Source organism: Natrinema sp. SYSU A 869 (genome assembly GCF_019879105.1).
Taxonomy (GTDB): Archaea; Halobacteriota; Halobacteria; order Halobacteriales; family Natrialbaceae; genus Natrinema.
The window spans coordinates 341,185-396,170 of record NZ_CP082249.1 but is presented as its reverse complement, the minus strand read 5'-3'; the positions used below and the strand labels follow the sequence as shown (position 1 = coordinate 396,170).

General features: G+C 62.9%; 61 protein-coding genes and 1 tRNA gene (2 of these 62 only partly in view). 29 read left to right on the top strand and 33 right to left on the bottom strand.

Annotation, left to right across the window (positions count from 1 at the left end; all coding sequences use genetic code 11):
• Positions 1-296, top strand: the end of a protein-coding gene (locus K6I40_RS10055; protein WP_222918888.1) for a dicarboxylate/amino acid:cation symporter. It extends 1,024 nt beyond the left edge of the window; the window shows 296 of its 1,320 coding nt (coding positions 1,025-1,320); its start codon lies beyond the left edge, outside the window; its stop codon occupies positions 294-296.
• Between the two features lie 134 nt (positions 297-430).
• Here K6I40_RS10055 and K6I40_RS10050 read toward each other — a convergent pair whose 3' ends face one another.
• From K6I40_RS10050 to K6I40_RS10040, 3 genes are all read right to left on the bottom strand, one after another.
• Positions 431-1,513 (bottom strand): glutamate--cysteine ligase, encoded by a 1,083-nt coding sequence (locus K6I40_RS10050; RefSeq protein ID WP_222918887.1) that lies wholly within the window; start codon positions 1,511-1,513, stop codon positions 431-433.
• An 87-nt stretch (positions 1,514-1,600) separates the two neighbouring features.
• On the bottom strand, positions 1,601-3,196 hold the full coding sequence (locus tag K6I40_RS10045) for a fatty acid--CoA ligase (protein WP_222918886.1): 1,596 nt from the start codon (positions 3,194-3,196) through the stop codon (positions 1,601-1,603).
• Between the two features lie 267 nt (positions 3,197-3,463).
• Positions 3,464-4,189 carry a hypothetical protein gene (locus K6I40_RS10040; protein ID WP_222918885.1) on the bottom strand — a complete coding sequence of 242 codons (726 nt, stop codon included), beginning with the start codon at positions 4,187-4,189 and terminating at the stop codon, positions 3,464-3,466.
• A gap of 281 nt (positions 4,190-4,470) precedes the next feature.
• Here K6I40_RS10040 and K6I40_RS10035 point away from each other — a divergent pair, with 281 nt between their 5' ends.
• A complete protein-coding gene (locus K6I40_RS10035) occupies positions 4,471-5,124 on the top strand; it encodes a hypothetical protein (protein WP_222918884.1) in 654 nt (217 codons plus the stop codon).
• A gap of 236 nt (positions 5,125-5,360) precedes the next feature.
• On the opposite strand, the gene K6I40_RS10030 is transcribed toward K6I40_RS10035, so the two are convergent.
• Positions 5,361-5,501, bottom strand: a complete 141-nt coding sequence (locus tag K6I40_RS10030; RefSeq protein ID WP_222918883.1) for a hypothetical protein — start codon at positions 5,499-5,501, stop codon at positions 5,361-5,363.
• Positions 5,498-5,977 carry a PadR family transcriptional regulator gene (locus K6I40_RS10025; protein ID WP_222918882.1) on the bottom strand — a complete coding sequence of 160 codons (480 nt, stop codon included), beginning with the start codon at positions 5,975-5,977 and terminating at the stop codon, positions 5,498-5,500. Before K6I40_RS10025 ends, K6I40_RS10030 begins: the two co-directional genes overlap by 4 nt.
• Before the next feature lie 218 nt (positions 5,978-6,195).
• Here K6I40_RS10025 and K6I40_RS28350 point away from each other — a divergent pair, with 218 nt between their 5' ends.
• Positions 6,196-6,465, top strand: a complete 270-nt coding sequence (locus K6I40_RS28350; protein WP_255681951.1) for a MarR family transcriptional regulator — start codon at positions 6,196-6,198, stop codon at positions 6,463-6,465.
• A 105-nt stretch (positions 6,466-6,570) separates the two neighbouring features.
• On the opposite strand, the gene K6I40_RS10020 is transcribed toward K6I40_RS28350, so the two are convergent.
• Positions 6,571-7,110: a site-specific integrase gene (locus K6I40_RS10020; RefSeq protein WP_255681950.1), complete on the bottom strand. Its 540-nt coding sequence runs from the start codon at positions 7,108-7,110 to the stop codon at positions 6,571-6,573.
• A gap of 332 nt (positions 7,111-7,442) precedes the next feature.
• Here K6I40_RS10020 and K6I40_RS10015 point away from each other — a divergent pair, with 332 nt between their 5' ends.
• Both K6I40_RS10015 and K6I40_RS10010 read left to right on the top strand, forming a co-directional pair.
• On the top strand, positions 7,443-8,156 hold the full coding sequence (locus tag K6I40_RS10015; protein ID WP_255681949.1) for a hypothetical protein: 714 nt from the start codon (positions 7,443-7,445) through the stop codon (positions 8,154-8,156).
• A 443-nt stretch (positions 8,157-8,599) separates the two neighbouring features.
• Complete coding sequence (locus K6I40_RS10010) at positions 8,600-10,027, top strand: sodium-dependent transporter (RefSeq protein WP_222918881.1); 1,428 nt, start codon at positions 8,600-8,602, stop codon at positions 10,025-10,027.
• A gap of 797 nt (positions 10,028-10,824) precedes the next feature.
• On the opposite strand, the gene K6I40_RS10005 is transcribed toward K6I40_RS10010, so the two are convergent.
• The 5 genes from K6I40_RS10005 to K6I40_RS09985 all read right to left on the bottom strand — a co-directional run bounded on the left by K6I40_RS10005 (position 10,825) and on the right by K6I40_RS09985 (position 15,223).
• Positions 10,825-11,127 carry a hypothetical protein gene (locus K6I40_RS10005; protein ID WP_222918880.1) on the bottom strand — a complete coding sequence of 101 codons (303 nt, stop codon included), beginning with the start codon at positions 11,125-11,127 and terminating at the stop codon, positions 10,825-10,827.
• Between the two features lie 443 nt (positions 11,128-11,570).
• Positions 11,571-12,206 (bottom strand): fibrillarin-like rRNA/tRNA 2'-O-methyltransferase, encoded by a 636-nt coding sequence (locus K6I40_RS10000; RefSeq protein ID WP_222918879.1) that lies wholly within the window; start codon positions 12,204-12,206, stop codon positions 11,571-11,573.
• Positions 12,199-13,074 (bottom strand): NOP5/NOP56 family protein, encoded by an 876-nt coding sequence (locus tag K6I40_RS09995; RefSeq protein ID WP_222918878.1) that lies wholly within the window; start codon positions 13,072-13,074, stop codon positions 12,199-12,201. The genes K6I40_RS10000 and K6I40_RS09995 overlap by 8 nt, the downstream gene beginning before the upstream one ends.
• A gap of 131 nt (positions 13,075-13,205) precedes the next feature.
• On the bottom strand, positions 13,206-14,333 hold the full coding sequence (locus K6I40_RS09990) for a DUF63 family protein (RefSeq protein ID WP_222918877.1): 1,128 nt from the start codon (positions 14,331-14,333) through the stop codon (positions 13,206-13,208).
• Positions 14,334-14,419: 86 nt separating this feature from the next.
• On the bottom strand, positions 14,420-15,223 hold the full coding sequence (locus K6I40_RS09985; RefSeq protein ID WP_222918876.1) for an inositol monophosphatase: 804 nt from the start codon (positions 15,221-15,223) through the stop codon (positions 14,420-14,422).
• Between the two features lie 180 nt (positions 15,224-15,403).
• Between K6I40_RS09985 and K6I40_RS09980 the strand changes: the two genes are divergently transcribed.
• Entirely contained in the window at positions 15,404-20,788 is a 5,385-nt protein-coding gene (locus K6I40_RS09980; RefSeq protein ID WP_222918875.1) for a S8 family serine peptidase, read from the top strand.
• Between the two features lie 47 nt (positions 20,789-20,835).
• Here the strand turns inward: K6I40_RS09980 and K6I40_RS09975 are convergent, their stop codons facing one another.
• The 3 genes from K6I40_RS09975 to K6I40_RS09965 form a co-directional block, all read right to left on the bottom strand.
• On the bottom strand, positions 20,836-21,426 hold the full coding sequence (locus tag K6I40_RS09975; RefSeq protein ID WP_222918874.1) for a protoglobin domain-containing protein: 591 nt from the start codon (positions 21,424-21,426) through the stop codon (positions 20,836-20,838).
• Between the two features lie 437 nt (positions 21,427-21,863).
• A complete protein-coding gene (locus tag K6I40_RS09970) occupies positions 21,864-22,040 on the bottom strand; it encodes a hypothetical protein (protein ID WP_222918873.1) in 177 nt (58 codons plus the stop codon).
• 403 nt (positions 22,041-22,443) lie between these two features.
• Positions 22,444-22,526: transfer RNA gene (locus K6I40_RS09965), tRNA-Leu, on the bottom strand.
• Between the two features lie 222 nt (positions 22,527-22,748).
• On the opposite strand from K6I40_RS09965, the gene K6I40_RS09960 reads away from it, so the two are divergent.
• Positions 22,749-22,973 carry a hypothetical protein gene (locus tag K6I40_RS09960; RefSeq protein WP_222918872.1) on the top strand — a complete coding sequence of 75 codons (225 nt, stop codon included), beginning with the start codon at positions 22,749-22,751 and terminating at the stop codon, positions 22,971-22,973.
• 180 nt (positions 22,974-23,153) lie between these two features.
• Here K6I40_RS09960 and K6I40_RS28345 read toward each other — a convergent pair whose 3' ends face one another.
• On the bottom strand, positions 23,154-23,282 hold the full coding sequence (locus tag K6I40_RS28345; RefSeq protein WP_255681947.1) for a hypothetical protein: 129 nt from the start codon (positions 23,280-23,282) through the stop codon (positions 23,154-23,156).
• A 102-nt stretch (positions 23,283-23,384) separates the two neighbouring features.
• Between K6I40_RS28345 and K6I40_RS09955 the strand changes: the two genes are divergently transcribed.
• On the top strand, positions 23,385-23,609 hold the full coding sequence (locus tag K6I40_RS09955) for a hypothetical protein (protein ID WP_222918871.1): 225 nt from the start codon (positions 23,385-23,387) through the stop codon (positions 23,607-23,609).
• A complete protein-coding gene (locus tag K6I40_RS09950; protein WP_222918870.1) occupies positions 23,602-24,096 on the top strand; it encodes a DUF309 domain-containing protein in 495 nt (164 codons plus the stop codon). The genes K6I40_RS09955 and K6I40_RS09950 overlap by 8 nt, the downstream gene beginning before the upstream one ends.
• Positions 24,097-24,356: 260 nt before the next feature.
• Here the strand turns inward: K6I40_RS09950 and K6I40_RS09945 are convergent, their stop codons facing one another.
• Entirely contained in the window at positions 24,357-24,839 is a 483-nt protein-coding gene (locus K6I40_RS09945; RefSeq protein WP_222918869.1) for a hypothetical protein, read from the bottom strand.
• A gap of 659 nt (positions 24,840-25,498) precedes the next feature.
• Here K6I40_RS09945 and K6I40_RS09940 point away from each other — a divergent pair.
• From K6I40_RS09940 to K6I40_RS09920, 5 genes are all read left to right on the top strand, one after another.
• Positions 25,499-26,296: a succinylglutamate desuccinylase/aspartoacylase family protein gene (locus K6I40_RS09940; RefSeq protein ID WP_222918868.1), complete on the top strand. Its 798-nt coding sequence runs from the start codon at positions 25,499-25,501 to the stop codon at positions 26,294-26,296.
• A 129-nt stretch (positions 26,297-26,425) separates the two neighbouring features.
• Positions 26,426-26,770, top strand: a complete 345-nt coding sequence (locus K6I40_RS09935) for a glutaredoxin domain-containing protein (RefSeq protein ID WP_222918867.1) — start codon at positions 26,426-26,428, stop codon at positions 26,768-26,770.
• 119 nt (positions 26,771-26,889) lie between these two features.
• On the top strand, positions 26,890-27,474 hold the full coding sequence (locus K6I40_RS09930) for a hypothetical protein (RefSeq protein ID WP_222918866.1): 585 nt from the start codon (positions 26,890-26,892) through the stop codon (positions 27,472-27,474).
• Between the two features lie 135 nt (positions 27,475-27,609).
• Entirely contained in the window at positions 27,610-28,881 is a 1,272-nt protein-coding gene (locus K6I40_RS09925) for a PQQ-dependent sugar dehydrogenase (protein WP_222918865.1), read from the top strand.
• A 92-nt stretch (positions 28,882-28,973) separates the two neighbouring features.
• A complete protein-coding gene (locus K6I40_RS09920) occupies positions 28,974-29,294 on the top strand; it encodes a zinc ribbon domain-containing protein (protein WP_222918864.1) in 321 nt (106 codons plus the stop codon).
• A 42-nt stretch (positions 29,295-29,336) separates the two neighbouring features.
• Here K6I40_RS09920 and K6I40_RS09915 read toward each other — a convergent pair whose 3' ends face one another.
• Complete coding sequence (locus K6I40_RS09915; protein ID WP_222918863.1) at positions 29,337-30,077, bottom strand: SDR family oxidoreductase; 741 nt, start codon at positions 30,075-30,077, stop codon at positions 29,337-29,339.
• 389 nt (positions 30,078-30,466) lie between these two features.
• Here K6I40_RS09915 and K6I40_RS09910 point away from each other — a divergent pair, with 389 nt between their 5' ends.
• The gene (locus tag K6I40_RS09910; RefSeq protein WP_222920331.1) at positions 30,467-31,438 is read left to right on the top strand and encodes a phosphoadenosine phosphosulfate reductase family protein; all 972 of its coding nucleotides are present in this window, start codon (positions 30,467-30,469) and stop codon (positions 31,436-31,438) included.
• 161 nt (positions 31,439-31,599) lie between these two features.
• Here K6I40_RS09910 and K6I40_RS09905 read toward each other — a convergent pair whose 3' ends face one another.
• The 3 genes from K6I40_RS09905 to K6I40_RS09895 all read right to left on the bottom strand — a co-directional run bounded on the left by K6I40_RS09905 (position 31,600) and on the right by K6I40_RS09895 (position 33,656).
• The gene (locus K6I40_RS09905) at positions 31,600-31,794 is read right to left on the bottom strand and encodes a hypothetical protein (protein ID WP_222920330.1); all 195 of its coding nucleotides are present in this window, start codon (positions 31,792-31,794) and stop codon (positions 31,600-31,602) included.
• Between the two features lie 90 nt (positions 31,795-31,884).
• Positions 31,885-32,655 (bottom strand): hypothetical protein, encoded by a 771-nt coding sequence (locus K6I40_RS09900; RefSeq protein WP_222918862.1) that lies wholly within the window; start codon positions 32,653-32,655, stop codon positions 31,885-31,887.
• Positions 32,656-32,813: 158 nt separating this feature from the next.
• Entirely contained in the window at positions 32,814-33,656 is an 843-nt protein-coding gene (locus tag K6I40_RS09895; RefSeq protein WP_222918861.1) for an aldo/keto reductase, read from the bottom strand.
• 200 nt (positions 33,657-33,856) lie between these two features.
• Between K6I40_RS09895 and K6I40_RS09890 the strand changes: the two genes are divergently transcribed.
• Genes K6I40_RS09890 through K6I40_RS09875 form a run of 4 tightly spaced genes read left to right on the top strand, consistent with a single transcriptional unit; the run spans position 33,857 to position 37,404 of the window.
• A complete protein-coding gene (locus tag K6I40_RS09890) occupies positions 33,857-34,819 on the top strand; it encodes a DUF4129 domain-containing protein (RefSeq protein WP_222918860.1) in 963 nt (320 codons plus the stop codon).
• Between the two features lie 10 nt (positions 34,820-34,829).
• Positions 34,830-35,378 carry a hypothetical protein gene (locus K6I40_RS09885; RefSeq protein WP_222918859.1) on the top strand — a complete coding sequence of 183 codons (549 nt, stop codon included), beginning with the start codon at positions 34,830-34,832 and terminating at the stop codon, positions 35,376-35,378.
• Positions 35,375-36,892, top strand: a complete 1,518-nt coding sequence (locus K6I40_RS09880) for a DUF58 domain-containing protein (RefSeq protein ID WP_222918858.1) — start codon at positions 35,375-35,377, stop codon at positions 36,890-36,892. Before K6I40_RS09885 ends, K6I40_RS09880 begins: the two co-directional genes overlap by 4 nt.
• A complete protein-coding gene (locus K6I40_RS09875) occupies positions 36,880-37,404 on the top strand; it encodes a hypothetical protein (RefSeq protein ID WP_222918857.1) in 525 nt (174 codons plus the stop codon). The genes K6I40_RS09880 and K6I40_RS09875 overlap by 13 nt, the downstream gene beginning before the upstream one ends.
• Before the next feature lie 57 nt (positions 37,405-37,461).
• Here K6I40_RS09875 and K6I40_RS09870 read toward each other — a convergent pair whose 3' ends face one another.
• Together K6I40_RS09870 and K6I40_RS09865 are read right to left on the bottom strand one after the other, a co-directional pair.
• Entirely contained in the window at positions 37,462-38,412 is a 951-nt protein-coding gene (locus tag K6I40_RS09870; protein ID WP_222918856.1) for a MoxR family ATPase, read from the bottom strand.
• A gap of 221 nt (positions 38,413-38,633) precedes the next feature.
• A complete protein-coding gene (locus tag K6I40_RS09865; RefSeq protein ID WP_222918855.1) occupies positions 38,634-39,053 on the bottom strand; it encodes a hemerythrin domain-containing protein in 420 nt (139 codons plus the stop codon).
• A gap of 292 nt (positions 39,054-39,345) precedes the next feature.
• Between K6I40_RS09865 and K6I40_RS09860 the strand changes: the two genes are divergently transcribed.
• On the top strand, positions 39,346-39,540 hold the full coding sequence (locus K6I40_RS09860; RefSeq protein ID WP_005554594.1) for a cold shock domain-containing protein: 195 nt from the start codon (positions 39,346-39,348) through the stop codon (positions 39,538-39,540).
• Positions 39,541-39,792: 252 nt separating this feature from the next.
• Here K6I40_RS09860 and K6I40_RS09855 read toward each other — a convergent pair whose 3' ends face one another.
• On the bottom strand, positions 39,793-40,533 hold the full coding sequence (locus K6I40_RS09855; protein WP_222918854.1) for a PAC2 family protein: 741 nt from the start codon (positions 40,531-40,533) through the stop codon (positions 39,793-39,795).
• 126 nt (positions 40,534-40,659) lie between these two features.
• Between K6I40_RS09855 and K6I40_RS09850 the strand changes: the two genes are divergently transcribed.
• Positions 40,660-41,568 (top strand): RsmB/NOP family class I SAM-dependent RNA methyltransferase, encoded by a 909-nt coding sequence (locus K6I40_RS09850; protein ID WP_222918853.1) that lies wholly within the window; start codon positions 40,660-40,662, stop codon positions 41,566-41,568.
• The gene (locus tag K6I40_RS09845; RefSeq protein WP_222918852.1) at positions 41,568-42,083 is read left to right on the top strand and encodes a hypothetical protein; all 516 of its coding nucleotides are present in this window, start codon (positions 41,568-41,570) and stop codon (positions 42,081-42,083) included. Before K6I40_RS09850 ends, K6I40_RS09845 begins: the two co-directional genes overlap by 1 nt.
• A 30-nt stretch (positions 42,084-42,113) precedes the next feature.
• On the opposite strand, the gene K6I40_RS09840 is transcribed toward K6I40_RS09845, so the two are convergent.
• The 3 genes from K6I40_RS09840 to K6I40_RS09830 all read right to left on the bottom strand — a co-directional run bounded on the left by K6I40_RS09840 (position 42,114) and on the right by K6I40_RS09830 (position 45,273).
• A complete protein-coding gene (locus K6I40_RS09840; protein ID WP_255681946.1) occupies positions 42,114-42,551 on the bottom strand; it encodes a hypothetical protein in 438 nt (145 codons plus the stop codon).
• A gap of 151 nt (positions 42,552-42,702) precedes the next feature.
• Positions 42,703-44,919: an OB-fold nucleic acid binding domain-containing protein gene (locus tag K6I40_RS09835; protein WP_222918851.1), complete on the bottom strand. Its 2,217-nt coding sequence runs from the start codon at positions 44,917-44,919 to the stop codon at positions 42,703-42,705.
• Positions 44,920-45,009: 90 nt separating this feature from the next.
• On the bottom strand, positions 45,010-45,273 hold the full coding sequence (locus tag K6I40_RS09830) for a hypothetical protein (protein WP_222918850.1): 264 nt from the start codon (positions 45,271-45,273) through the stop codon (positions 45,010-45,012).
• Positions 45,274-45,674: 401 nt separating this feature from the next.
• On the opposite strand from K6I40_RS09830, the gene K6I40_RS09825 reads away from it, so the two are divergent.
• Positions 45,675-46,403: a metal-dependent hydrolase gene (locus tag K6I40_RS09825; RefSeq protein WP_222918849.1), complete on the top strand. Its 729-nt coding sequence runs from the start codon at positions 45,675-45,677 to the stop codon at positions 46,401-46,403.
• Positions 46,404-46,480: 77 nt separating this feature from the next.
• Here the strand turns inward: K6I40_RS09825 and K6I40_RS09820 are convergent, their stop codons facing one another.
• Both K6I40_RS09820 and K6I40_RS28340 read right to left on the bottom strand, forming a co-directional pair.
• Entirely contained in the window at positions 46,481-47,071 is a 591-nt protein-coding gene (locus K6I40_RS09820; protein ID WP_222918848.1) for a metal-dependent hydrolase, read from the bottom strand.
• 11 nt (positions 47,072-47,082) lie between these two features.
• Entirely contained in the window at positions 47,083-47,277 is a 195-nt protein-coding gene (locus K6I40_RS28340; RefSeq protein ID WP_255681945.1) for a hypothetical protein, read from the bottom strand.
• Between the two features lie 192 nt (positions 47,278-47,469).
• Here K6I40_RS28340 and K6I40_RS09815 point away from each other — a divergent pair, with 192 nt between their 5' ends.
• From K6I40_RS09815 to K6I40_RS09790, 6 genes are all read left to right on the top strand, one after another.
• Positions 47,470-47,871 carry an FxLYD domain-containing protein gene (locus K6I40_RS09815; RefSeq protein WP_222918847.1) on the top strand — a complete coding sequence of 134 codons (402 nt, stop codon included), beginning with the start codon at positions 47,470-47,472 and terminating at the stop codon, positions 47,869-47,871.
• A gap of 139 nt (positions 47,872-48,010) precedes the next feature.
• Positions 48,011-48,406 carry an OsmC family protein gene (locus tag K6I40_RS09810; RefSeq protein WP_222918846.1) on the top strand — a complete coding sequence of 132 codons (396 nt, stop codon included), beginning with the start codon at positions 48,011-48,013 and terminating at the stop codon, positions 48,404-48,406.
• 20 nt (positions 48,407-48,426) lie between these two features.
• Positions 48,427-48,576 (top strand): hypothetical protein, encoded by a 150-nt coding sequence (locus K6I40_RS09805; RefSeq protein WP_222918845.1) that lies wholly within the window; start codon positions 48,427-48,429, stop codon positions 48,574-48,576.
• A gap of 87 nt (positions 48,577-48,663) precedes the next feature.
• Positions 48,664-50,199, top strand: coding sequence for a DUF790 family protein (locus K6I40_RS09800; RefSeq protein WP_222918844.1), 1,536 nt, complete (start codon positions 48,664-48,666; stop codon positions 50,197-50,199).
• 113 nt (positions 50,200-50,312) lie between these two features.
• Positions 50,313-50,765, top strand: coding sequence for a response regulator (locus K6I40_RS09795; protein WP_222918843.1), 453 nt, complete (start codon positions 50,313-50,315; stop codon positions 50,763-50,765).
• Positions 50,766-51,270: 505 nt separating this feature from the next.
• Positions 51,271-51,768 (top strand): SHOCT domain-containing protein, encoded by a 498-nt coding sequence (locus K6I40_RS09790; RefSeq protein ID WP_222918842.1) that lies wholly within the window; start codon positions 51,271-51,273, stop codon positions 51,766-51,768.
• Positions 51,769-51,772: 4 nt separating this feature from the next.
• On the opposite strand, the gene mnhG is transcribed toward K6I40_RS09790, so the two are convergent.
• The 5 genes from mnhG to K6I40_RS09765 all read right to left on the bottom strand — a co-directional run.
• A complete protein-coding gene (gene mnhG, locus K6I40_RS09785; protein WP_222918841.1) occupies positions 51,773-52,156 on the bottom strand; it encodes a monovalent cation/H(+) antiporter subunit G in 384 nt (127 codons plus the stop codon).
• Positions 52,153-52,443 (bottom strand): cation:proton antiporter, encoded by a 291-nt coding sequence (locus K6I40_RS09780; RefSeq protein ID WP_222918840.1) that lies wholly within the window; start codon positions 52,441-52,443, stop codon positions 52,153-52,155. Before K6I40_RS09780 ends, mnhG begins: the two co-directional genes overlap by 4 nt.
• Positions 52,436-53,041, bottom strand: coding sequence for a Na+/H+ antiporter subunit E (locus K6I40_RS09775; protein ID WP_222918839.1), 606 nt, complete (start codon positions 53,039-53,041; stop codon positions 52,436-52,438). Before K6I40_RS09775 ends, K6I40_RS09780 begins: the two co-directional genes overlap by 8 nt.
• Positions 53,041-54,690, bottom strand: a complete 1,650-nt coding sequence (locus tag K6I40_RS09770) for a proton-conducting transporter membrane subunit (protein ID WP_222918838.1) — start codon at positions 54,688-54,690, stop codon at positions 53,041-53,043. The genes K6I40_RS09775 and K6I40_RS09770 overlap by 1 nt, the downstream gene beginning before the upstream one ends.
• Before the next feature lie 88 nt (positions 54,691-54,778).
• Positions 54,779-54,986: the 3' portion of a sodium:proton antiporter gene (locus K6I40_RS09765; RefSeq protein ID WP_222918837.1), read on the bottom strand. 146 nt of this gene lie beyond the right edge of the window; only the last 208 of its 354 coding nucleotides appear in the window; its start codon lies off the right edge, out of view; it ends in the stop codon at positions 54,779-54,781.

Sequence of the window (54,986 nt, the reverse complement as noted above, 5' to 3'; positions counted from 1 at the left end):
CCATCCTGCTTACTGCACTCCTCGCGAGTATCGGCACTGCGGGCGTTCCCAGTGCAAGCCTCGTCATGATGACTGCGGTGTTGACGCAGGTGGGACTCCCACTCGAGGTCATCGGGATGATCGCGGGTATCGATCCACTGCTCGACCGCCTTCGGACGATGAACAACATAGCCGGCGACCTCGCAGTGACCACGGTCGTCGCAAAGTGGAACGATGCGATCGATCTCACGGACGGCGTCTGGGCCGACACACCGGCCGAATTCAGTGAAGAGCCCGTGAGTGCGACGGACGACTGAACGAGACCACGACAGACGACTTTCCCGTGGTATCCGAATCAAAACGAACCGATCGTTGATCGTACACGCGGACTCATAAACGGCGCTATAAGAGTCATCTGCGGATGTTTGTTCCTCGAGCGACCGCCACGGACCTACCGAGTTTGCAAGAGTAACGACTCACACAGCGCGTCGGCCCCCTCGTCCTCGAGCAGGCGGCGCTGTCGATCCGCGCCGCTTTCCCGCTCGTAGACGGCTTTGATGCCGTCGATGCCTAGTCGCTCGCACTCGCGGTCGACGAGTTCACCGAGGTCGACGGTGCCCTCGAGGTCGCGGTCGATGAAGGATGCGTCCTGGCCGTAGCGGATGGCCCGCCACTTGTTTTCGTCTAGCAGTTCCCGACGATGTCGGTGGCCGCTCGTCCCGTCCTCGTACTCCTCGGCGAGGGCCTCCACGAGCGCGTGGGCGTACTCGACGAACGCCAGCACAATGTCCGGGTCGGCCTGCCCGTCTGGTGTGCGTAGCTCGACGGTACCGTGGGCGGTGTGGGGCCGCACATCGTACCAGAGTTCGCCCCGATCGCTGATCGACTCGGTCTCGAGCATCCGACGCTCGAACCGGTCGAACGCCTCGAAGTCCTCGAAGTGAGTTGGCATCCCGGTGTTGGGCAACGCCTCGAAAATCTTCGCGCGGGCGGACTGGAGCCCAGTATCGAACCCGTTCCAGTACGGTGAGTTCGCCGACAGCGCGAGCATGATCGGGACGTACCACCGCAGTTCGTTGGCAATCCAGACCGCCTTGTCCGCGTCGTCGACGCCGACGTGGACGTGGACTCCCGCGGTTGTGTTCCGGTGCTGAGGGTACTGAATCCGGTCGAGTTGCGATCGATAGCGGGGTTTCTCCGCGTGCTCGAGTTCGCGCCACTTCGCGAGCGGGTGGAGGCCGGCGGCGGCGATGTGATAGCCGTGGGCCTCGGCGTGCTCGACCAGTGCCTGCCGGATCGCGAGCAGCGAGTCGCGGGCGTCATCGGGGGCCTCGATCAGTGGCGTCTGGGTCTCGATGACGAACTTGAACAATTCGTGATCCAAGCGGCCTTCGAGGATCTCAGGGGGGTCGTGTTCGTAGACGAGATCGTCGGTCCCGCTGGTAGGGCGGCCGTCCTCGTCGACGACGAAACATTCCTCCTCGATCCCCAGCGTACCCATGCGCGTAAACGATTCCCGCGACCCGCGTTCCATCGTGCCCTGCTTTCGTCGCCGACAGTAAATACGGTTTGGAGTCGGAGCGTTCGACCGGAACCGAGCCGACGTATCGCAGCCCGCCGATCAAGACGTGACGGTCTCGGCCTCGGATTCGAGGTCCGCCTCATCTTCGCGGAGCTTGAACTTCTGGATCTTGCCGCTGGGGTTCTTGGGGAGTTCGTCGACGAAGTAGTAGGTTCGGGGCCGCTTGAAGTCGGCGAGCCGGTCGCTCTCGAGGACGAATGAGTCGAGGTCGGTCGCATCGATCCCCTCGCCGGCGACGACGTAGGCGACGACTTGCTCGCCCCACTCGTCGTCGGGTTCACCGACGACGGCCGCCTCGTCGACGGCGTCGTGTGCGAACAGCGCGTCCTCGACCTCGGCGGGGTAGACGTTCTCGCCGCCGGAGACGATCATGTCGTCCTTTCGGTCGACGACGTAGAGGTAGCCATCGTCGTCGCGGTAGCCCAGATCACCGGTGTAGTACCAGGTCGTCCCGTCGGCCTCCCGCAGGGACTGTGCGGTCGCTTCGGGTCGGTTCCAGTACTCCCGCATCGTACACGGGCTGGCGAGCAAAATTTCGCCGATTTCGCCCTCCACTACCTCCTGGTCCGGCTCCGCGTCGGGTTCGACGATTCGAAGGCGGTGGTTGAGTCCGGGCAGTCCGGCCGACCCCTGTTTCGGGATCTGATCGGCCGCCGACTGGAAGACGGCGGCGGGCCCGAGCTCGGTCATGCCGTACGCCTGGACGTAGTCCTCACAGAGGTGTTCCATGCAGTTCTCGAGTACCTGTTCTGGCATCGGGGCCGCACCGTAGAGGCCGAGTCGAAGTGACGAGACGTCGACGTCTGACTCCGCGGCGGTCATCGAGAGCGCGTTCCAGGCCGTCGGAGCCGCGAAGAGGACCGTCACGCCGTGGTCCTCGACCGCCTCGAGCACTGCCTCGGGTTCGAACTCGTGATGGATGACGTTCGCCGCGCCGCGATGGACCCGCGCGAACAGGTTACAGTGGAGTTCGGCGCAGTGATACAGCGGCATCATCGACAGCCCGACGTCGTCGCGGGTGAGGTTCATCTCCGCGATACACAGGAGGTTGTGTTCTACCATGTTCCGGTGCTCGTGGACGACCCCCTTCGGTCGACCCGTCGTCCCCGACGTGTAGATGAAGGCGTACACGTCGTCCTCGTCGACCCGGACGTCCGGTCGGTCGGCCGAGCCCGACTCGAGCATCTCATAGAACCCGCTCGCGTAGTCGGGTACCTCCTCGCGGTCGTCGTCGATGAAGACGTATTCCGAGACGCTCTCGAGGCTCGGGCGTGCCCCCTCGACCGCCTCTCGTGTATCGGACTCGAAGAGCACCATCTCGGCTTCGGCGTCGGTGACGATGTACTCGATCTCGCCCGACGGCAGCCGGAAGTTCAGCGGGGTGAAGACGGCACCGATCTTCGCACACGCGTAGACGGTGAGTGCCATCTCCGATCCGTTGTACAGCACCGTCGCGACCCTGTCTCCCGCCTCGATGCCGGCCTCGAGCAGGGCGTTCGCCAGCCGGTTCACCCGCTCGTCGAACTCGGCATAGGTCCACCGCTGGTCCTTGCGCGGATAGATAATCGCGTCGCGCTCGGGGTGGCGGTCGACCGTCCCCTCGAGGGTGTCGCCTATCGTGGGGTGTTCTGACATACCACGATACCGTACTATGCACCACCTTATATTCTTTATCGGGTGCAGTTTCCGTTAGTAATTTCTGGAGGTGGTGGAGGGGCGGAATCTATCGGCTTATTCGATTCAGCGATGGATGCAAGCGGTGCCACAAACCGAGTTCTGGCTCCCTGACTGCGGGGCGCTCCCGCTCGAATTCCCTCTGAACGCGACGACGCGGTCCATCGAGTGGCGACGCAGTACCCGGCTCGCTACGGGCTACTTCCTGAGACCGATCCGAAGGCGCTGTTACGTCGGGTTGACGGCGACCACGTCCTCGCTGGAGTTATAGTGGACGCGTCGCTCCGCGTCGACGGTGAGACTCACGTGGGCGATTTCCACGTTCTCGGGGCGTTCGACGCGAACAACCGAGTGTCGTGCGGTCAGGTCATCCGTCCGTTCGTACGGTATCATATGACACCCGTGGAGGCGGACGCCGCGGTCGGTCGTCTCCGCGCGCTTCCAGTGGTGGGCTATTGACCCCGACCCGTAGCCGGACTCAACGACGAGCAGAATGTTCTCCGCGAAGTCGATCTCATCGATGGGCTCCTCGGGTTCCTCGCCACTGCCGTCACCACCGTCGTCACCGAGTTCGAAGACTTCGCGGACCTCGTCTGCGCTCGTGAGGGCGCGAACGGCGTACGCTTCGTTCTCAAAGTCGGCGCTTGATAGCAGCAGGTCGGCGCGGGGAGCCGACACCGGCTGGAACTCGAGGTCGGAGTCCCCCGACATGTTCTCACAGAGATACAGTTGATTCCACTCGTCGGGGTCGTTCGGTTGCTCCTCGATTTCGTACGGCGGTTCGTCGACGCGAGGGTCTTCCGGAACCGCCGTCGTCGGTTCTGAATCGCCGTTGCCGTTGCCGTTCCCGTTTCCGTTACCGGTCCCGCTCTCGTCGTCGGCCTGTAAACAGCCGGCCGATGCGACCGTCGCGAGGGCGGTGCCGGCGAGGAGCCGTCGTCGATTGATGGTCATCGATTCCTCTCTACAGTGGGATTTTGTAAAACTCTTCTAGTGGCTGAAAGACGCATTTGAGCTATGTAGCTGCTGCAAGTCCTCGTTCCCCAACGGTACAGTGTGCTCGACCCCTCGAGACGCCCCCTCAGCAGAACCCGATATTACGCCACTGATTGGGGGACTAACAGTTGGAATAGATCTCTTACCCTGATCGTCCCTTCCGGCGAATTTGGATGTTTCTACTCCTGAAACACTCGAACGAAGCTTCCGGTTTTTGTCAAACTGTGACAGTGCCATCGGTGGTTACGATGCCACGTGCAAGAACTATCGGTGTCGCAGTCATCACGGCGCTCGTCCTCCTCTCGGGGGCGAGCATCGTGTTCGCCGCAACCGACGCCGGCATGGCGATCCAAGACAACGAGACGGAGAACGAAACGGAAAACGCGACAGAGAATGAGACAGCGAACGAAACAGAGAACGAGACGGCCACAGTGACGTTCGAAAACCAGACATCGAACGGGACGGCAGTCGGGGTTAACAACACGACGCTGCCCGAGGGTGGCTTCGCCGTCATCCACGCGGCCGCGCCCGTCGACGAGGACAACATGACGGACAACGCCACCGACGAGAACGCAACGGACAACATGACGGCGGATGATAACGAGACCGTCACGAACATGTCCGAGGAGTACGAGCCCGGAGCAGTCCTGGGTAACTCCACCTACTTGGACCCCGGCGAGCACGAGAACGTGACCGTCGAACTCAACGAGTCCCTTGATGATAGCCAGGTCCTGATCGCGATGGCCCATCAGGACACCAACGACAATCAGACGTACGAGTTCCCCGAGGCCGACGGCCCCTACACGAGTGACGGCGAGCCGGTGATCGACGACGCACTGATCACGCTCGAGGAGGAACAGAACGAGACACAACAGAACGAGACAACCGGGTGAACGAAAACCAGCGAAGTGAACGAAACGGGAGGGTCGCGACTCCCCCGTCGTTTGTTCCCGATCTCTCGAGTAGCTACTGACAGTCACTGCACACCTGCTCGCATGATAGCCGTGTGATTAGCGTGTCACTCGTTTCAGTGGCTACGATAGTCGTGTGGTGAGCGGACGCGATAGCGGTTCACACGAGATCGAACGGTCGCTTCGCGCCGTGATCGCCGCCGATCACGACCAGTCGATTACGCGAGCCGCGTTCCGTCGTCGGCGACCGCGAGCGGACAGTCGTCACAGAGCCACCAGCCCACGAGCGGGTCGCGTTCGAGGATCACCATCCCACACTCGGGGCACCGCGGCGGCTCCCCGCCTCGAGCCTCGATCATCCGTCGCCGTCCTCTCGAGCGGTCGCGTCGTCGGTGCGGTCGACCACGACGAGCCCACAGGTCTCAGCGAGGCGGTCGACGCGCGCTCGCAGGAGTGCCCGGCCCACGTCGGTCGGGGCGTACTCGACCCGGCCGTCCGCAGACCGCTCACATCGCTCAAGGAGACCGTGCCCGACGAGTACCGTCAGATTGGGATAGAGCCGATTGCGATTGAGTTCGGGATCTGCATGCTCGAGTTCGCGGACGATCTCGGGTTCGTGGGAGCCCTTGGTGTCGTGCTCGAGGCGCGTGACGGCCTCGAGACAGTCGCATTGAAAGGCGGTGAGATCGGTCCAGCGAGTACCGCCGTCAGAACGGAGGTCTGACGAGGATCGACTCGTGTTACTCGGCTCACTGCCGTCTGTTACGAGTTGGTTGTGGGGTGATGCGTCTGCTCGAGCGGGGCTTTCAAGGCCCCGCGATTCATCGTCGTGCATGGCTTCCGGAGGGTGATTTCGGGAGCTGATTGCGGGCTCGGTGTCACTACCACCGGGCTGCTTTTGACCGGACTCTGATAGTCAGATCCGTGTGTAGCTCCTTCAGAAACTATACTTGCTCAAAGTTGGTATAACTATCGATAGATCCTATTTAATCATTCTACCCGTTAGGGTTGCTTTCCGACGAGAATTTGACGGTGTGAGGGTATCAGAGTAGTATGCGGATTTCTGCCGACTGGATGGTTCTCGCTGACGACAGGATTCTCGAGTTCTTGGTCGAGAACGGCCCTCGATCCCCAACGAAAATCAAAGAAGAGGGGCCGATTCCGTTTTCACGACAACATATTAACAACCGATGTATGAAACTTGAAGGGTATGGTCTCACTCAGAATATCGGAAACGGTGTTTACACGATCACTGAAGACGGTGAACGGTACCTTCGGAGTGATCTCGATGCGAGAGAGTTGGAAACACCGTCTAGTGAGTAACTCGGAAGTACTACTAATTATCAACGTAATTAGGGGAGGTTGAAGGGGTTGAGGAGGAATAAGATCTGTTCTGGGTGGGTGCTCGTACACACGAGGCTGGAAACTCTAGTTATTTCGCTTCATTGAACGGCTGATTTTAACCGCTGGTTGTGGTAACCTGCCTCTTGTTTCGAGCAGAATAGGGACTCGAGTAGCAAATGCGTCGAACATGTACACAGCTAGCCGTATCTCGTGTGCACAGTGGTCCCAGCCAGCGTCACTGGTCTCTTCGTACAACTCGTCAGCTGCCGATCGAACCCAGCGCCGCAGCGAGCGTGTGCTCGTGATCTCGACGAGCGGCGAACTCGCGCCTGCGTCGCGATAGTCGATCGTGTCGATGGTCGTTGCGAGATTTCGTGGGACTGAGGTCTCGCGGAACTTATCGCCTTTCCCGTGACAGACTCGAAGCATCGTCCCGGCGTCGGTGTCGACGACGTCCTCTGGGGCGACGTCCAAGACCTCGTGTGACCGGAGCCCACAGCGGGCCCCGAGCGCGAAAGCAATTCGTTGCTGGGTATCGGCAGCGGCCCCAAGGAAATCTTCGACTTCGTTCTGGCTAAGCCAGACCTTCATGTCTTCGCGGTTCTTGCGTTGCTGGAGATTCATGGTGTCCGGAATGCGCGTATCGCGGTCAATTCCGGGAAGAATACTAGTCTTTTCGTGGGGTTGAGGGATCGATCGGACCGGTTGGCGTCCGACTTTGGGAGAATTCTCGGACACGACCCAAGCGGTAGGTATACACGCAAATCTAATGCCGGTACTTCTCCCAGCTATCGGTGATGTTGGCAGAGTCGTACTGAATACATAGCGCGTATCTTGCAATCGGTTCGGGACCGATTCTCCTGAGAGTCACAACACCTGGGTAGGGTGGCATCGCCCTGTGTCCAAGAGGTAGAATTACCCATAGCATTAAATGTTAGTCGATTGAATTGTATCCTATGCGTGCGTCTTCGCTCTCAACGGTCGCCGTCGTCGCCCTCTTGGTCTTCGCGGGATGTGCTGGGCTTCCGAGTGGGGGTGAGAACCAGCCGTCGCCCGACGCGCCCCCCGACGCGTCCCCCGACGAGTTCCCGAACGCGTCGGACATCGATCAGTCGGTGTTCGACACCCACGCGACCGCGCTGGGGAACACGAGCTTCACGCTCTCAACCGAGGCAAACCGGACGGACCGCAATCCCCCGGTCCTGGAGGAGGATTTCAGGTACATGAACGACACGAGCCGGATTCTCGTCGAGCCCGACGCCTCACAGTACCTCGAACACACCACCGGCTACTTTTCGGGGAACGGTTCCATCTACTCGAACGGAAGTACGGAGTACGTGCTGTCACGGGAGAACAACTGGACGGAGGTGAGGAAACTCTCCCCCGTGTCGGTATTCAACGAGTCGGGCGAGTATTATCTCTGGCGCGGAGTATTCAACAATGACAGCGGCCCCGGGTACGATTTCGCTGCGATTGACGCCACCTACGAGCGCGAGGGCGTCGAGACGTTCCAGGGCGTTTCGGTGATGCGGTACGAGGCCACCGGCGTCGACGCGCTGCCCGACCGGTGGGCGGGGGCGAGAACGCGAGTTGGTCCTACGAGAACTTCTCCGCGACGCTCCTGCTCGACACGGACGGTGTCATCCGCTACTACCAGTACACGTTCGTGAAACCTCCCGAACACCGTTCTCGGCATAGGTACTCGCGGGCGTACACCCTGTCCGACGTGGGGAGCACTGACGTCGAGAAACCGGAGTGGGTGGCGAACGCGACGGCGAGGTCGTAACTACTCAGTTCGGTACCGTCCGGGTCGCCCGGTTGATCAATCCATCCTCTGTATTCAGCAACCCAATTCTGACGACTATCGGAGGAATCAATGGGCGATATGTTGTGTGAGTCCCCGTACTTACCGCTGCTTCACGATCCTGTCCGACTCTGGACGAATTCTCTGACGATGATTTCACTAAGCCCGTTTCGGAAGTGGCGTTACGTACGTGTGCGAACTGACCAGGTTAAGCGTCGTGTTCAGATTACCTGATTCCATGTCACCGCGAATGAGCTGAGCCGCTGATAGACAATTCTTATGCGCGCCGAGTCGGTTCCCTGAGACAGGATGGTACGTGAGAGTTGGTCGAGTCGCGCCGGATTTATCTTGGCCGCGGTCGGAAGCGCAATCGGACTGGGGAACATCTGGCGATTTCCCTGGATGACCGCGGAGAACGGCGGAAGCGCCTTTCTGCTGTTGTATCTGCTCATCGTCCTCGTCGTCGGTGTGCCGGGATTGCTGGCCGCATTCGTGATCGGTCGACGGTCGAATCGGAACCCAGTGGGGGCGTTCAAATCGCTCGCCGGATCGCGTTTCTGGACGGCGTTGGGCGTGCTCTGTGTCGTGACCTCGATCATGCTGATGTCGTTCTACAGCGTCGTCGGCGGATGGATCCTTCGGTACTTTCTCGAGAGCGCAACGGGCGCCTATTTCGCGGATCCCGAAACCCACTTCGCGGCGATCAGCTACGGTGCCGAAGCATTCGGCTACCAACTCGCCGTCCTCGTGGCCACGTCTCTGATCGTCGCCGCGGGGATCAGACGCGGCATTGAGGCGACGACGAAGGTGATGATACCCGGTGTCGTCGTGTTGCTCATCGGACTCGCGATCTGGGCGGCCCAACAACCCGGCGCCGCGCAGGGATACGAGTTCTACCTCGAATTCGACGGTGCCTACCTCGCGGAGAACTTCCTATCGGTACTGGGAGCGGCCGCCGGCCAGGCGCTGTTCACCCTCTCGATCGGCAGCGGGACGATGATCACCTATGCCTCCTACATCGACGACGACCGCTCGCTGCCCCTCGACGCCTCGGCTATCGCTGTGTTCAATCTCGGTATCGGCATCCTGGCCGGACTCGTGGTGTTCCCGTTGCTGTTCTCATTCACGCCGGGCCCGGCTGAGGGCGGCCCCGGCGCCCTGTTCATCGGGATCGCCGGCGCGTTCGCAAGCCTGCCCGGCGGGCGACTTCTCGGCGCGGTCTTCTTTCTCGTCGTTCTTCTCGCAGCTCTGACGAGTCTGATCAGCATGCTCGAGATTCCGGTCTCGTTTCTGGTTGACGAGTTCGATCTCGAGCGGTCGACGGCGACCCGGGGGCTATTCGCGCTGATCGCACTCACCGGCGGCGTGAACGCGTTCAGCCCCGCGGTGTTTACGCTGTTCGCGGACCACCTCGTCGATCTACTCTTGGTGCTTGGCCTGACCGGGTTCATGGTGTACACAGCCTGGGTCCTCGGTCCGGCCGCGATCGAGGAGTATCTCGAAGGTGCGGGACAGCTCTCACGCCCACTGGTGGTCCCGTGGCGATACGCGATCGGGACCCTCTTCCCGGCGTTTCTCCTCTTTACGTTCTACGCCGACGTCGCGGCCCTAGTCGGGATCCCAGCGGGGACGGGACTGTTGTTGGTCACGGCGCTGCTGACAGTGATGGCGCTCGTCTTAGTGGCCCGCCGTTCCGTCTCTGAAAACCGACCGCAACCGAGCGAGAGTACGGACTGACTGAGACACGTTGCTCAGTGCGAACCGAACGTTTGCGCTGTCGTTCGGAAGACGCAGAGCGTCTTCCGTGACTGAGCGAATCGAAGCTAAGCGGGAGCTTCGCTCCCGCGATGTCAGCAGGGCGTACGTCCCGCCAGAATTCGCGGGATCCGCGAAGCCGTAGGCTTCGCTTGATGACGAAAGGCGCGAAGCGCTTTTCGAACCACGAGCACGACGGAATCGCGCCCTCGGCGAAATCTCGAGAGAGCGAAGCTCACTCGGACTGGGCGATTCCTTCGGAATCGCTTCCAGTCGGGCGTCAACGCCGTCCGACGACAGCGGGGGACAAAGGTCTTCGAGCAGTCGGCGTGCTCACAAATCGCAGATTTGTGGCATCACGAAACGGCGAAGCCGTTTCGAACAACTTCGTGCCGACACCCTCACGGGATCTTTGATACCGCTTAGCTTCGACGGAAAGTACTCCTCTCCCTCGGCTCACGGCCGTCAGCCCGTTCGATCGCGGTGAGTACGCGTACACTCCCTGTCCTGTATTGAACGAAATTACTGTCCGACTTCAGACGAGTTCTCGGACGATAATTTCACCAAATTCTCTTTCGAAAGTGATGTTAAGTACATATGCGAAATGAGCACTAGTGTTTCTATTAGGCACGGGAGATGTCCAGCGAGCCGTGCTGAATAGATAGTGTGGATCGTTCACCGGGTTCCATCGGGAATGGAGTTGTTGGGTGGCAGGTATAGAAGTTAGAGGTTCTGTTGAGGGCCTATTTTTCGGGCATTTATCATAGTAGAACTGTCCATTACAGGTGCACACCAAATATAGCCAATATACCTGTTAGGAGGAAGTACACGAAGCAGACCCCGAGGAATCCCACCATTACTAGGATTATGACCGTCTGGAGGACTGAAGTCCAAGAACCGGTAGAGTTCCCATCCGTCCTGTCCATTCCGACTTCACTATCTCTGTATCCCATCGACTGGAGGACTGACTCTCCAGAATCCGGAGAATCTTCGCCCGTACTTCCCATTCCAACTCCATGTGTGCCTCCCATTCCACCGCCACTCATACCGCCACCATCCATTCCCCCGCCATCTCCGTCCATATTTCCCCTAAATGTATATTCACTAATAGGTGTTTCCCCATTATTTTATCTGTGATTTTCGAATTGACCCGATATACGCGCTGAATCCAGCACTTGTATTCAGCACACCGTTCCTGATAGAAAGGGGAGGGGTTACGATTCGGAGCGTCACCTCCCTCACCTGTACTTACCGCTCATCATAGTCTAATCTCTCCCCTCCGAAGCGGACTCGACAACACTCATTATCAAGGGTCCTATCCTCTTCTACTGCTAGAGAAGAACCGTTGTACCGTCCCGAATCGGCCAGCCTAACGTTTCGCTAGCGCGGTGCGTGCTCTGCGCGCCGCGCAATTGCCCTGCCCCCTTAGGGGCACCACAGACTGCGTACAATAGCGCCGATGATTGTTGCAATTACTACAGCCGATCGGCTCAGCGCTACCAGATCAAATGATAGTGGATCTAAATCAGAGCGGCCGCGCGACGATCCCGAGATGGTCCGCATGATAGCTCTCGAGCCGTCTACTCTCCACAATCTCGTACCCCTCCTCCAGTTCCTCTCGAACGTCCTCGAACACGGCCGCCGGCTCTCGAGTCACGTCCTCACTCCGGGCCTTCACGGCTAACAGGAGCTGCCCGTCGTCGGCCAAGAACTGCCGGTTCTCGAGCGCTACGCGGGCCTGCCCGCGCGTCGCCACGTCCTGTACGATCACGTCCACGTCCGACTCGACGACGTGGGCGTAGCTCTCCGGCTTCCGGGCGTCTTTCAATAGCGGAAAGAGCCGATCGCGGCTTTCGGCGGCCTCGAGCAGGTCCCGGACCGGCCGCGCGGCGAACTCGACCGCGTATGTCGGGCCGGCGAAATCGGCGACGTGGCTCACCGTTGTTCCGCTCGCGGCACCCAGATAGAGGACGGTTTCGCCGCCCTCGAGACCGGTGTCCATGCTCAACTCGAGCATCGCACCGAGCTTCGATCGGTGCGGGTTCCACGCGCGCCACTCACTATCTGTCGGCTCGCCGTAGACGGGCTCCCCTCGAGTCGCGAGTCGCTCGGCCCCGTCGAATTCGCGGCGCTCGACCCCTTCCGGGAGGGCCTCACTCATCGTCGGCACCTCCGTCGGTCGCGGCGTCGTCGTCCGTCGTCCGCGCCTGAATCGTCTCGACTCGCTCGGCCAGTTCCGCCTCGAGCTCGGGCTTTAGCTCGCTCGAGTAGTGGTCGACGCGGGCAGCGATGGAGAGTTTCCCGGCCACCGCACGCGCCGCAGAGCCTCGCTCGTCGGGATGGGTGCCCCGCACCGCGTCGTGCGTGTAGATGATCCCGTGTTTGGGCGAGGGCGCGTGCCCCCGCAGATGGGCGAACAGGGCGTCTTCTGCACCGAGCACCTGTACCGTCCCGCTGGGTTTCTTCGCGAGATCCTCCAAGCCGCCGGCCAGCGCGATCAGCCGGGCCGCGAGGACGGGCTCGGCCAGCGCCGAGAGGTTCGGCGCGACGGTCGGGGTCTGGCGTTCGATAAACTCCCGTAGCTCGTCTGCCTCGTCGGCGAGGTCGGCGACCCGTTCGGCGAGCGATCGGATCGCAGGCTCCTCGAGCTCGTCGTCGGCCTCCTCGCGTGCGAGCGCTCTGGCGTACTCTACGCCGGTCCCCGCCTCGGGATCGACGGTTCCGGCCCACTCCGCGAGCCGCTCGGCGAGTTCGTTGGCCGTCCGATTACAGTCGTCCATCGCCCGAATCGCGTGGACGAGCTGGCGGTCGTCGGCCCGTTCACGTTCGGTTACCGCGGCCCGCGTTGCCGCCGTCGTCGCCTCGCGGAGGGCGTCGTAGTAGTCATCGGCGTCGCTCGCGAACCCGTCGTCGACTGCGATGGTCGGCCAATCGCGGGGCTCGTCGGCGCTCCCCTCGCGAATCGCGGTCGTCGTCGCATCGGGATCGTCGCGGTCCACGCCCGCGAACCACCCGTCCGTATCACTCATGCTGGGTCGTTCCGGGCGCGGGCGATTAAACTCCCCGTTCGCGGTCGCTTCGGATCGAACGTCCATCGACGAACACCGGTCTCGAGAGGCATTCGAGCGACGAAAACAGACCGAAAAGCCAGGAGAGCGAGTCAGACGCCGAACGTGGCCCGAAGCATGTCGCGGGTGCCGGGACCCAGTCCGACGGCGACGACGGTGATCATGAGCAAGATGGCGTAGCGGGGGCTGTCCTCGAAGACTGTCTCGTCGAAGATCCAGATGACGAAGACGGCGGCGGCGATTTTCACGAGCAGGAACGGCCAGGCTGAGCCGGTGACGGCGACGATATTGGCTGGCAGCACGTCAGCCGTCGTGTTGGCGATCGCCCGGTTGATCGGGTGTTTCGGGACGAGGTTAGCCGGCAGCCCGAGGCTGGTCGCCCAGTCAAGGCCGATGACGTTCGCGACTCCGTCGACCGCGTGGGCCCAGATGACCACGATCCCCATCGACGCGGTGCCGCGGTTCAGCTCGGGGGCGAAGCGCTTGAGTGCGACCCACGTGATCGCCGTCGTAAGCGTCGCACCGACGAGAATCACGAGCGGAATGAGCGGGTGGAACTCCGCGTAGGGCTCCGTCGCGGCGACGTACGCCAGATACGCGAGCGTGATCGTCAGCACTGTCGTTCCGATGCCGGCCAGCGGGTACTCATAACCCGAGACGTACTCGTTGCGATCGAGCCAGATGGAGAACACTACTGCGAAGAGCGCGATGAAGAAGACGGTGAAGTAGATCAGCGGGCTGATGATGAAGCCGGACCACGGCAGCTGAATGGCCATCGAGCCAGTCTCCTCGAAGGCAGCGGCGTTAGCGTCCTCGACGACGCGCAACGCACCGCCGAAGAGCATGAACGGGAACAGGGCGAAAAAGCCCGCGCGATAGCGTTCGATCCCGAGGCGGCGCACGAGGAAGATGATCCCGACTAGCAACAGGACTAGCGTCGGGATGTAGCCGGCGTAGGAGACGAACGTGTAGCCGGGCTCGGCGGTCGGGCCGGCACCGGGGCCGGCCTCGCTGCAGGAGATTTGCTCGCCACCGGCCCAGGCGACACAGTTCCAACTGTGGGCGTCGGCAACGACCGGCCCCCAGAAGTACTGCCAGATGAACTCGACGTACACCCGCTGGGGGAACAGGACCGCACCGAGGACCACTACGGCGGCGAGCGTCGCGACGGTCGCGGCCCAGACGCGCTCGGCCCCGAACCGTTCGATGAAGTCGTCCATACCCGAACCCGATAGTGGTGGCCGCTTACCGTTTCCGGTTTCAACGCGCGGGACTATCCGATTCGCTGACCGCGAGTCGCGACCGCTCAGTCGTCGATTTCGCGGGCGGCAGCGAGTAACTCGTCGTGAATCCCCCCGTTCGACGCGACCAGGCCCGTGCTGTCGTGTCGCCAGCGATCCCCTTCGAGATCGGTGACGACTCCGCCGGCTTCACGAACGAGCTGCACGCCGGCGACGGTGTCCCACGGGTTCGCTCGCAGGTTCGTCATCGTCCCCTCGAGTGCACCGGCGGCGACCATCGCGAGCTCGAGTTGGGCGCAGCCGTACCGACGCATGTCGCCAAATCGCTCGACGACCGCGCGGGTGGCTGCGGCGTACTGGTCGCGCTGGTCGAAGTCCCACCAGAAGGTCGGACAGACAGTGGCGGCTTCGGGGTCGGTACGGTCGCTGACCGAGAGCGACTCGTCGTTGCGATACGCGCCGTCCGGACCGACGCGGTACGTGTCCGACAGGGCGGGACAGTCCGTCGCAGCGCCGACTGGCTCGCCGTCGACGACGGCCGCGACAGCGGTGCCGAACGCACGGGATTCGTTAACGTAGTTGTTCGTTCCATCAATGGGGTCGACGATCCAAGCCGGTCCCGTCGCCGGGACCTCCTTTAGTGCGTCCTCCTCTTCGCCGACGATCGGATCGTCCGGGAACTCCGTCCGGATGGTCTCGATGACGGTCTCCTGTGCGTCCCGATCGACCTGTGTCACGACGTCTGTTTTCCCGTCTTTCTCCTCGACTGTGAGGTCGGTTCGAAACGAGTCTGCGGCGACGGCAGCACCTTCGGCGGCTGCGAGCGCTGCGACGGCGGCCCGATCCCGATCCGATGTCTGGTCGGTCATATCTTTCCTTCGGCGGTCGGGGCTGAAAAGTGGTCGTCTCGTCCCCGTCCGCGGATTTCGGATGGAAATCGAACAATATCGAATTGAATCCAAACGATGTGTTAGCATACGTACGTTCGTGTGAAAATAAATTCAATTTTGCCATAATATATTTACACCGGTACTCTCCATCTCGATTGTATGTTCCTCTGTCACTCCGAGATCGGCCGGCGAGTACGGTCCGGTCTCGTTCTCGGTATGCTTCTATTCGTCGTCTGCGGTCTCCTAGCGACGCCGGTCTCGAGCGCCACGGGACCAGTTGTTAGTGACGATTCCACTGACGGAACCTCCGTTGAGAGCGGTATTTCGATCGACTCTGCACTCGAGAGCGATGCTGACTCGGAGACTGTCGACGTGATCGTGCGTCTCTCGGAAGCGAACGTCGCCGCGGCAGCGACGTCCGAGCAGGCGACGACCCGTCTCAAACGACACGCCGAACGGACGCAGGGGGCAGTCGTCTCCTATGCCCGATCGACCGACGGCGTGACGGTTCGCAATCGGTTCTGGCTGACCAACGCCGTCCTGCTGTCGGTCGATACCGATCGCGTCGACCTCGAGTCGTTCGGTCGGTTCGATGAGGTCTCGACGCTGCACACCAACTTCGAGGTGGAAGTCGACGGAACGGCGACAACCGCGGCGGCGTCGACGGATTCGAACGGAACCGTGACGGCCGAACAAACCGCGACCGAGACGACCGGAACGACCTACGGTCTCGACCAGATCAACGCGCCCGCGGTCTGGAACGAGTACGAAACGAACGGCACTGGCGCGAAAGTCGCCGTGCTCGATACGGGAATCGACGCGGACCACCCCGATATCGATCTCTACACCACCGATCCGTCGGACCCCACATATCCAGGCGGGTGGAGCGAGTTCGATAAGGACGGCAACGAGGTACCCGACTCGACGCCCCAGGACTTCGGCGAACACGGTACCCACGTTAGTGGCACGGTCGCGGGCGGGGCCGCGAGCGGAACGCATATCGGCGTTGCCCCCGGTGCCGACCTGCTTCACGGGGCAGTCTTCACAGAGTGCGATAGCACTTGTCACGGGACGTACTCGCAACTCCTAGAGGGAATGCAGTGGGCAATCAACCAGGATGCTGATGTCGTGAGCATGAGCCTTGGTGTCAGGGATTACGAGGAGCGGTTCATCGATCCGGTTCGAAACGCACAGGCGGCGGGAACGGTTGTCGTATCGTCGATCGGTAACAGCGGCGAGGGAACCAGCGGATCGCCGGCGAACGTCTACGACGCGTTCGCGATCGGCGCGTCGACCCGATCCGGCGACATCACCGAGTTCTCGAGTGGAGAGACCATCGTAACGGACGATGCCTGGTCCTCGCGGTCCGCCGACTGGCCGGACGCGTACACGGTCCCTAACGTCGCCGCACCCGGGCTGTGGGTCAACAGTTCGGCCCCGAACGGCGGTTATCAGCGCAAGTCAGGGACGAGCATGGCAGCGCCCCATGTCGCGGGATCCATCGCGTTACTGCGATCGGTCGACGAGGATCTACGGCCTGATGAGATCACGACCGCACTTGAGGAGACGGCCCGGAAACCGGACGGAGCGGACTCCGGACAGGATACCCGGTACGGTCACGGGATCATCGACGCGAAGGCGGCAGTCGATGCGATCTCGCCGGCGACGGTTACCGGAACTGTGACCGGCAGGGACGGCGAGCCGGTCGACGGCGCAATCGTCTCGATCGACGGCGGCAGATGGACCGCGACAACCGACGGAGCCGGCCGCTACGAATTGCGGGTCGGTCCCGGTGATCGGACGGTAACCGTCGCGGCCACCGGCCACTATTCGGCCACCGAGACAATCGAACTGTCCGGAAACGAGTCGGTGACCCACGACGTATCGCTGGTTCCCACCGACTTCGTCACGGCACCTGAACAGGAGCGTCTCGGTCCAATCGAAGCCAACGGCTCTGTGGCGACGACGTTCGACGTCACGGAGATCGACGCGCTCACGATAACGCCGACCGAGAACGCGACCATCGAACCCGATGCACTCGAGTTCGCGGTCGGCGGGACACGCTTCGGACCAAATGAGACCATCACGTTCGATCCGGCGGTCACTGACGACCGGTTTACTGTCACGTCCCACGTCGCGGCCGACCGGAACGGAACGCTCAAGCTCAACTACGAGTTCGGCCGCAGCGGAGAAACGCAGACGGTCAGTCCGGGCCCCACACGGGTCGTCCCGCAATTTTACGACGTCGGCATCGTCGCCGATCCCGATGACGCCGCCGGCCGACGACTGCAGGCCGGCCTCGCTGACGAGTTACCAATCGCGTACCGGCCGACCCGCGTCAATACCACCGACGCCGTGTCCGCCGCCGAATCCGGCGAATACGACGTCTTCGTCGCCTTCGAGTTGTCTGCGGGTGGCGGCAATCGAACGAATCGAACGAACCTGACTAGAGCGTTCGTCGACGCGACGGCGGCGAACGACACCGGTGTACTCTATCTCGGTGACGGCGTTGACGACGACGCGCTGGCTCGACTCGTGAACGATACGTCCGTCGTCGACCGTCTCGAGACGTCCAGTCACGACGGACCGGATGAGGTCGTCCTCGAGCGGAATCACCCGCTTTTCGATGGCGTCGGCACGGAACGCGACGCCGTCGCCGTGCGGGAGAACGCGACGAACCGGACATGGTTCGACGGGGGCGAGATGCGGACGCTCGCATCGGCGACCGACGACGGCGTCCTCGCCGACGGGGCGGCCCTCGCGATCGACAGGCCCGACGACCGTATCGTGTTCGATGTCACGCCGGAGACGGGGCAGTTGACCGACGATGGGTGGACGATCGCGACCAACGCGGTCGAGTATCTCGGAGCGGGGCGATTCCACGTGCGCGATGACCTCGAGGCGTACGGCGTCAGCAACGGATCCGCGGAGACGGCGATGTTCGCCGTCCCCGAGACGGGAACCGTCACCGTCGCTCTCGCTAACGGGACGACCGTCGAGCCGGCGAACGTCACTCTCGCGGTGAACGGCAGCGACGTCGCTCCCGGCGACGAGATCCCGGTCGATCGAGACGCAGTCGCGCAGGGACTCGCGGTCGACGTGACCGTCGCCGACGGCGTGACCGGGACCATCCGGCTCACGGCCACCTTCGAGAACGAGACCGTGACGACATCGCCGATCCGATTCGAGCGCGACCCGCCAGCGCGGTACGCAGGGACCGTCGCCGTCAACGGCGAGCCAGCACGGGACGACCTCACCGTCCGGGCCATGCATAACGGGACTGTCGTCGCGGAAACGGCAACGGAGAGCGCCCGGTTCGGTGTTCCGACCGCAGACGGTAGCAGTGGTGCATTTGAGGTGAATGCGTCGGCCGTACCGGAGAACGCGACGCTGACCCTCGCACTCGAGAACGCGACAACGAACGCGTCACCGACCTGGAACGCGGGCACGGAAGCGCGAACAGATCTCGCTATCACGTACGACGACCCGTTCGACCGGACGACCGTTTCCGCCCCTCGATGGACCTCAACCGGTGCGGCGAGTCCCGTCTCGATCGCATTCGACGGTGAGACGGCGCAGTATTTCACTGACCGAACGTGGCTCGGGGAGTATGACACCGTTCCCGCGGACCGCTGGAACGCGACCCGCACCTACGGGCCGGCCGACGAGGGCATCGTTACGGTGAGCGCGCGGCTCACGGACTTAGCGGGCGAGACTCGAACGATATCGACGCGGACTCTCGTCATCGACGGCGAGATCGCACCGATCGACGGCCGGATCGGTCTCCCCGCGAGCGAGGGAACTCAGGCCGACGGAAACGAGGCCGGCGTTGACGGCTCGGTCGTCCTCACGCCGGCCCACGGCAACTGGACCGATCGACGGCCGGTCGAGGACGGGGCGTTCGAAGCCGCGACCGAGGCGACCGTGTCCACGCACGCCGTCTTCCTCGAGGCGTCGGGCGACTACCCGCGATATCAAACAATCTTTGACCGCCCGGTCGGAGACAACGAAACTGTCGCCACCGAACTCACCGAGAGCCACGAACTCGAGGTCGAGGTGACGGACTCGAGCGGCGTCGGTGTCGCGAACGCGTCAGTCGCGGTCACACCGGTCGACGCGAGCGAGCGGGAAACGGCCGTCGTCACGCGTGAGACGACGACTGACGAATCGGGACAGTGGACTGGTCCGAACGGCGACAGCCTGGGTGCGGCGGTCGACGGACCGGTGACGGTCACGGTTACACCACCCGACGACGCCGCCTATGTCGACGAACCGTCCGTCCGAACGCTCACGGTCGCCGAGCCGACGACTGCCTCGTTCGTGTTGGCGGACCGACCTGACGGCGATCGCGGCAGCGGCGATAACGAGAGTAGCGACGATGATACTGATAACAGAAGCGGGAGCGATAGAGAGAGTAGCGCCGACGATGGGAGTGAGGGTGACAGCGGCGACGGTGGTGTGAGTGACGGCGGCGGTGGTGGCAGCAGTGCGAGCGGCGGTAACAGTGGCGGCAGTAGTAGCGGAGGCGGTAGTAGTGGCGGGAGCAGTGGCAGTAGAGGCGGTAGCACCAGTGGCGGGAGCGGCGCTCCCAATAACGACGAGACGGCAAGCGAGGAGATGCGGTTCACGTCAACAACGGGAGACGACGGTCGTGCACTACTCGAGGCCAGCGAATCCCAGCTCGATCGTTCAGCCGAGACGTCGCTCACCGGTGCCGATACTAACGGCGTCACATTCGAGCGCGTCGCGATCGTTCCGGCGACGAATCGGTCGAGCTACGTGTTCGCCCTGCGCCCCGGTCATCGCAGCAACGTCTCCCACCGCGACGGTGCAGTGGCCTACGCCGACTTCGACCACGACGGCATTGCGGAGACGATCGGCTCGCTGACGCTCGAGTTCGCCATCGCCGACGAGGCGCTTCCCAACGGGACGGCTCCCGAAGACGTCATCGTCTCGGCGTACCACAACGGGAGCTGGAGCGCGGTCGAGACGACCTACGACGCCGAAACGGAGACGTACACTGCAACCGTCTCTGGCCTGCCCGCGCTCGCGATCGGCGTCGACGACGCTTCGCACGAGTTCACGGTCGTCAACTCGAGTATCGAGCCGACTGAAACACAAGCCGGTAGCCCGGTGGCGATCGAGGCGACGGTCGAGAACGTCGGTGCCGTCACCGGGGCCGACGAGATCACGATCGCTACCGATGGCGACCCCCTCGTCACCGAGCGGGTCGATCTCGGTTCCGGAGAGCGGGAAACGATCGCAGTCGAAGCGACGTTCAACGCGTCTGCGACGATTACGGTAGCCGGGTCGACGCTGGGAGACGTGACCGTCACCGACGACTCGGTCTCCGACGAGGCCGTTTCCAACGACTCACCGACCGACGACGCGGCGACGAGCAACGAGTCGGCGACCGACAGCGTGGCGACGGACGACTCGAGTTCCGAATCCGACGATGTCCCCGGCTTCGGCGGACTCGCCGCCGTCGGTGCCATCGCGACGATTCTGTTCGTCCGCGCTCGGTTCCTGGGATCCGACCGGTAACCGATCGCGAATCGGTTGTGAGCCGACCCGGCTGTCCCGGTCGGGCGCTACCAGTTCTCCTCGGGGAGGTACGCGTACGTCCAAAGGGTCACCTGTAACACGACGGACTTGAACCAGGCGTGGTACATCGCGTCGATCTCTTCATCGGAGTGGTCGCCGTCCGCGAGGAAGTCTCGGATCGTCGCCGTGATCGGGTAGATGAACGCGACGAGATAGCGCATATCAATGTGATCGACTGCGTCGGCATCGTCCGCCTCATTTTTCTTCTCGCGCGTGTGTCGCCGGCTGATCTCGAACTGGTAATCCAGCCACTCTCGATCGTACGGCGTGTCACAGGTATCGCGAATCCACTGGCCGAATCGCTCGCGGACCTGCTCTAAGTACTCCTCGTCGGGATTCCCCTCACCGTCCGTGAAGTAGTATACGAGGAAGTCGTGATCCGCGACGAAGTCATACCACACCTCGAGCACGTCGTCGATCTGGTCCTCGAGGACGTCACCGGCCATCTGCAGAGACTCTTCGTCGTCCTCGTCGAACAGCACCGTCTGCTGTAGCCGTTCGAACTCGTCCATGCTGATCGGCGCGTCTGGGACGTCGTCTGCCCCGTACGCGTAGCCTGGGATCTGGTCGCTGCTCATGGGTCTTCGTGGCGCGCTCCCACGGTCGAGGGCATAAATCCTGGCGGGAAACCGAATCCCGTTGATCTGTCTAGGAGATCAACATACCGTTCCGGATCGATCATCGGCATGCGGTGGCGCGCGCTGTCCGCGAGGCGCTCACTACGTTCGCGCCTCGGAAAGCGAACGGCGAAGCTGTGAGTCTGGGAGAGCGAATCGGTTGGGGAAGGCGTGATACCTCCGTGCCACCACGGGAGCAGGACACTCCGTCCACCCTGATCACACTCGAGGAGGCCCTTCCACGTACAGAGTCCAACGAACGGATCTTACGGATGCACGTACTCGAGGCCCCGGTTCCGAGCCGGCCGTTCGACGAGCGACATCGACAGGTGGTGCATGGTGGTTTCGTCGACACCGCCGAACGGCCGGCTGACCGTCGGGGCTCAGTCGAGCCCCGATTAGTCGTTTCGCTCGCGCTGGACGAGCGCGGGTGGTACCGAACAGCCACAGGGGCTGGCCGATGCCGTCATGGGGCCGGTGACGGTGACGAAGCCGACCGGTTCGCCACAGCGCGGACAGTCGGGGGGCGACGACGAGCCGTTGTTGTCGTCGCTTGCGTCGGAATCGCTACGCATTCCGACCACGACTCGCTCTCCGCCGTGACGCCGAAACCGAAGCCGAGGCTGGTCGTGTCGTGCGATTCTGCCTTCGTGCGGGACGTTTATATCCCGGTAGAATGAACGTAAGCATGGCTCCTGAACCCTCCATGGGTTGGGAAGCCAAGTCTCGGGTGTTCCTGCACCCGGGGCATTTGCGTGCTACCCCACATTCTGGAGACTGACTTCCAGTCTAACAGTTGACCCATTGCAACTTATATCTACTGCTCACCGTACGGAAAATACTGAATCATGCGTGAGTGCGATCAGGCAAACCACGGACACAGATCACGCGACGACGAGCCAGCCGCTGGTCGCAGTAGGATCGGCATCAGAAGTTTGCGAGGGCAAGACGCTCCGTCTTGCCGCGCACTGTGGTCAGTGCGAGGGGAGGGGATCGAACCCACGAACTCCTACGAGAGCGGATCTTGAGTCCGCCGCCGTTGACCGCTTGGCTACCCTCGCACGCAGTCGACTCTGAGACGCTCATCGCGGTTAAATCGTCCGATTCCTGTCTCGAGTCAGCCGTCGTATCCCATTTCAATCGCGTTAACAGTGGACTCGAGCCACCGTCCTTGAGTCCCTGTCACAGGTCGTATCACTGAACCAGTTCGGCGACAAACCACAGTTTCAGTCCCATTGTCGCCGCAGTCGCGAGCGGCCGTCGTTTGTACACGACAGAGTTGTATGCGAAGAGGGGAGCTGAATGAGGTTCAGCACCTGCGGGAAGTCGAGTCCGAGAAACGGGCTCCCGCGCTCACTCCACTGTTGTTCGGCGCGGACGACGGTGGACAGCCAGTCGTCCGACACCGATTCGGGGTCCGGAAACAACAGGGGGTTGACGATGAGAAACAGCCCCGTCAGCGCGGCCAGACGCCATCACCGAGTGAAGCCGGCGATGATCAATACTGATACGCGGGCAGCCAGGTCCACCCGCACTTCGGGTTCGAACGCCGATCCAGACCATGTCCAGTAGAATGCCGAACTATCGTCGGCCACGCGGGCAAAACGATATCACACCGCTCGCGCGCGAGCGACCGACGGCTCTCGACGCTCGAGCGCCCGAGACGGCAGGTCTGACCGAGAACGCGATCAGGCCGTCTGATTCTCGAGGTCGGCCGTCGTGTACCGTCGGTCACAGTTCAGACACTGGTAACCGCCCTCGATGTGGCCATAGAGGCGTTCCCCGCAGTGCTGACAGCGGCCATAAGGCTGTACCATCTAGTCGGTACGATGGACTGAAACGGCATAAATTCGGTGCCTATACACAATAAGGAGTGCATAACCGACGGAATTACCCGCGTGACGACCCTTCTATCGACTATGGACGAGTACATCCGCGACGCCGCCACCGATCCACCGGTGGGGACTCCGGTGAGATGGACCCCGTCCGCGGGTCGCTGGGAGCATACCACGCTACGCCGGGCGACCGTCCACGGCGTTCGGCCGTTCACCGACGGCACGTTCCGCGGCTCACACGACTGTTTCGAGACGGATTGCTCGAGCGTAACCAATCCTCGCAAGCGTCTCAGCGCGACCCATGGATGAGCATACCCGGGACCACACTGTCGGTCCGCCGACTTCAGGGAATCCGACTGGATGGTGTCGAGAGCAAGCCGAATCGAACGGGTGGAAACACGGAACGCTTCGTCGAGCCGTAATTCACGGCGTTGCACTCTTTAATTCCGGTGACTTCCACGAATCGCACGATTGCTTCGAAGCGGAATGGTATAACTACGGGAGCGGGACCACGGAAAGCGCGTTTCTGCACGGAATGGTGCAGGTCGCAGCGGGAGCCTACAAGCACTTCGATTTCGAGAACGACGACGGGATGCGGAGCCTCTTCGAGACGGCGCGACAATACCTACATGATGTTCCGAACGACTACTACGGTATTGACGTCCACGATGTCCGAACGACGATCACGAACGCGCTGACTGATCCGACAGCATTGCATGGCTGGCAGATCGAACTCGATGGAGAACAACCGGAAGCCACGGAAACCGATTTCGAGTACGTTCGAGGGCTCGAATAACCTTCAGAAGGACCAGCCCATCCAGTTCGTCTCGAGATATCACGTCTCCGAGACTAACTGCTCCAATACCGATTGAGACGCTACACCCATTTTCCCTTTCATCACGTGGGATACCCTGTGCCGACGCTCTATCGCAGAAATTCTCTCTCGGTCGATATGACCAGTTCACAACTATTCGATAGAAGGGGGAGAACTGGATCGGTCGCTATCGTCCTGAGACGGAAGCGACGATGGTGTCTCACCCGCCGATCAGCGCACGACTAGACGGTGAACCCGAAGTTAAAGTCTCCCTGCCACTGTGACCGTTCGCCCTGGAATTTCGTCTCCCCACGGTGGCGATTGCCGACCCACAGTACGCTCTCGAGTGTGGTTCCGGCATCGCTCATCACGAGCCCGTCGAAGAGCGAACTCTCGATGTTGTGAGCCTGGCCACTCTCGCCGAATCGAAGGCTCGCGCCATCCGGTTCTATCTGAGTGTTCTGCAAGACGAGTCGATTGACGTCAGTGCCCCGTCTGCTGACGAAGAAGCCGTGACGATCCTGTTCCGTCTGGGAGTTGAGGTCGTATTCACAATCCCTGAAGACGACGTTCGACGAGCGAATGTAGACCGCGTAATCGGAGGTACTCGGACTCGTCCGATCGGTGATCGTACACCCTTCGAACACCGTCCGCGCCTCATCGTTATCGGCAACGCGGATCGCACGTCCATTACCCCCTTTATCGGTGATGTGTATATCCGTCAAGTGCGCCGGTCCATCCTGTGTCAGGCGGATGATCTCGGTGTTCTTTTCGATCGAGTTTTGGATGCCGAGTCGCTCACGGCGATCCCGCTCCCGGATCCCTGCGTTTGTGCTGCAGCGACGTCAACGCCTCGAGAATTCGTTGTGGCTGCGCCAGTGATAGCGCCGCCGATCCCGAGGGCACCAAGCAGTTGAACGTACGAACGCCGCGTTGTCTCCCCACCTTCACTTTCCGACCACAATTCCCGTTGGAAATCGCTCATCGCAACCTAACTGTCACGATATCTCTGATTTATTATCGGTTTGCTAGCGACACTTGTGCTGTCGTGAACAGTTTTTTCGCTTGGTGTCGCTGCAACTGTGACGGGTTGATGGCGGGAACAGTGTCTCTGGACTCGGCGCGGGTCGACGGCTAGTCGATTTCGCTCGAGGGCAGACGACCGATTGCCTGGCCCGCTGACGAGGAATACACCGACCGATCCGCGGACTGAGCGGACCGTATCGTGGTTCTTCAGGAATGACAGGTTCACCCTAATCGAGTCGCCGACACCGCCCTCGATGGGAGACGTTGGCACGGTAACGGTCGATCGGTCACGATCACTGACCAATCGGTGTTGTGAGAGACCGAATCGCCTTTCACGCCGCGGCCCAACTATTACGTAATGAGAGTCGCACAGCTCGGGTCGGGAACGCCGGAGATCGCAGTCGTCGCGGGCGTCCATGGGGACGAACCCTGTGGCGTCCGTGCCGTCGAGCGATTACTCGACGAACGCCCGACCGTCAACCGTCCCGTCAAGCTCATCGTCGCCAACGAGGCGGCGCTGGAACGACAGGTTCGCTTCATCGACGAGGATCTCAATCGCGCGTTCCCCGGCAATTCGGACGCCAAGACGCACGAAGGACAGCTCGCGGCCGAACTCATCTCGGAACTCGAGGGCTGTTTGACCTTCTCGATGCACTCCACGCAGAGCCACGCAGACCCCTTCGCGATCGTCAACGGGGTCAGCGAGACGGCGACGGACATCGTCCCGCAGTTGCCCGTGGCGGCAATGGTCGAGACGAGCAACTTCGCGGAGGGACGGCTCTTCTCCGCCGTCGACACTGTCGAAGTCGAGTGTGGACTACAGGGCTCGGAGACGGCCGCCCAGAACGCCGATCGACTGACTCGCGCCTTCCTCACTGTCGTCGACGCGTTACCCGGCGATACCGTCCACCGCGAACTCCCCGTCTATCGGCTTACGGACGTTATCCGGAAGAACCAGGCCGATACCTACGAGGTCTTCGTCGAGAACTTCACGGAAGTCGAGGAGGGCGCTCCGTTCGCCGCCGCCGACGGCAACGAACAGGTCGCCGACGAGCCGTTCTATCCCGTCCTCATGTCCTCAAACGGCTACCGGGACGTCTTCGGCTACGCCGCAGAGAAACTCGACGTCCTCGAGACGCCGACTACAGCAGACTGACGGTTCGTCCCGACGGTCTGATTCGCCCGTTTCTCCCGCGTGACCTAGCTGCGGTCTGTCGTGAACGCAGCCGGGTTCGTAAGTGTAGATGACGCAAGGCATATCCCCACCACCGCCGTACCATGGGATATGGAGTTCCCACCGAACCAGGGTCTCGATCAGGAGGAAGTCAACGAGCAGGTCACCGAAACCCTCGAAGAGAACGAGGTCGTCCTCTTCATGAAGGGGACCGAGCTCATGCCCCAGTGTGGCTACTCCCGCAAAGCGCTCGGCCTAATTGACCAGTACCGCGACGACTACGAGACCGTCGACGTCCTCGAATCGATTGACGAGTTCCGCGCGGCGCTCAACGAGGAGAGTGGCTGGGAGACCATTCCACAGACGTTCGTCGACGGTGAGTTCGTCGGCGGCTCCGACATTCTCGAAGAACTCGAGGAGCGCGGCGAACTCGAAGCGACGCTCGCCGACGAATAACTGTCGCGACCGCGAGCTTAATTTACCTATCCTGATATTTCACGGATTTAATAGCAGGTCATATAAGTCACGCGCTCGTACTAACAGATCACGACTATCGCCGTACACACCTTCCCACAATGTCAACAGAGGAATCCAGACACGTTTATCGGCTGCATTCGACGCTTGAACTGCCCCTCGAAGACCTTCGCGACCACATCGACGACGCGACCTTTCCCGAGGGAATCACTGACGTCGAGATCACACGGCGAAACAACACGCTGATCCTCAAAGCCGTCGCCGAGGATCAGTCCGTTAGCAAGTATACCCCGACGGCACAGCTCAAGGCCAGCGTTACCGAGAACCGGGTCTACGAGGAGGACCCGGATGAGCGACGCCAGAAGTCCTTTAGTTGGGACGAAGAAGAGGAGGAGGAGATCGAGTCCGAACTCGTCGAGTTCGCTGCGTTCAAGGGCGACCGCGAGACCGTTCTCCAGAACTCGCTGTTGCAGTACCAGATGTTCCTCGTCCTCTGTGGAATCGCGGAAGCCGCCGAGAAAGGAACCCTGACGGCGATCTCGGATCGCGGCGGAGACCTCGAGGCGACCCGGATCGTCGACGGCGAACCCCGGCCGGCCGACATCGAAGTCGTCGAAGGCCCGCGCGACCACGGCTCGGGTCAGGGCGGTGTCAACTGGCGGGACAACAAGTTCATCACTGACTGAACGCCCCGAGAACGAACGGTCGACCGAGAGACGCTTCGACGAGGAGCGGCCGCTCTTCTGAGCCGCTATCGATTTGAGACAGTCTCCACCAGGCCGAATGGGGTATTTCCTTCTCGCAGCCGTACGAGTAGTGCCGTGAAATCTCCCACCAGTCGACGACGGTTCCTGACGGTTGCAGCCGTCGGCGCGACGGCGGGATTCGCCGGGTCCGCATCGCGCTCGGCCGCCACTCGCTCCCAGTCGTCCGCTGCTATCGACCGCCTTCCGGAGACGGTAGGTCTCGAGACAGTGATCGACGGACTCGAGTCGCCACTGGCCGTCGAATTCGCGGCCGCGGGCGATCGACGGTACGTTGCGGAGCGAGACGGTCGTATTTACGTACACGAGGCTGACGGTCTCCGCGACGATCTGTTTCTCGACTTACGCGAGACGGTCGTGACCGATGGCGAACGGGGACTACTGGGCCTGACGTTGCATCCCGACTTCGCCGAGAATCGCCGGCTGTTCGTCCACTACAGCGCTCCGCGCCGATCGGGAACGCCGGCGGACTTCGACCACACGGGCGTTATCGCGACGTTCGAGGCGAGCGACGACGGCGAGCGGGCGAAACGGGACTCCGAACGCGTCGTTCTCGAGATTCCGCAACCGACGAACTACCACAACGGCGGTGACATGGCGTTCGGACCGGACGGCTATTTTCACGTCGGCATCGGTGCCGGCGGAGGCGGTGGCGGTGGCGGACAGGACGTGACTCGGGATTTCTTGGGGAGTGTCCTGCGTCTCGACGTCGACGAGCGAACGGCCGAGCGGGGGTACGCCGTCCCGGACACTAATCCACTGGTCGGTCGAACGGGACTCGACGAGTACTACGCGTGGGGCTTTCGGAACCCCTGGCGGTTGTCGTTCGACGACGGCGACCTGTTCGTCGCGGACGTCGGTGAGAACGACTACGAGGAAGTTAACCTCGTGGAGAAGGGCGGGAACTACGGCTGGAACATCAAGGAGGGAACGCACTGCTATACCGAAACCGATTGTCCCGACGAGACGCCCGAGCGGGTCCGAGGTGGGGAACCGCTCCGCGATCCGATCATCGAGTATCCGCGCGAGGCCGCTGAAACGGGTGTGAGCGGCGTTTCAGTCATCGGTGGCTACGTGTACGGGGGTACTGCACTGCCGGCGCTGAACGACGCCTATGTCTTCGGCGATTTCCTGGCAGCGGGACGGTTGTTCGCCGCCACCCGCCCCAAGGACGAGAACGGACTGTGGCCGACCACCGTCCTCGAGATCGACGACGGGGTACGACTCGAGCGCATCCTCTCGTTCGGTCGCGACGACGACGGAGAGGTGTACGTACTCGGAACGAGCGGCGACGGTGGTGGCCTCTACCGCGTGGTCCCCGCTGCGTGACTACCGCGCCGTCTTCCCGAGGGACGATTCGCGCAGGTCTACGCCGACCACCCGGCGATAGACGTTTGTAATCTCGATAGCGAACGTCGACTATGGACCAGCCGGGACCGTACGCGCTCCTCGGCCGCCTCGCCGTGGCGGCCTTCGTGATGATCGCCCCGACGCTTTGCTTTCTGGGACTGGTGCGGGGACTCGAGCGGTTACGCGACGACGATATCATCAACGAGTGGGCCCAGCGGCGAGGCGGAGAGGGCCCGCACGACGATATCGACCACGACGTCCTCGCCGTGCTGGCGGACGAGATGGGCGTCGAGGCCGCCGACTCGTCGACGGTTCGGTGCCCTGCATGCGGAGCGCCGAACCGGCCGGGTATGGCGTACTGTCGCGGCTGTCAGAATCGGCTGTCGTCGTGAGATCGGTTCGTCGCTCGGTCGCCTAATGGCCCCGTTCTGTCGTCACTCGAGCCGGTCTTCCCACTCCGCGGCGGTCATCGACTCGCCGGTGACGCCGTCGGGTCCCTGCGCCGCGAGCAGCGCGGCGGCGTCGTCCATCACGTCGGGTTGTAGGATCTCCTCGCGTTCGTCGTCGGGGAGGTGCGCCCAGATCTGTGTGTTGACCCGACCGCCGGGGTCGATCGCATTGACGTTAATGCCCTCGTCTTCGACCTCGAGCGCGATCGCCTGGGTGAACCCCTCGAGACCCCACTTCGACGTGACGTACGGCGCGGCGTTGGAGACCGCATAGCTGCCGAGCCCCGAGGAGACGTTGAGGACGTTGCCCGACACCCCGTCGGCCTCCAGCATCGCCTCGAGAACCCGCTTCGTGAACAGGTAGACACCTTTGACGTTGATCTCCATGACGCGGTCCCACTCGTCCTCGTCCGTGTTGACGAGCGCGCCGCGGTCGTCGCCGAAGTGTCGCCCCGGGACTCCGGCGTTGTTGATCAGCGCGTCGACGGTCCCGAAGCGATCGATCGCCGACCGAACAACGTCGTCGACGGCGTCGGCGTCGCGAACGTCCGCCGGGGCGACCAGCGCCTCGCCGTCGGCTTCGTCCGCGACGGCCGCGAGATCGTCCTCGCTTCGGGCCACGAGGACAACGTTCGCACCGAGTTCCGAGAGGTGCAGCGCCATCGAACGGCCCAATCCTTTGCTCGCACCGGTCACGATGATGGTCTTGTCGCGTAGATTCGTCATGCAACCCACAGTTTCGGAGCCATCGAGTAATACGTTCGCCAGCCGTGCCGGCCGAACTGATCGAGCGAGGCATCAGTGACCGATCGATCGCGTCCGCCGCTTCGATCACTACTGACCGGTCGGGTCTATCACCGGTCGGGTCCATCGAACGTCCTACTCGAGTGCGGACAGCTGCCGTGAGCGCGAATACTTGCCGGCATCTCCGACACCCTGCCCTACCATCACGTGGGACTCGAGGTCCCGCTGAACGGCGGGGATGACGAATGGTCCGATCCCACGTTGATGCGGTGCTGGCGACCGAACCACACGGTTGTGTCGAGTCCGGAATGCCGACAGGCCTTTCCGCCGACCCAAAGGATTTACACCTCCTAATTATATCTAATTACGAGATGGCCGAGAACTTCCCCGACTACGTAGACGTCGATTATTCCGACGGCGAAGGCGAAGACCCTGAAGACTATCCGCACATTCAGGACAAGATCGAGAAGGCGATCGAGGTCACCCGCGAGGGCTTAGAAGAGTACGAAAATCCGGCGGTCATGTGGACCGGCGGCAAGGACTCGACGCTCACCCTCTACTTCATCAAGGAGGTCGCCGACCGCTTCGATCTCGAGGTTCCCCCGGCGGTCTTCATCGACCACTACCAGCACTTCGACGAGATCCACGACTTCGTCGACCACTGGGCCGACGAGTGGGACCTTGAGGTAATCTACGCGCGCAACGAGGACGTCGGCGAGTACGTCGACGAACACGGCCTCGAGCCCGGTGACGACATCGATATCTCGGAGCTCTCCGAGCACAACCAACACCACGTCGAGAACATTCTCGAGTACGAGGAGGACACGTTCCCGTTCCTGCTCGATACCTACGTCGGCAACCACCTGCTCAAGACGGTGGCGTTGAACGACACACTCGAGGAGTACGACATCGACGGCGTCATCTCCGGCGTCCGCTGGGACGAGCAGGAGGCCCGTGCCGACGAGACGTTCTTCTCGCCGCGTCACGACCCCGACATCTACCCGCCCCACGACCGCATCCAGCCCATCCTGCAGTTCGACGAGGCCGCCGTCTGGGAGACGTTCTGGAACTTCGCGGTTCCGGACACGGTCGAGAACTTTCCCGAGGAGGGCTACGTCCCCGAAGCCGACGACGACCTCCCCGAAGGCGTCGAGCAGGACGATATCCCGATTTCGCCGAAGTACTTCGCCGGCTTCCGCTCGCTCGGCAGCGAGGTCAGTACGGAGAAGGCAAACGAGGACCCGGCTTGGCTGCAGGATCTCGAGGGGACCACCGAGCGTGCGGGCCGCGCCCAGGACAAAGAGGACCTGATGGAGCGCCTGCGCGACCTCGGCTACATGTAGGCCGACTGCCGTCGATCGCTGCCTAGTAGGCGAACTATCGATTTTCTCGATTCCACCCGATCGAAAATGAGCAGTGCCGGCTCAGTTGTAGCAGCCGGTGTTACAATACGCTGTCAGCTCTGTCGGGTTCCGATAACTACTGAAGACCGTTCAGTCCGTCCCTATCGGCCCGCTGCGCGATACTCACCGTATTTGATGCCGAGTCCGAGCATGATCAGGCCGAACGCGATCATCGACGGTGCGACCATCATCAATACGGTGTCCATCGCCATCATCGGCGCGGCGATCAGGCCGACGACGCCGATCGCGATGACGGCGATGAATGCGGCGGCGGTCGTTGGAAGGTCGAACTCCATGTACAGTGCTTGGAAATCAGACACCTAATGGTATCGGGAATCGGCAGCCCGTTCACGACTGATGAACGGAAAAGAAAACGCGACTACGAACTACTGTGACGGGCGAACCAGATTCGCCAGTGCAACGACGCTCCCGAGGAACCAACCCACCGGGAACGAGAGACCAACCCACATCCCCGCGTAGGCGGCTCCCTCGAGGGTGAAGGCTCCGCGGAAGTAGTCGTTCAGACCGCCGACGAACAACACGTTGTCGAGTACCCAGACGGCGAGGTCGTAGCTGGGATCGAGGACGTAGGGATGCAGCGACGGCGTCACGAGTGCGGCGACGACGGGCGGCAAGAACAGCGCCGTCATCGCGAACGGGTACGCGAGGACGACCGTCGTGGCGCGGCCGCCGGCCTTCGAGGTCGTCGCGGCGAGCGCGGTCGAAACCGTTGCGACGCCACTCGCCGCTGCGACTGCGAGGACCGAATTGAGGGGGATGTCGACTTGTTCCATATACGACATCGCTCCCCAGGCGACTGTCAGCAGCCCCCAGCCGAGCAGTGCGATACCTGTGACGCCGACGATGCCGAGTCGGGTCCGTGTCGAATCGAGTTTCGCCGCGTAGTAGCGGGTTGCGAGACCGAGGACGGTAAGCGGATAGAGAACGAGCAAGCCGACGGTTCCGAGCGCGCTCCAGCCGTGATAGCTGATCTTCTGCGGGAGCGTCTCGGGTTCCCACTTGCCCATAACGGAGTGGCCGCGGCCACGTTGCCGGGGGAAGACGAGTTCCATCCAGGCACCGTGTAACCGCCGAATGTCGGCACTCACCGCGCCGACAAACCCACCACCGCCACCGCTTCGCGAGCGGGTAGACATACGCGAGCCAAAAAGCCGATGTACCGTAAAGTTTCCTGCTTTTTCTTCCCCAGCGATAGGTCCGCTGGCCTCGGCCACCTGCGTCTCGCGCGACGAAAACGAGTCCTAGGTCGGGTTCGAGCGACGCCGCAGTTCGGTTCGAGAACCGACGCCGTCGATCAGTTCCAGGGCGCGAAGCCAGGATCGATCTCCCGACTTGTCTCGTCGATCGCGTCGATCCGGTTGATATCCTCCTGGTCGAGATCGACCGTTAGCGACTCCCAGTTGTCACCGATGTGATCCTCGCCGGTCGCTTTCGGGATCGCAGTGACGCCCTTCTCGCGCGCCCAGGCGAGGCTAACCTGTGCTTCGCTGACGTCGTGTTTCTCCGCGACTTCCTGAATCTCAGGCTGGTCGAAGACCTGTCCGCGCGCCAGCGGTGAGTAGCCGACGACCTCGATATCGTAGTTCTCACAGACCTCTCGGATCTCCTCCTGTGGCAGTAGCGGATGCAATTCGACCTGGTTCGCGAAGATCGGCGCGTCACAGACGTCGACAGCAACCTCGAGGTCTTCGGGCCGGAAGTTGCTGACGCCGACGTTCTCGATTAGGCCCTCCTCGTACAGTTCAGACAGGGCCGAGAGTGTCTCCTCGGGGTCGTACTCGCCTGACGGCCAGTGGACGTACAGCAGGTCGACGTAGTCAACGCCGAGCCGGTCGAGACTGTCCCGAGCCGTCTCGAGGACGTCGTCGTGGGAGAGATTAGAGTACCAGATCTTGGTCGCGAGGAAGACGTCCTCGCGATCGACGTCGGCTTGTGCGATCCCCTCACCGACGGCAGCCTCGTTGTCGTAGGCTTGGGCGGTATCGATGTGTCGATAGCCCGTCTCGAGAGCCGTTCGGACGCTCTCGGCACATTGTTCGGCGTCGTCGTTCTGCCAGGTTCCGAGTCCGAGCATCGGCATGCCGTTTGCAGTTGGACACGTTCCGGGCGCAACAGTTTCAGCGTCTTCCGTTCCCATGTTCAGGGCAAGGGACAGAACGCGAAAAGGAGTTGCGTTTGCAGTAGCGCATTCCGGAACAACGGCGAGCGGACCGATGCGAGGGGCCGCAGAGACACCGATACGCTCGCACTGGGGAGTCGGCGGCTGCGAATGCGACTCGAATTCACACCGCTTCGAATGAGAGTAAAACATTTCAGGTATTACAAGAAAGAAAGAGCGTGGACAGAGATACGGGTCGTGTCGTCCTGCTCGCCCTCCTGTGCTGTCTCGCCGTCGTGCTCGTCGCGGCGACGTTACCGTCGATGGTCGAGAACGGTGGGAACGGCGGCGGTTTCGGCAGTGCCGACGGCGGCAGCAATGGCGACGAACCGGGCGACTCCTCCGAGGTCGATTCCGGCCCTGAGATGGACACCACCTTCAACTTCTCGGGACTGTGCGTCGAGTTTCTCGATTCAGGAGTAGGATTCTTCGGGCTCGTTTTGGGGGCAGTCGGAATCGCCGCGCTGGCGACGCGGTCATACGATACCAGGCTGACGATTATGCTCTCGGTCGCGTTGCTCCCGTTGGTCGTGCTCGTCTTCGTCGTCCTCACCAGCGGCTGCGGGACACAGACTCTCGAGTCCCCGGCTCCCGCGGCCGATTTGCCGCCCCCGGCGGAGAACGGATCCGGTGGTCCGTCCGGCGGCGACGACGGTACCGTTACCGGGCTGACTCTCCCCTCGCTGCTCGTGCTGACCGTCCTGCTGGTGACGATCGTCGGGGCGTTCGCGGCACTGTTTTACACCGGCAGCGACGGCGAGGAGCGGGAATCGGCGCAATCGGCCGCGGAATCGGACGACGCCATTCAACGTAGCGCTCTCGGCCGCGCGGCCGGGCAGGCCGCCGACCGGATCGAGTCGGGCGACGACTTCGAGAACGACATCTACCGGGCGTGGCGCGAGATGACGGAGCCACTCGAGGTCGACCGACCCGCCTCGAGTACGCCCGGTGAATTCGCGGCCGCGGCGCGGGACGCGGGGCTGGATCCGTCCCACGTCGACGAGTTGCGAACGATGTTCGAGGACGTCCGCTACGGCGATCGTCCCGTCACGGACGACCACGAACGTCGCGCCGTCGAGATACTGCGGCGGATCGAAGCGGTCTACGGTGACGATGACCGCGAGAACGGAGACACACGATGAACGAATGCCTATGAACAAGTACGCGATAGTCGGTGCCGGACTGGTCCTGATCGGCCTGGTGTTCGTGGTAGTCCCGGAACTGACCGGTCCCCTCAGCCTCGGGGAGTGGATCGTATCCGTGATCGGCGTGATCGCGTTCTTGCAGGGGCTTCGAACGGTACAGGCGCGCCGGCACACCGACGTCACGCAGACCGAACTCCCGACGCCGGAACGGCCACGGGAGCTTCCGACTCCCGGACAGGAGATCGACGCGACGATCGAATCGGGACGCGTGAGATACGGACAGGATGGTAGGCAACTCCGCGAACGACTCGAGCAGGCGGCCATCGACACGCTGGTGCTCGAGGAGGGGCTGACCGAGGACGAGGCCCGAACGGCGCTCGAAAACGGGACCTGGACGGACGACCCGTTAGCGGCGGCGCAGTTCACGAACGTCGTCCCCGACTGGGCACCGTGGCACGTCCGGCTTCGAGCGACGATGCGTCGCGACCGCCCCCGCCGTGCCAGACGTGCTGCAGCCGAAATCGCGCGAATCGCGGAGGTGAGCGACGACGCATGACGGGCGGCGATGCCGAGCGATCGACTGACGCTCGAGGCGAGCGGGCCGACGGCGGCGAGTCCGTCGGTATCGATACCAGGACTCGCTCCGAAACCGGTACCGACGACAGTACCGGCCGTCGTCCAAACGCCGATGCTGGACCGAATACCGACGTTAATTCCGGATCTGACACCGACGCCAACGCCGACACTGAATCTGACACCGACACCGATACCGCGGACGCTGCGGAATCGGTCGTCGTCAACTCGAGCACGCAGGAGACGAACCGTTGGACCGGCATCGCTGCCGTCGCCTCGCTGTTCGGTGCCGCCGGCGTCATCATCACGTCGCCGGCGCTGTTGTTGGCATCGGTCGTCGGCATCGCGTACGCGGCCTACGCCCGGGTCGGTCGGCCGCCGGAACCGACGCTCTCGATCAGCCGCGAACTCGAGGACGGCGACCCCACGTCGGGCGATCCCGTTCGCGTGACGGTGCGCGTCCGCAACGACGGGGGCGGGATCCTCCCGGACCTCCGTCTCGTCGACGGCGTACCGGCGGAACTCGTCGTCATTGATGGCACCCCGAGACACGGGACTGCACTCCGGCCGGGCGAGACGGAAACGTTCACCTACACGGTGACCGCTCGCCAGGGCGCCCACGCGTTCGAACCGATGGTCGTCGTCGCGCGAGGATTCACCGGTGCCGCCGAGCGAATCCAGCGGATACGCGTCGATACCGAACTCCGCTGTTCGCCCGCCGAGACGGAGACCAACCTCCCGTTGCGGTCGCTGACGCTGCCGCTGACGGGTCGCATCGAGACGGACGTCGGTGGCGAAGGCCTCGAGTTCTACGCGACCAGGGAGTATCGCCGCGGCGACCCGCTCTCGCGGATCGACTGGAACCGTCGGGCTCGCGGCGAAGATCTGACGACAATAACGTTTCGCGAGGAGCGGTCGGCAACGGTGATGCTCGCCGTCGATACGCGGACGGACGCGTACCGTCGGCCCGACGAGACGAGCCGCCACGCGGTCGGTCGCAGCATCGAGGCGGCGATCGCCGTGCTCGACGCGCTCGATGCGGGCGGAAACAACGTCGGGCTCACCAGTTTCGGACCGCATCAGCAGTGGCTGTCGCCGGGATCGGGCCCCGACCATCGGGCGAAGGCCCGCCGATTGTTCGCGACCGATCCGGCGTTCGCGCTGTCTCCGCCGGAATCGTCGCCATCGATGCTGTACGTCCAGCGCCAGCGGTTCCGATCGCGGATGCCGTCCGATTCGCAGGTGGTCCTGTTCACGCCGCTGTGCGACGACGACATCGTTCGTATCGCGCAGTTGCTCGAGGCCGACGGACACCTCGTGACGGTCATCAGCCCCGATCCGACGGGGCGGAAGACGCCCGGCGAACGACTCGCGGCGGTCGAACGAACGGTCCGCATCTCGACGCTCAGAGAGGCAGGCATCAGGGTCGTCGACTGGTCGACGGACGAATCGCTGGCGGCGACGCTCGAGAACAGTCGACGGCGGTGGTCGGCGTGACCGCCGACATCGACGCGGTCGACCCCGACCACCGGCCCGCGGTCCTGACCGGTGGGCTCTCGATCGTCGCGTTGCTCCTCGGGGTGGTCTCGAGTGCCCTCTACTCTCCGTTCGTGCTCGCTGGCGGCACCGCCGCGCTGCTGGCCGTCGGTGCCGGACTCTGGACGGGATCTCGCCGAGCCGTCACGATCGGCTGTGGCGTCGCGCTCGCAGGGCTACTCGCAGGCGGAATTCAAGGAATCCCACCGATATCGATGCTCGCGAGCGTCACCGCGACCGTACTGGCCTGGGACGCCGGCCATCACGCGATCGGGATCGGCGACCAGCTCGGACGGGAGGCGGCGACGGCGAGGGCAGAACTCCCACACGTCGGTGGAACGGTCCTCGTCGGGCTGGTCGCCGCCGTCGGGAGCTACGTTGTCTTCATTGCCGGTCCCAGCGGGCAGCCGGTTGCGGCCGTGATCGCCATGCTGTTCGGGGCGTTGCTCCTGCTGGCGGCGTTACAGCGATAATCGCTTCCACGGCAAACTGATCGATGCCGGTCACTCGATCCGTTGGTCGCGCGCTCGCTACTCGAGCGTCGGCACGGGGACGGAATCGAGCACCTTGTCGACGATCGCCGTCTTTGAAGCCCCGTCGACCGAGGCGTCGGGAGTGAGAACGAGTCGGTGGGCCAACACCGGACCGGCCACGCGTTTGACGTCGTCGGGCGTCACGTAGTCGCGGCCGTCGATGACGGCACGGGCCCGCGTCGCTTCGAGCAGGCGCTGGGTGCCCCGCGGCGAGACCCCGACATCGACCTGGTTGCGGGTTCGCGTCCCGCGGACGATCGCAGCGATATAGGACACGAGGTCATCGTCGACTCGGACCGACTCGGGGACCTCCCGGAGCGTTCGAACGCGGTCGCCGTCTAGCACCGAGTCGATACTCGGACTTCGTTCGGTGCGGCCGAGTCGTCGCTGCAACAGTTCTCGCTCGCCGTCCGCGTCGGGATAGCCAATCGACTGTTTCACTAAGAAGCGGTCGACCTGAGCCTCCGGCAGCGGGAAAGTGCCAGCCTGCTCGACGGGGTTCTGCGTCGCGATTACGAAAAACGGCTGCGGCAACTGATGCGTGTCGCCATCGACGGTGACCTGACCTTCCGCCATCGCCTCAAGCAGGGCGGCTTGGGTCTTCGGCGGCGCACGGTTGATCTCGTCAGCCAGCACCACGTTCGCGAAGATCGGTCCGGGGGTGAAGTCGAAGGTACCGTCTGACTCGTCGAATACGTGAGACCCGGTCACGTCGGCTGGTAGCAGGTCCGGTGTGAACTGAATTCGGGAGAACGACAACCCCAGCGCCGACGCCAGACTGTTTGCGGTCAGGGTCTTTCCGGTTCCGGGAACATCCTCTAAGAGCACGTGGCCCCGTGCGAGGACGCCGAGCAGAACGGTTTCGAGGAACTCCCGATCCGCGATGACGGTCGCGCCGACGGCATCCAAAACGGCATCACACTCCGCGCGGGCGTCGGTAACATCCATATGTCACCCGTAGGTATTGTTACATATAAACGATCGTGATCGATCGGGACCGCACTGCGATCGGCCGGCCCGACTCGCGCTTCCGGACGGCGGACCTGAACCGACCGATGCCACCTCTTTCCTACCGCTCGACGCAGGAAACACGAGCAGCGGCTGAACGCGGTCGGCTCGCCGCCGAAAAGACGGATGCGCAACCGGAACCGATCGGTCCTGCCGGTCGACTACTCCGCGACGACGGCTTCGAGGCGCAGGAGCGCCTCGGGGAACATGACGTTGCTCTCCTTGTGGATATGCAGATGCATGTCCTCCTCGAGGAGCCGCAGTCGGTCGAGCATGTTGTGATAGCTGGGACACGCATCCTCGGGGATCGCGTAGTCGTCGGTCAGCGAACGGAGTCGCTCGAGGTGGGCGGCGGCCACGTCGTGTTCGTCCTCAAGGTGAGCGATCGGCTCGCGGATCCGCGCCTCCTCGTCGGGCGTCAGCGACGGCTCGTCGTCGAGCCGTTCGAGTTCGGGGAGGACGTTCTCCTCCTCGTCCTCGATGTGGTGGGTGACCTCGTCGGCGAGGTCGAGAAACGTCGATTCGACCTCGTGGAGTTCCGGATGGGCGTCGCCGTGGACGCGGACCACCTTTCGGGACATACCAGTAGCACTCGACCGAGGTGTGGTTTAGATTGTCGTGGTTCTCACGGCCCGCTGCCGCTTCTCCGAGACGAGGCGGCTGACGAGTGAGTCCGTCGCTCGGGAGAAGTGGGGATACCGCGGAAAGTATTGGGTACTGTGACAGATCGGTCACCGTATCATCGGAGAATACGACGCAGACGTTCCTTCAAACGCTCTGTCGGTGAGTTACAGAACGTTCGTGTGCAACGAACCTCGATTCGATTACGCATGCGGAATACTTATCCGTATATCTCGGTACCGTTTGGTTGTAATGGCAAACGGCACGGTTGACTTCTTCAACGACACTGGCGGCTACGGATTCATCGAGACTGAGGACGCAGACGAGGACGTGTTCTTCCACATGGAAGACGTCGGCGGCGAGGACCTCACGGAAGGAACGGAGATCGAATTCGACATCGAACAGGCCCCCAAGGGCCCGCGTGCGACGAACGTCGTCCGCGAGTAACGACGGGTTTGAAACGTCGTCGGAAGGCGACGGAATGAACTCGATTCTTCGAACATCAACTCGAGAGCGTTCGCTTCGGATTCGCACGTGTCGAGCGATCGGCGCGGCGTCACCGATCGACGCGTTTCCAGTGACGACGCTATAGTAGCCACTGAAACGATTTACACACTGATCGAACAGCTGTCATGCGATCAGGTGTGCAGTGACTTTCAGTGGCTACTATAGAGAGAACGAGTCGCAATCCGGCGATCGCTACTGATACATTCGTAGCGGCTGGGCCTGCGAACTCTCCTCCTGGCCGATCTGTTGCATCTGCTGGGCGAACTGTTCTCGTTTCTCTCGAATCTCCGCCGCGCGGTCGAGCAGTTCCTGAACGTTGACCTTGACATCGGCGATCCGGCAGATCCCCTCCTCGAGGAGGACACTCGCGGACTCGGGGTCGGGGAACTGCGGGCTCGATTCGACGACGAGACCGACGCTGTCGTAGTCGCGCTGTGCGGCGCGGTTGATGAGCGCGCCCGTCGGCCCCGTGACGACGCCGTCTTCGGGCGGAACGTCGATATCGTAGCTCTCGAGTAGCCCGCCGGCGTCGCCGGTTCCGACGCCGTAGACGTCGGGTTCGTCCTCGCGCTCGGCGGGCAGCCCGCTGAGGTAGAGCGGAAGCGCGTCCTGCGAGACGATCCACTCGGTCAGACACTCGGCGACGGAGCCGACGGCCTCCGAGGAGATCGGCACGTCGCTACGAAGCGCGAGGAGGTCGTGCTCCTCGCTGGCGTAGAGCCGGACCGGTGGCTGGGCCGTTCGATCGCCGCCGCGGTAGACGCCGACGCGAGGCAGCCCCTTGCAATCGACGCTCGCGTAGTAGCGCATGTCGAGTTCGTCGATGAGATGGTCGGTCGCGATCTTCCCGACGAGTCCGAGTCCCGGAAAGCCTTCGACGAGGATCGGTTCCTCGAGGTCGATCTCGGGCCCCTGCTGGCGGATCTGTGCCATACGCGAGATATCTGTCGGCGACTCCATAAAATCGAGGGCGGCGGCTACCGGGACGGAGTCCCCGTCGATCCGGCCGCACCCGGCGCTTCGAAACCCACAAACGCGGGGCGTGCGAATCCGCGTCCAATGGAGCCACTCGAGCGGTATCGACCGATCATCGACGACTTCGACGCCTTTCTCGCGGCCTGCGAGCGGCCGCTCGGCAACGCCGTTCGCGTCAATACGATCAAGGCCTCGGTCGAGCGGACGCTTACGGCCCTTGACGAGGAGGGCCTCGACTATGAGCAGGCCGACTGGAACCCGCGCGTCATAGACCTCGAAACCGATTCGCTGGGATCGACCTGGACCGCCTTTCACGGCTTTATACACGGGCAGGAGGAGGTCTCGGCGGTGCCGCCAGTCGTCCTCGACCCCGAACCCGGCGAACGGGTCTGGGACTGCTGTGCCGCCCCCGGCGGGAAAGCAACCCAGATCGCGGCGCTGATGGATGACCGCGGAACGGTTGTCGCGAACGACAACAACCTCGGGCGCATCTCGGCCCTGCGGTTCAACGCCGAGCGACTCGGCGCGACCAGCCTCGCCGTGACCAACGCCGACGCGCGCAACTACTCGCTCGAGCGCTTCAACTTCGAGGAGTTCGATCGAACGCTCGTCGACGCGCCCTGTTCCTGCGAGGGGACGATCCGGAAGAATCCCGACGCACTCGACAACTGGTCCGAGGGGCACATCTCCTCCGTCGCGGGCATTCAGAAGGGGATCATCCGGCGAGCGATCCAGGCCACCCGCGAGGGAGGAACCGTCGTCTACTCGACCTGTACCTTCGCGCCCGAGGAGAACGAGGCCGTCGTCCAGCACGCCCTCGAGACCGAATCCTGTCGCGTCGTCGACTTCGATCTCGGCCTCGAGTACTCGCCGGGACTGACCGAGTGGGACGGCGACGCGTTCGACTCGACCCTCGAGAACGCGGCCCGAATCTACCCCCACCAGAACGACACCGGTGGCTTCTTCGTCGCGAAACTGGAGGTGACCGCGTGATGGCCGACGGAAACGACGGCCAGCGGTTCGATCGGCTCCCCGCGACGCCGGCCGAGCGAACCGTCGAGGGCCGCGTCAGCCGCGAGGAAGTCGTCGATCTCTTCGCGGATCGGTTCGGCATCCCGCCCGAAACGTTCGACGACTACACCTTTTGGGAGAAGGGTGGGGGCAAGATCTGGATCTACGGCGGCGAGGCACCGACGCCGCTCGAGATTGAGGCCATCGGGATGACCTGTCTCCGCACTCGGCAGGAACACTGGAAACCCACGACGGACTTCGTCCAGCGCTTCGGCGGCCACGCGACCGAGTGCGTGATCGATCTCGACCATGAGCAAGCGTACCGATTCGCGGCCGGCGAGGACCAAGAACTGGAATGGTGGGACGGTGACTGGGGGTATCTGATCGCCGCCCACGAGGTCGGTGACGAGCGCGAACCCATCGGCGTCGGCCTCTACGTCCACGGTGAACTCCGCTCGATGGTGCCGAAGGGACGACAACGGGACCTCGAGTCATAGCGACACCGCTGTCGGGTCCGCGAGGGGAACTCAACCGACTCGAGAGGACGGAACCGGCGAGACACGCTCCCCGATGTGTGTTTTATCAGGGGCGTCCGACGCGAACATGGCGTCGGTACAGATAGTAGGAGAGCGCGGGAACCGAGAGGACCAATAGTTCTGCGACGACGGCCCGCCGAGATGGACGACGCCGGCGAGTCCCCACCAGATGCTCGGCGACCACGCCTCGTCCCCACTGAGCGTCCGACAATCCGCAAGTAAACAAACGAGGACGATCACAGCCACGAGGACCCCCGTCCAGAACGAGAGCGTCTGCAATGCGAACCACGCAACGTCCGCACCGAGAGTCGCGTCAGTCGACGGGCGAGCCGCAGCAAAGAACGCGCGGGACGCGAACCGAGCGGTCAACGCCGTCAGCACCACGACGGGGAACGGAACGATGCCGTACCACCACGTCGACTGTGACATGCGACGCCGTTTCGGCAGGAACGGATTAAACGTGCTGAATTAAATCCGAGAGCAAGGTACGTAGTATGTTCGACTGCCTGAGCGAATAAGAAAGGGTTCGATAGCCAGCGCTGCCGCTGTGCAATCGCTGGACGACGGAGGAAGACGAGTCTTACGCGAGCGTCTCGCCGAGCGCCTCGAGCGCTGCCTCGCGGACCGCATCGCGTTCGCCAGGCAGGAACTCGACGTGGCCGTCCTGACCGCCAACGACGCTGACACCGCCGTTCGGCACCGCGTCGGCGATCGCATCGCCGAGATCGCGGACGTTCACGGGTTCGGTCGCGCGGACGTGCAGTTCGTCGTCGCCGACGCCAAGTGTGACGTAGGGCGGGTCCGCTCGGTCACGTTCGCTGCGGTGGAGCGCGTCCAGCAGCAGGATCGTCGTCGGGAAGTTGTACCGATGCGTGAAGGCGTCCGTGTCGAGCACGGAGACGGTGATTCCGTCGACGCCTTGTACCGTGAGGTTCTCGCGAGCCGTCTCGAGTTCGGTATCGAGCTTGTCGCGGAACTGTTCGGAGACGTGGGCCGCGAGATCGCCGTCTCGGGGCCGCGCTGACTCGTCGTCGTCGCCGAACAGCAGGTCGATCACGAGTTCGCGTTTGTCCTTGTAGGACTGGTAGTAGGCCTCGAGCGCGACGGCTTCGCGGCGCTCGGAGACGCCGGTCTCGTCGTAGCCGGCCTCGGTGGCGAGTGCAAGGTAGTCCTCGGGCGTGTCCTCCCAGTAGCTGACTGCGGGGAGGTGCTCGAGATCGGCGCGGACATCATCGTTGACGTGGGCAGCGACGTTCGCTGCGAGCGCGGTCGATGTGACGTCTGTAACGTCAACACCGGCGAGTGACGGCGCGACGGCGACGTCGACGGCGTCGCCGACCTCGTCGTCCGCTCGGCTGTCGTCGATGACCAGCGCCTCGGCGTCGTACAGCGAGAGCAGTTCGTAGCCGTCGGTGGACTCGACTGTCGAGCCGGCGTCGACGAGGACGACGAGCGGGAGTTGCTCGCCGTGACGATCACGGGCCTCGAGCATCGAGGTGACGTCGCTGGTGGCGGCGTCCATGTCGTAGACGCGGCCGTCGAGCGGGCGGCGCTCGAAGTAGTGATACTCCGCGTCCTCGCGGGTGTGTTTCTCGCGGATCAGTGGGAGCACGGCGCGTTCGATGGCAGCACCGGCGACATAGCCGTCGGCGGTTGCGCCGTGTCGGACGACGATCGGTCGCGCTTCCATGACGGCGCGGCGAATCGCAGTTGCCGCGTCAGCGATGTTGTCTTCGACGACCGCCACTGCGTCGTGATCGGCTAGCGACTCGACGTCAGCTGGGCGGGCCTCGCGTTCGATTGCGCTCTCGAGGCGGTCGACGATGGTCTCGCGTTCTTCGCCCTCGAGGATATCGAGGGACTCGGTCTCGACCTGCAGGTCGCCGTGGTGGTGTTCGACTTCGCCTTCCAGGGCGACGACGTCGTCAAGTTCGACATCGGGGTAGGCGCGAACGCCGGCCTCCTCAAAGGCCGCACACTCGACGGTACCGGTCTCGTCGCGCAGTTCGAAGACCGTCGGACCGCTAGTCTGGCGAACGCCGGTGATCTCGCCCTCGAGGCGGACGACACTGCCGACCTGGTTCTCGATGGCTTCGATGGTCGTTCGCTTGAGTGCGGGTTCGGACTCGGCGTCCGGTTCGGCGTCGGTCGCGTCGTCGGTGGCCGGCGTCGAGGCGGTGGCGGACTCGGTCGCGACGGAGCCGCTACTCGTGGCGGTGCCGGCGGTCTCCGCGACCGCGGGCTGGCCCTCGTCGACGGAATCCGTGTCCGGTTCGGGTTCGGTTTCCTCAGCCGCAGCCTGCAGTTCGCCGGCTTTTGCCGCTCGGTCGTCGGTGAGGTCTTCGGTTTCCTCGGGCGTCTCAGCCGAGGACTCGTCGCTCGGTTCGGTCGAGGACTCGTCGGTGTCGTCCTCGAACTCTTCGGGCTGGTACTCGTCGTCAGCCGTCTCGATCAGTTTGCCGCGGAACTCGCGTTCGCGCTGGCGGATCGACCAGCCGAGGTCGACATTGCCGTTGTCTCGAACGTCGAGCACTTGGACGAAGACATCGTCCCCTGGCTCCCAGTTGAGACTTTCGAGTCGTTGGTCGAGTTCGCTTCTGTGCAACAGGCCGGTGACGTGGTCTCCGATGTCAACAAAGACACCGAAGTCGGCGTAACCGTCGACGGTTCCCCGGTAGTAGCGACCGGGTGTGAGCTGCGAGGCAGACGTGCCGCGAAATTCGAAAACAGCATCCTCCTCGTGACTCTCACAGATCTCGCCGTCAACGGGTGTGCCGCAGATGATACAGTTACCCATCTACTCGGACCAAGCGGTTTCGCCCTAAAACGGTTGTCGAAATGCGTTCGCGACGCGAGTCTCGGTTACAACTGCGATACAGCCCCGCCCTCAGTCGAAAACGGGCGAATCGTCCTCGAGCGCCTCGATATCGTCGACGATCTTCCGAACGTCTTCCGGGAACAGCGATACCTGTACTTCGTTGTCGTCCTCGTCCTCGAAGACGAGTTTGACGCGCTTGTCACCGAACTCCCTGGCCTCGGCGGAGTCCACGTCGAACAGTTTGACCGTCGCTTCCTTGTTGTTCGGTCCGACGTTCTTGATTGCACCATCGTTTAGCTCTACCATAAACTCCTCGAGCGTAAGTGCGAGCATGGTCGCCGTACGACCCCGGGTAAAAAACGGCACGGCATCGCCGCCCAGTGCGGTGACTGCCAGCGGAACTCCGCGGCTCCCCGCAGTGGGGGCTGCCGGGTGGTAGCGGGTCGTCCTGCAATCACAACGGTAGCAACGGTCGCGATACGCTGGCGACCGACCGGAATGCGATTCCAGACCGCATGCGTGGTGTGTCAGTTCGCTTGCGGCTCCCTATCCTTGGGAGACCGAACGTATAACAGTTGGTGATAGTACATGTATGGCCCCGGCTGTAAAGCGATCATTGAGGGCTCTGTGGGGACGAGAGCGAGTCAACGGACGGAGCGATATGCGCTCCGTCGTCGGTTCCGCCTGGACCTCGCTCACCTTTATTGTGTCTTCGTCCGAATCGATCAGGTGCTATGGAACTCACCTGGCACGGCCACTCGACGTGGCACGTCACCGTTGGGGAGACCGACCTGCTGATCGATCCGTTCTTCGACAACCCGAAGACGGATCTCGAGCCGGCTGACATCGACACGCCCGACTATGTCCTCTTGACACACGGCCACGCCGACCACATCGCTCACGCGGGCGAGTTCTCGGACGCGACGCTGGTCGCGACGCCGGAGATCGTCTCCTACTGCGAGGACGAGTTCGGCTACGACGACGCTGTCGGGGGAATGGGGATGAACCTCGGCGGGACCGTCAAATGTGGCGACGCCTACGTCACGATGACCCGCGCTGACCACACGAACGGGATCATGACCGAAAACGACGCGAGCGGCGGGATGCCGGCTGGGTTCGTCATCTCGGACACGAAGCCCACGCAAGTCAGTGACGAAGAGTCGACGACGTTCTACAATGCGGGCGACACGTCCCTCATGACCGAAATGCGCGAGGTTATCGGACCGTATCTTGAGCCTGACGCTGCCGCGGTACCGATCGGCGACCACTTCACGATGGGACCGATGCAGGCCGCCATCGCCGTCGATTGGCTCGACATCGACCACGCCTTCCCGCAACATTACGATACCTTCCCGCCGATCGAACAGGACCCCGAGGACTTCGCCAGTGAGGTCCGCGGGACCGGCAGTGATGCCGACGTTCACACCCTCGAGGCCGACGAGCCGTTCGAACTCGAGCCCTGAACGGACAGGGTGTCGAACGGTGACGATCGCATCGATTGCCGGCTCTATTTTCTCGCCGTCGCGGACGACTCGAGTACTCAGTCATCGTCGCTCGCGCGATACTGTGAGTCCTCGGAGGCACCGATTCGGTAGCGGGTCTCGAGCGGGTAGCGCTCGTTTCGAGCGAGCAGCAGGTGGAGTCCCACGCCGGCGGTGAGCAGCCCGACGTTCCAGAACGGCGACCCGTAGTAGATCGCGTCGACGATCACTGGCTCTGAGTAGAGGGGCCAGAACGGCGAAAGCGGTGGCGCGATATCGGGTGCGGAGAGGATGTCCGCGAACAGGTGGCTGATTCCGCCGACGGTCAGCCCCGCCGTAGCGAAGATGAAAACAGTCTCGCTTGTGATTTCGGAGCTCCGGATCCTGCGATTGGCGTTGAACCAGTCGGTCAGGTACCGGGCGGCGACGGTTCCGGCGAGAACGCTCATTAGGACGACGAACAGGACCGTGTGCGTCACCCCGTGGTGGGTAACTGGGAACATATGTCGAAGCGCCAGATCGGTATCGGGGAGCATCGCCGTCGCTAACGCAAAGGCCGTGAACCCAAGCGCACCGCGTCGGCCCCAGACCATCCACGCCGGTGCGGCGAACAACAGCGCCATCCCGAGGTGGCCGGTAACGTCGACCATGGCCCCTCGAGCTATCGGAGTCGCCGAACCAATCGAAGGAACAGCGACACGGCTGTTCCGATGCCGGGAACGCGAGATGAGAGCGCGGCCGCGACGAGGAGCAAGAGGCCGCTCTTTCGACGCCCACGCCGGAACGCCATTACAGCGTCTATCACCGTCGAAATTATACTGATCTTGTTCGCCGACTGCCTGTTGAAACTGGCCATATTCAACCTATTCGCTCGTATCAAGGAAACAGATACCGCTGCAAACGCAGGGTATTGGAACCGGCGCGCCGACCCCTCTTTTAAGACATAATATTGGTGAAACAATCAACAATCCGACAGTCTTATTAACACAACAAATAAAGAGAATGTGTGGATAGACGGAGATTGTTGTTGGCTGGTGGGACAGCACTAATGACCGCACTCGCAGGCTGTAGCGGAGGCGACGATACGGACCGCGAGAGTGGTGGCACGAATAACGACGACTCAGGGAACGGTGACGACAACAGTGGTGGGAATGGTGACGCAAACGGAGGCGATGATCTTATCGAACTCCTTAATCACGAATGGTACAGCGATGGCTCGTTCAGTTCCGGAGTGCGGGGACAAGTGGAAAACGTCTCTGATGAGACACTTGGGTACGTGGAGATCTCAGTCTACTTCATTGATGCAGACGGCGTACAATTCGAGGAAAGCCTCGCTAATACCTCCGACCTAGCCGCTGGTCGTGTTTGGGAGTTTGAAGCGATGTTCCTTGGCGATGATTCATCTCGAATAGAGGAATACGAGGTCGAGGCTGACGTTACCAATATCTGATTGCTGATTAGGTAGACGGTATTCAAATCATTCCTACCCCGAGTAGACGTACGTGATCGACGGGAATGAACCCACTCGAGAGGAGCACCTTTGCTGTTACCAAACGTTTACAGCACCACCCGTAGACGACTCGACTGCTATGGCGAAGCAGGTCACCACCGTTTCCGACGAAGGGTACAGCGCCACCAACGAGATTCGCGACTTCGAGACGACGATCGACGCCAACGGTGAGGAGGCCCCCGATACGCTCGAGACGCTACTCGCCGCCTACGGCTCCTGTTACGTGCCGGCGCTGCGCGTCGGCGGCCAGCAGCGAGGGGCCGACGACCTCGGGCGGATCGAGATCGAGACCAGTGGCGAACTCAACGACGACGACAAACTCGAGTCGGTCCAGTTCGACATCCGCGTCGCGGCCGACGTGGACGATGACACTGGCGACGAGATCATCGAGCGCGCCTTCGAACTCTGCAAGGTCCACGACGCGCTGAAAGACAGCCTGCACGCGGACACGAGTTTCGAGGGCGACGCGTTCTGAAATCGGGCGACTTCTCGGACATGACGACCGACGGAACCGAGAGCGCGACCGAGACGGAACGCGACGGCCCGACCGACCCGGACGCGCTGCTCGAGCGGAAACGAGACGCACAGTCGGCACTCGACCACTATCCACTGGGTGACGGCGACCGTCCGGCAGTCGTCGGATGAACGCGGAAGCGAATTCAGCGCGAAGAGGGAGAATTGCGCCACGTGCGTCCGGGTAACTTTTGGCGACGCCGCGCCGACACGAACTAGATGCTGACGAAGGACCTGCTCCGCGTCTCGCGAGCCGGTGGCGGCTACCACCCCCAGTTCGCAGACCGGAGCCACCGCCCGCTCGCGGCCCGGGTCATCGGCACATACCAGGGTCACGTCGGCGAACCGCGCGCCGCCCTCGAGTCCGCACTTACCGAGCTCGAGCGCGATGCCGAGGACTTCAAACTCGTTCGCGGCCTCTCGGCACTGCTCGAGCGCGAGGCGACGTTCGAGACCGACGCAGCGGTCGAGCCTGAACACGCCCGCCGGGCCGCATTCAAGGCCGCCGAGGCGGTCGGCGTTGTCACAGCGGACGAACGCGCGATGGCGCTCATCCGCGCGAGCGAGTCGCTCGATGTCTCGGCCGACGACCTCGAGACTGCCCTCTACGCCGATCTCGAGGAGCGCCAGGTCCTGACCGCGGTCGAACCGCGCTGGGATCCCGACGGGCTGGTCGCCCAGTACAACCTCTCGCTGGCACAGACGGCCCTATTCGACGCAACCGAGCTGCGAGTCCGCTCGAGCGATCCGAAAGCGCTGATCTCGGCGATCAAACGCCTGCGATTGATGTACGAGATCCGGCAGCTCGATAGTGAGGAGACGGACGGAGCACCCGATATCTCGGACCGCGAAGTCGTCGTTACTGGCCCGACCCACCTCTTTCGTGCGACGCGGCGGTACGGGACCCGTTTTGCCCGACTCCTCAGGACGGTCGCGAAGAGCGAGCGGTGGTCGCTCGCGGCGACGATCGACGACCGCGGGACTGAACGAACGCTCTCGCTCTCCCACGAGGACCCGATTCGTGTCCCCGACGCCGAACCGGTGGCCAACGTCTCGTTCGACAGCGGCGTCGAAGCCGACTTCGCCGCCCGATTTTCGAACTTGGGCCTCGAGTGGGACCTTGTCCGCGAGCCGGAACCGCTCGCGACGGGAACGCGAGTGATGATTCCGGACTTCGCCTTCGAGTACGAACACGGCGATTTCCGCCTCTTTTTCGAGATCATGGGGTTTTGGACGCCCGAGTACGTCGAGAAGAAACTCTCACAGCTGTCGGATCTCGAGGACGTGGACATGCTCGTCGCCGTCGACGAATCGCTCGGCGTGGGCGAAGAGATCGCCGCCCGCGACCACCGGGCAATTCCCTACTCCGGGACGGTACGGGTCAAAGACGTCGCCGACGTCCTCCGGGAGTACGAACGGCAGTTGGTCGCCGAGAGCGCGGCCGCGCTTCCCGACGAGCTCCGGCCGGACGAGGCCGTGATCACGCTGGAAACGCTGGCGGCGCGCCACGGCGTGAGCGCCGACGCGCTCGCGGACAAGACTGTCCCCGAGCACGACCAGGTCGGGCGGACGCTGATTCGGCCCGCCGTGCTCGACACGCTCGCCGACGAGATCGAACCCGGCATGGACCTCGCTGACGCCGAGGCAGTACTCGAGGAAGATGGAATCTCCGACTCGAGTGCAATCCTCTCGCGGCTTGACTATCGCGTCGAGTGGGATGGACTGGCCGGCGGGACGATCGTCGAACGAGAGTGACCGCTCCTCGGTGGCAGCGGTGGCCGACCGCCGGCGATTCGCCCCACTGCGCAAACCGTATCCAATGTGCTTTGTACGCAGGCTTATACGCCTGAGGTTCCACTTATCAGACAGTGTCTCACCCTCCCTCCACCGATCCCGTCTCTCTCTTGCTCGTCGAGGATAATCCCGGTGACGTTCGGCTCATCGAGGAAGCCTTCAAATCGGCGGGATTCGAAACGACGTTTCACACGGTCACCGACGGTGACGCCGCTCTCGAGTTCCTGCAAAACCGAGCGGCGACCGAGTCCGGTCCCGACATCGACCTCGTCTTACTGGACCTGAACCTGCCCAGAACGGGCGGGTTCGAAGTCCTCGAGACGATCAAGAACGATCCGGAGCTGACGTCGTTGCCGGTGCTCGTTCTTACCAGTTCGGAGGCGAACGAAGACATCGTCAAGAGCTACGAGTTGTGTGCGAACGCCTACCTCACGAAGCCGACCGATCCCGGTGAGTTCGCCGACATCGGCCGCGCGGTCGAAGCGTTCTGGTTCGACGAGGCGACGCTGCCACCGGTTCCCTCGTAAGTTCCTTTCCGTCGCGATGGGAGCGGGTAACACAGGACACCCCTTCGTCACGTCTGCTACTCTCCTCATTCTCGCTGATTGCGCTCGATGAACGCCCGTTTTCGCGCGCTCCCTAACTCGATCTGAATAGCCTATTACGTCATCTGACCGCTTCTGAGTGCTCTTCCTCGACCGTCTCTACCGAAAACTGGCTTTTTAGAAGGTACCAGCCTGCGGTCACAGAGCAGCTGATTCGCTCTTGATACCGGAAATCACGCCCACTTGGTGGGCGTAGTCCGCTGTAGACAGCACGCGACCTTTGACCGTTCCCGGACACGCGACCTTTGACCGTTCCCGGACACGCGACCTTTGACCGCTCCAGAAGCGATCGATACTCGCCATCGTGGACTCCTTGCTGTACTGGCTGGCCTCTCCGTTCGGTTGTCGACCGACCATGCGTAGGCGATTTCGGCTGACGACACCTTGGACCGATAACGTATTTCCGATCCCGACGCGAAGTCATCGTATGGATGCGATCGAGGGGAGCGGTCGCGAGCGCAGCGGGGAGACGCCGTGGAATCGCCTTCGCGAGAACGCGTCCGGCATCGCGTCGCTGCTCGTGACGGCGATCTGGCTCGGCGCGATGTTCACCGGCCAGGACTGGTGGCTCGCAGCGTTGCTCGTCGGCTACATCGCCGTCGTGCCGGTCGTCGCGATTCTGTTCGACGAGGAACGGGACGCGGACGACCGGGAATGGGATGACTCGAGGACGGACGAGACGGTACGGAAATCCGAGCCGACGACGACCGAACCTGCCACCGACACGCGTGACGCACTCGAGACCCTTCGCGAACGGTACGCTGCGGGCGAGTTGACCGACGAGCAGTTCGAACGCAAACTCGAGCAGCTGCTGGACACGGAAACGCTCGAGGACGCACAGGCGTGGGCTCGAGAGCGAAACCAAGCGGATCAGACCGACAGTCGAGAACGGGACCGGGATCGAGAGCCCGAGTTCGAACGCTGAAGCCCTAGTCGTCGGTCGGTTCGGCCTCGTCGGATCGCTCGCTGTGTTCGAGTTGCTCCGGTCGTTCGACCGCCGACGGGTCGGGCCAGGTGACGCTACCGAGGAAGGGGATGCCGATCCGCTCGGCGGCACGGGCGATCATGTGTGCACCGGTGGGGACCGTCAGGAAGAGGAAGACGATCCCGATGAGCGCGGTCAGCCCTTCCGAACCGGGACCGAACTCGACGAAGCCGGCCAGGAAAATCGCGGCGGTGCCGAGCGTCGTCGGCTTGCTCGTGGCGTGCATCCGGTTGTAGACATTGGGCAGCCGCAACAGGCCGATCGTGCCAACGGTCAGGAAGAACGCACCCACGGCGATCAGCGCGATCACGACAGCGGTGTGTATCATTCGATCACCTCACCTTCGGTGACGAACTTAGCGACGGCGACGGTCGCGATGAAGCCGATGATCGCGAGCACGAGGCTCACGGTGATAAAGAGGCCCCGATCGGTCAGCAGGGCGAACAGGACCGCAATCGCCACGACGTTCGTCGCGATGGCGTCTAAGGCGACCACGCGGTCCGGGTTCGTCGGCCCGCGGATCACGCGGTAGCCACACAGGACACAGAGCCCGCTGACGAGGACTAACGCCGCACGGATCGCCATCTCGAGGACGGCGGGATCGCTCTCAGTCATCGCCGATACCTCCCGCTTGGCGATCCGGCCCCCTGTCTCTTTCCCCGCCGGAGACGACGATTTCCGGCGGCGGATCCGACGGCGACGCCTCCTCGTTGAACAGTTCGAGGGCGTAGTCCTCCCACGTACGGATCGGTTCGGCGATCGCCTCGGGGTCGCGGCCGTTAACGCCGTGGACGTACAGCGCGTTGGTTTCCTCGTCGTAGTCCAACGTCACGGTTCCGGGCGTGATCGTGATGCTGTTCGCGATTACCGTGATCGCGATGTCGGACTCGACCCGAAGCGGCACCAGGATTACCTCGGGTTCGATCGGCATGCCGGGCGAGAGCACCCGGTAGGCGACGTCGACGTTCGCCCGCAGGAGTTCCCAGGTGAACGCACCCAGGTAGAGCCCGGCGTAGGGGAGCGCCCGAACCCCGCGTCCGAGATCGATGTACTTGCTGTACAGCCGCCGGAAGACGTACGCCACCGGCAGGCCGACGAGCAGCCCGGTGAGGAAGCCGCGGACGAGTGAGATCGGGGTCAGCGGCTGTCCGACGACGAACACCCACAGAACGGCGAAGACGACGCCGACGACCGGCCAGGTCCGGACTCGCATCAGTGGTCACCCCCGCTTGACCCTCCCAGTTCGCTTGCCGACTGAGGGTTGACGGCGTCGACGTAGCCCTCAGTATCGAGTGCGGCCTCGGCGGCGGTCTCCGCGAACTCGTAGACGGGCTCGAAGCCGATACCGACCGCGATAATCGCGACAGCGAGGGCGACGAGGATCGCGACCTGCACGGAATCGATCGTCGCCGCCTCGACGGCGTCCGTCCGTGCCCCCCAGAAGCTCTGATTCCACAGCCGGGTCACGTACGCGATCGTCAACAGCGACCCGACGAGCAAGACGACGAGGACGGGCCCGGCCGCCGCTCGAGCGGCGGCGTCGAAGACGAGGAACTTCCCGAAGAAGCCCGACAGCGGCGGGATGCCGACGAGCGCGAGCGACCCGACGAACACGGCGATCGCCAGCGGTGGCGACCGCCTGGCCAGTCCACCGAGGTCGGCAAAGCGGCTCGTTCCCGTTGCGGATCTGACCGTCCCGACAGCGAGGAAGAGCAGTCCCTTCGCCAGCGTGTGGTTGAGCGCGTACACCAGCGCGGCGATGATCGCGAACTTGCGCAGTCCCGGGCTGGCCGCCGTCGCCGCGATCGCGACCGGGATCGCGATGAATCCGACTTGGCCGATACTCGAGTAGGCGAAGACACCTTCCATGGAGTCGCGGCCGACGGCCCCGATACCGCCTAGAAGGATGCTGGCAGCCGCCATGACGAACAGCGCCGCGCCGACGAACGGCAGCGGCGAATCGCCCGCGATTGCCACGTCCAGAAGCGGAATCGGAAGGTCGACGGCGACCTCCGCGCCGGCGAACACGGTAAATGAGAGCCGGATGATGGCGTAGATCCCGACCTTTTTCGTTGCCCCGGCTAGCAGCGCGGTGATCTGTGGCGGTGCGGCTCGGTAGGCCGTCGGAATCCAGAACTGGAATGGGACGAGGCCGGCCTTGATCGCGAACACCGATAGGAGCAAGCCGAGGAGGCCGACGACCGGTACGGGCTCGAGCCCGTAAGCTGCCGGGTCGGCGAGCCGCTGGGCGAGATCGGCCATGTTGAGCGTCCCCGTCGTCGCGTAGATGCCGCCGACGCCGAGCAGGAAGACGGCGCTGGCCAGCAGGTTGAGCGTCACGTACCAGAACGCGGCGCGGGTGTGCTGGGGGCCGCCACTGTAGGCGACGAAAACGTAACTGGCCATCAACATCACCTCGAACCAAACGAAGAGGTTGAACAGGTCGCCAGTGAGGAACGCGCCGGTGACGCCCAGTGCGAGGAAGTGAAAGAGCGGGAAGTAGTAACTGCGCCCTTCGCCGCCGGGGAGGTGTCTGGTCGAGAAGACCAGCGACGCGGCCCCGAGGATCGCGACCATAGTCAACATGAACGCCGACAGGCCGTCGGCGACGAGTGTGATCCCGAAGGGGGCCGGCCAGTTGCCGACCTGATACGTCGCGATCCCCGGCGCGTCCGGCGCGAGGACGATGAACCAGTCGATCGCTGCGACCGCGATCGCGTAGCCCGCGCCGCCGGCGAGACTGACGGCCGCTCGAGCCCGGGGATGCCGGCCGAGCAGCAGCGTTCCGGCGGCTGCGACGAGGACGACTAGCATCGGCGCGATCACGAGTGTCGATTCCGTGCCGACTGGCGTCGCCGTCATCGGCGATCACCCGTCGTTGCCGTCAATGTTCGTGATTGGGTAGTCATCAGCAGTGTCATCGTCACCGTCGTCATCGTCGCCGTCGTCGTCATTCGCGATCACCGAGTTCCGTCACGTCCAGCGTGTCGTGTTCCTCGTAGACCCGGTACGACAGCACGAGCGCGAACGCGGTCATGCCAAAGCCGATCACGATCGCGGTCAACACGAGCGCCTGCACCAGCGGGTCGGCCGTCTGCGGAACGTGATCGCCGTGGCCGGCGAGGATCGGCACCGAATCGGCGGTCGCCGGCGCGATC

Excerpts from the sequence above, each read along its gene's own strand:
- K6I40_RS10050 (WP_222918887.1), bottom strand. The coding sequence starts at position 1,513 with ATGGAACGCGGGTCGCGGGAATCGTTTACGCGCATGGGTACGCTGGGG.
- K6I40_RS10045 (WP_222918886.1), bottom strand. The coding sequence starts at position 3,196 with ATGTCAGAACACCCCACGATAGGCGACACCCTCGAGGGGACGGTCGAC.
- K6I40_RS10040 (WP_222918885.1), bottom strand. The coding sequence starts at position 4,189 with ATGACCATCAATCGACGACGGCTCCTCGCCGGCACCGCCCTCGCGACG.
- K6I40_RS10030 (WP_222918883.1), bottom strand. The coding sequence starts at position 5,501 with ATGATCGAGGCTCGAGGCGGGGAGCCGCCGCGGTGCCCCGAGTGTGGG.
- K6I40_RS10025 (WP_222918882.1), bottom strand. The coding sequence starts at position 5,977 with ATGCACGACGATGAATCGCGGGGCCTTGAAAGCCCCGCTCGAGCAGAC.
- K6I40_RS28350 (WP_255681951.1), top strand. The coding sequence starts at position 6,196 with ATGCGGATTTCTGCCGACTGGATGGTTCTCGCTGACGACAGGATTCTC.
- K6I40_RS10020 (WP_255681950.1), bottom strand. The coding sequence starts at position 7,110 with ATGAATCTCCAGCAACGCAAGAACCGCGAAGACATGAAGGTCTGGCTT.
- K6I40_RS10015 (WP_255681949.1), top strand. The coding sequence starts at position 7,443 with ATGCGTGCGTCTTCGCTCTCAACGGTCGCCGTCGTCGCCCTCTTGGTC.
- K6I40_RS10010 (WP_222918881.1), top strand. The coding sequence starts at position 8,600 with ATGGTACGTGAGAGTTGGTCGAGTCGCGCCGGATTTATCTTGGCCGCG.
- K6I40_RS10005 (WP_222918880.1), bottom strand. The coding sequence starts at position 11,127 with ATGGACGGAGATGGCGGGGGAATGGATGGTGGCGGTATGAGTGGCGGT.
- K6I40_RS10000 (WP_222918879.1), bottom strand. The coding sequence starts at position 12,206 with ATGAGTGAGGCCCTCCCGGAAGGGGTCGAGCGCCGCGAATTCGACGGG.
- K6I40_RS09995 (WP_222918878.1), bottom strand. The coding sequence starts at position 13,074 with ATGAGTGATACGGACGGGTGGTTCGCGGGCGTGGACCGCGACGATCCC.
- K6I40_RS09990 (WP_222918877.1), bottom strand. The coding sequence starts at position 14,333 with ATGGACGACTTCATCGAACGGTTCGGGGCCGAGCGCGTCTGGGCCGCG.
- K6I40_RS09985 (WP_222918876.1), bottom strand. The coding sequence starts at position 15,223 with ATGACCGACCAGACATCGGATCGGGATCGGGCCGCCGTCGCAGCGCTC.
- K6I40_RS09980 (WP_222918875.1), top strand. The coding sequence starts at position 15,404 with ATGTTCCTCTGTCACTCCGAGATCGGCCGGCGAGTACGGTCCGGTCTC.
- K6I40_RS09975 (WP_222918874.1), bottom strand. The coding sequence starts at position 21,426 with ATGAGCAGCGACCAGATCCCAGGCTACGCGTACGGGGCAGACGACGTC.
- K6I40_RS09970 (WP_222918873.1), bottom strand. The coding sequence starts at position 22,040 with ATGCGTAGCGATTCCGACGCAAGCGACGACAACAACGGCTCGTCGTCG.
- K6I40_RS09960 (WP_222918872.1), top strand. The coding sequence starts at position 22,749 with ATGCGAAGAGGGGAGCTGAATGAGGTTCAGCACCTGCGGGAAGTCGAG.
- K6I40_RS28345 (WP_255681947.1), bottom strand. The coding sequence starts at position 23,282 with ATGGTACAGCCTTATGGCCGCTGTCAGCACTGCGGGGAACGCCTCTAT.
- K6I40_RS09955 (WP_222918871.1), top strand. The coding sequence starts at position 23,385 with ATGGACGAGTACATCCGCGACGCCGCCACCGATCCACCGGTGGGGACT.
- K6I40_RS09950 (WP_222918870.1), top strand. The coding sequence starts at position 23,602 with ATGGATGAGCATACCCGGGACCACACTGTCGGTCCGCCGACTTCAGGG.
- K6I40_RS09940 (WP_222918868.1), top strand. The coding sequence starts at position 25,499 with ATGAGAGTCGCACAGCTCGGGTCGGGAACGCCGGAGATCGCAGTCGTC.
- K6I40_RS09935 (WP_222918867.1), top strand. The coding sequence starts at position 26,426 with ATGGAGTTCCCACCGAACCAGGGTCTCGATCAGGAGGAAGTCAACGAG.
- K6I40_RS09930 (WP_222918866.1), top strand. The coding sequence starts at position 26,890 with ATGTCAACAGAGGAATCCAGACACGTTTATCGGCTGCATTCGACGCTT.
- K6I40_RS09920 (WP_222918864.1), top strand. The coding sequence starts at position 28,974 with ATGGACCAGCCGGGACCGTACGCGCTCCTCGGCCGCCTCGCCGTGGCG.
- K6I40_RS09915 (WP_222918863.1), bottom strand. The coding sequence starts at position 30,077 with ATGACGAATCTACGCGACAAGACCATCATCGTGACCGGTGCGAGCAAA.
- K6I40_RS09910 (WP_222920331.1), top strand. The coding sequence starts at position 30,467 with ATGGCCGAGAACTTCCCCGACTACGTAGACGTCGATTATTCCGACGGC.
- K6I40_RS09905 (WP_222920330.1), bottom strand. The coding sequence starts at position 31,794 with ATGGAGTTCGACCTTCCAACGACCGCCGCCGCATTCATCGCCGTCATC.
- K6I40_RS09900 (WP_222918862.1), bottom strand. The coding sequence starts at position 32,655 with ATGTCTACCCGCTCGCGAAGCGGTGGCGGTGGTGGGTTTGTCGGCGCG.
- K6I40_RS09895 (WP_222918861.1), bottom strand. The coding sequence starts at position 33,656 with ATGGGAACGGAAGACGCTGAAACTGTTGCGCCCGGAACGTGTCCAACT.
- K6I40_RS09885 (WP_222918859.1), top strand. The coding sequence starts at position 34,830 with ATGAACAAGTACGCGATAGTCGGTGCCGGACTGGTCCTGATCGGCCTG.
- K6I40_RS09880 (WP_222918858.1), top strand. The coding sequence starts at position 35,375 with ATGACGGGCGGCGATGCCGAGCGATCGACTGACGCTCGAGGCGAGCGG.
- K6I40_RS09870 (WP_222918856.1), bottom strand. The coding sequence starts at position 38,412 with ATGGATGTTACCGACGCCCGCGCGGAGTGTGATGCCGTTTTGGATGCC.
- K6I40_RS09865 (WP_222918855.1), bottom strand. The coding sequence starts at position 39,053 with ATGTCCCGAAAGGTGGTCCGCGTCCACGGCGACGCCCATCCGGAACTC.
- K6I40_RS09860 (WP_005554594.1), top strand. The coding sequence starts at position 39,346 with ATGGCAAACGGCACGGTTGACTTCTTCAACGACACTGGCGGCTACGGA.
- K6I40_RS09855 (WP_222918854.1), bottom strand. The coding sequence starts at position 40,533 with ATGGCACAGATCCGCCAGCAGGGGCCCGAGATCGACCTCGAGGAACCG.
- K6I40_RS09850 (WP_222918853.1), top strand. The coding sequence starts at position 40,660 with ATGGAGCCACTCGAGCGGTATCGACCGATCATCGACGACTTCGACGCC.
- K6I40_RS09845 (WP_222918852.1), top strand. The coding sequence starts at position 41,568 with ATGGCCGACGGAAACGACGGCCAGCGGTTCGATCGGCTCCCCGCGACG.
- K6I40_RS09840 (WP_255681946.1), bottom strand. The coding sequence starts at position 42,551 with ATGTCACAGTCGACGTGGTGGTACGGCATCGTTCCGTTCCCCGTCGTG.
- K6I40_RS09835 (WP_222918851.1), bottom strand. The coding sequence starts at position 44,919 with ATGGGTAACTGTATCATCTGCGGCACACCCGTTGACGGCGAGATCTGT.
- K6I40_RS09830 (WP_222918850.1), bottom strand. The coding sequence starts at position 45,273 with ATGCTCGCACTTACGCTCGAGGAGTTTATGGTAGAGCTAAACGATGGT.
- K6I40_RS09825 (WP_222918849.1), top strand. The coding sequence starts at position 45,675 with ATGGAACTCACCTGGCACGGCCACTCGACGTGGCACGTCACCGTTGGG.
- K6I40_RS09820 (WP_222918848.1), bottom strand. The coding sequence starts at position 47,071 with ATGGTCGACGTTACCGGCCACCTCGGGATGGCGCTGTTGTTCGCCGCA.
- K6I40_RS28340 (WP_255681945.1), bottom strand. The coding sequence starts at position 47,277 with ATGGCCAGTTTCAACAGGCAGTCGGCGAACAAGATCAGTATAATTTCG.
- K6I40_RS09815 (WP_222918847.1), top strand. The coding sequence starts at position 47,470 with ATGACCGCACTCGCAGGCTGTAGCGGAGGCGACGATACGGACCGCGAG.
- K6I40_RS09810 (WP_222918846.1), top strand. The coding sequence starts at position 48,011 with ATGGCGAAGCAGGTCACCACCGTTTCCGACGAAGGGTACAGCGCCACC.
- K6I40_RS09805 (WP_222918845.1), top strand. The coding sequence starts at position 48,427 with ATGACGACCGACGGAACCGAGAGCGCGACCGAGACGGAACGCGACGGC.
- K6I40_RS09800 (WP_222918844.1), top strand. The coding sequence starts at position 48,664 with ATGCTGACGAAGGACCTGCTCCGCGTCTCGCGAGCCGGTGGCGGCTAC.
- K6I40_RS09790 (WP_222918842.1), top strand. The coding sequence starts at position 51,271 with ATGGATGCGATCGAGGGGAGCGGTCGCGAGCGCAGCGGGGAGACGCCG.
- mnhG (WP_222918841.1), bottom strand. The coding sequence starts at position 52,156 with ATGATACACACCGCTGTCGTGATCGCGCTGATCGCCGTGGGTGCGTTC.
- K6I40_RS09780 (WP_222918840.1), bottom strand. The coding sequence starts at position 52,443 with ATGACTGAGAGCGATCCCGCCGTCCTCGAGATGGCGATCCGTGCGGCG.
- K6I40_RS09775 (WP_222918839.1), bottom strand. The coding sequence starts at position 53,041 with ATGCGAGTCCGGACCTGGCCGGTCGTCGGCGTCGTCTTCGCCGTTCTG.
- K6I40_RS09770 (WP_222918838.1), bottom strand. The coding sequence starts at position 54,690 with ATGACGGCGACGCCAGTCGGCACGGAATCGACACTCGTGATCGCGCCG.